Origin of the sequence: Pseudomonas sp. PS01300 (assembly GCF_029960155.1) — a bacterium.
In the GTDB taxonomy this organism is placed as follows: Bacteria; Pseudomonadota; Gammaproteobacteria; order Pseudomonadales; family Pseudomonadaceae; genus Aquipseudomonas; species Aquipseudomonas palmensis.
The window spans coordinates 1-46,149 of sequence record NZ_JASCPN010000044.1; the positions used below are offsets into that span (position 1 = coordinate 1).

Here is a 46,149-nt window from a genome sequence, read left to right on the forward strand (position 1 = left end):
CCCACAGGGACTGTGCTGTACCTGTGGGAGCGGGCTTGACCCGCGATCGAGTGCGCAGCACTCGCCTGGCCCTCAAGCCCACCAGTAACGTACAAAGTGAAAGAACACCGGCGCCGCGAAACATACCGAATCCATGCGGTCCAGCATGCCGCCGTGCCCCTCGATCATGTGCCCCCAGTCCTTCACCCCGCGGTCACGCTTGATCGCCGACATCACCAGCCCGCCAAAGAAGCCCATGACGTTCACGGTCAGCGCCATCAGCGCCGCCTGCCAGAAGGTGAACGGGGTGATCCAGAACAGCGTCGCGCCGATCAGCGTGGCCAGTGCCACACCGCCCAGCAACCCCTCCAGCGTCTTGGACGGCGACAGCCGCGGCGCCACCTTGCGCTTGCCGAACAGCTTGCCGCACACGTACTGCAGTACATCGGAAATCTGCACCACCAGAATCAGCCAGGCGATCAACAGCAGGTTGCGCCCCTCGAACCCGGGGATATCCAGCGTCATCAGGGCCGGTACCGACGACAGGCAGTACACCGCGATCATCAGCCCCCACTGCACCTTCGAGGCCCGCTCCAGAAAGCGCGTGGTATCGCCGCCGAAACTGGCCAGGATCGGCAGCAGCAAGAACAGGTACACCGGGATGAAGATACTGAACAACCCGTACCAGTCCATCGCGATCAGCAGGTACTGCACCGGCAGCGCCACATAGAACGCCGCCACCAGTGCCGGGTAGTCGCCACGCCGGGTGGGCGTGAGGGTGAGGAACTCGCGCAGCGCATAGAACGACACGCAATAGAACAGCAGGATGACCCCCAGCTTGCCGAACACGAAGGCCAGGCCGATCACCAGCACCATCACCCACCAGGCATTGATGCGCGCATTGAGGTTGTCGATGACCGCGTGCGGGGCCGGGCCCGCGCGCCATTTGAGCAGGCGCCCGATCAGGCTGGCGAGCAGCAGCAGGCCACCGATACCGGCAAACAGCAGAAGTGTGTTGTGGTCCATCTCAGGATTCCTTGGGGGCCAGGGCCAGCAGGGCAAGGCGTGCCCGTTCCAGAAACGCGTGCTTGCTGTCATCGGGCAAGCGTTGCAGCGGCTCGCCGAAGCTCAGCGTGCACAGCAGCGGCAGGGGCAGGGCACGGCCCTTGGGCATCACCCGGTTGAGGTTGGCGATCCACACCGGGATCACCTCCACCTCGGGGTGGGCACTGGCCAGATGGAACAGCCCGCTCTTGAACGCCAGCAAGGGCTCGTCGCCCAGGTTGCGCGTGCCTTCGGGAAAGAAGATCAGCGAGTCGCCCTGCTCCAGCGCCGCATGGATCGGCTGCAAGGGGTCGCTCTGGGCCTCGCTGTGCTGGCGGTCGATCAGTACGCCGTTGAACACCCGGTTGATCAGAAATTGGCGAATGCCCGGTTTTTGCCAGTAATCGGCCCCGGCCACCGGGCGGGTGTGCCGGCGCAGTTCCTGGGGCAGCGAGGCCCAGATCAGCACGAAGTCCCCGTGGCTGCTGTGGTTGGCGTAGTACAGGCGTTGCACCGGCTGCGGTGTACAGCCCAGCCACAGGGCGCGGGCGCCCGTGATCAGGCGGGCCACCGAAGTAATGGCGAAGGCGGTGAGGGCGGCAAGCATGACGAGGTCCTTATCCGACGAGAGAAAGCCAGGGCAGGCACAGGATGCCGGCAATCGCCAGCAGTACCTGCACGCCAAGGCACAGCAGTTGCTGGCGCATCAGGCGCAGTGCGGCCCGGCTGCGCGCCTGCCAGTCGCGGTCGTCGACCGGGGCGGGCTTGAGGCCCAGGTCGAACAGCGCCTGGTCCAGCACGCGGGTAGTTGGCGACAAGGTTGCGGCCTGGGTGGCCAGGTGCGCGAACAGCTCGGCGTCCAGCGCAACCCGCATGCCCCAGTATTTTTGCAGCAGGCCGGCTGCCAGCAGCAGCACGCACAACAGGGCGCCAATCACAGGGGCCGGCGCGCCGGCAAGTGGCGCCAGGCCATAGGCCAGCGCCAGCAGGCTGATGCCGTCCGACAGGCGTTCCACCTGGCGCCCGCGCCGCAACAGGCTGGCCACCAGCGCCAGGTGGGTCTGGCTACTCACAGGCCGCCCCCCGCCGGCAGGCTGTCGATCACCTGGCGGTGCGCCGGGTGCAGCACGACCCCTGGGCGGGCCTGAGCGATCAGTTGCTGGGCCTGCTGCGCGTTCTGGCAGCGCCCGCCGAGTACCAGCCAGGCGGCCACGGCGCAGGCACTGCGCGAGTAACCCAGGGCGCAGCACACCAGTAGCGGGCCCTGCTGGCGCAGTCGCTCGATGGCCTGGGCCGCCTCGCGGCAACGTTCGGCACTGGGCACCACCAGGTCCAGGCAGGGCAGGCTGCAATAGGCCTGGCCCGGCGTGTGTGCCGCCGGCAGTTCTGCACACAGGTCGACCACCGCGGCAAACGATGCCGCCTGACCTCGTGCAGGCACCCGCCCCAGGTACACCCCCTCGCACACCTCGTCGGCCTGTGGATGGCGGCGCGTCCACCAACGCGAATTGAGCCAGGCGCCGATCAGGTACGGCGCCAGCAGCCAGCGCGCGGCATACGACAACTGGCCGCTCGGGCCTTTCTGAAAGCCCTCGGCGCCCAACACGGCATAGTTGAGCGCCACCATCAGCAGTGCGAGGGCGGGCCACAACAGCAACAGGGCGATACCGCCGGCATACAGCGCCAGCCCACCCAGCACGGCGCTGCCCAGCGCGTAGTACGCGGCCAGGCGCCAGCGCCGGCGGTCACGGGTCGGCTGCAGGCTGCCCAGTACCGGCCGGCCCTCCACGGGCCACAGCCATACACACAGCGCGCCTGCCACTGCGCCACTGGGCACGTCGATGAAGTGGTGCTGCCAGGTGGTCAGCACCGACAAACCGATCAACCCCATCCAGCCATGCAGCAGCCAGCGCACCAGCTGCCCACGGGTGTGCCGGGCGAACATCGCCCAGATGATCACCAGCAGCGCGATGTGCAGCGAAGGGGCCTGGTTGAACGGCTTGTCGAAGCCCATCAGCACATCGAACAGCCAGCCGAACACGCCCTGCAGTTCAGGGCGCTCGAAGGTGAAGCGCAGCGGCCACAGCAGAAAGCCGGCGATGCAGATCAACTGTGCGCTCAGCAGGCGCAAGGCATGCCGGTCCATCTCCAGGCGGCTGAGCGGCAGCAGGAAGGACAACCCGTACAGCAGGTCGATGGACCAGTACGGCAGGATGGTCCACGGCCACAGCGGGATGCTGCTTTCCCAGGCGAACACCAGGCTGCCGACGTCGCTGCGCCCGGCGGTGAAGGTGTTGCTCAGGCCATAGCTCAAGAAGAACAGCGGCCCGAGCAACAGCAGCCAGAGCACGCCGCGCCGGATCAGGCCCGGCTCGCGCACTGTGCTCATTCAGCAACTCGCTGGGCCAGGCTGACGCTGAAGATGCCCCACTCGTCGATGCGCTGGCACACCTTGCGAAAGCCTGCCGCTTCCACCAGCTGGTCCATCTCCACCTGGCTGCGCCGACGCATCACCCAGGCCTGACCGGCGCGGTGGCTGGTCAGGGCGCGGGCGATCATCTCCAGCTGCGGGTGCCACGGCTGGCCGGTGTATACCAGGTAGCCGCCCGGCGCCACGGCCTGGGCCAGGCCGCCCAGCGAGTCGCCGACCATCTGGTTGCTGGCGAACAGTTCATACAGCCCCGATACCACCGCCAGGCTCGGACGCGGTTCAAGGGTGGCCAGGCTCTGCGCATCGAAGGCATCGCCCTGCACGAAGCGGGCGATGTCGGCCAGGCCTTTGTGTTCGATCAGCGCCGTGCCTTCGCGCACGTTGAGCTCGCTGTAGTCGCGCAGCAGGATCGAATCCGGGCGCTGCTCCAGGCCCTGCAGGGCTTCGAGAATGTAGCGGCCATGGCCGGCGGCGATGTCGACGATATGCACCGGTGCGCCTTGTTCGCGCAGGCGCTCGATGGCCAGGCGCAACAGCTCTTCCACATGCAGCTTGCGCTGGCGGATGCCCTTCCAGCCGATGGCGTCGAGGTAGTTGCGGTCGATCATGCGGCCCAGCTTGCCCTTGCCGGTGGCCTGGTTGCGGTAGACGTAGTCCAGCGTGCTGCCCGAATCGAAACCGGTGTCGAAGCCCAGCTTGACCCCGCTCGACAGGCCCTTGCCCAGGCGCAGGCCGGCGCGGGTTGCGCGCCAGTACAGGTCGGCCGGCGAGTTGCGTGGCAGCGGCGCAGCCAGGCTTTCGGCCTCGGCGCAGCTGGCGCCGAGCTGGTCGGCATCGAGCAGCGACGGGCGCTGGGGCGCCACACTGAAGCAGTGCTCCACGAAGCGCCGGATACGCGCCAGCGCATGCCCGCGATCACGCTCGCCGAGGGTGTCGTGGAAGAAGCCGGGCAGCACGTGCTTTTCCTTGTGTACGCTGCCCAGGCGCTCGAAGAACTGCTCCTGCGGCTGGCGCTTGACCACGAAGTCGGCGCCGGAAATCAACAATTGGGTCGGCACCTGGATCGCCTGGGCATCGGCCACCACGCGATCGGCAGCTTCGTACAGCCCCAGCAGCATGTTCACCGAAATCGGCCGGCTGATCAGCGGGTCGTTTTCATACGAGGCGATGCGCTCGGGGTCGTGGCTGAGCAGGCGCGGCTTGACGTAGCTGTTGACGAAGAAGTTGCCGCGCCAGGCGCGCATCAGCTTGAGCCCCGGGCGGGCGAACGGCACGTACAGCTTGACCTTGAAGGCCGGCGAGGCGAGCACCAGGCAGCGCACCTTCGGCGCATAGTCATGCGCCCAGGTTGCGATCAGCACGGCGCCGACACTTTGCGCCAGCACCGCCATGTCCTGTTCGTCGATGGCATGCTCGCGGGCGATGTGCTCGATGAAGGTCTGCACATCGCGCACGCTGCACGCGAAGCTCGGGCTGTCGCCACGGGCCCCGGGCGACTCGCCATGGCCACGGGCGTCCCAGGCGAAGAAGTCATGGCCGGGCAGGTCGAGTTCATCCACCAGGTGGGCCATGCGCCCGCCGTGTTCGTGGCCACGGTGGAACAGCACCACGGCGCGGCGCGGCTGGCCGGGCTGGCGGTTGGCCGGCCAGTGGCGGTAATGCAGCTCTACGCCGTCATGGGTGGTGAAATGCAGGGATTGCGCGGTGCGCATGGCAAATATCCTTATCTGGCTCGGAGGGCTTCAGCGGGGTTGCGCCAGGCCTCGGCTCACCCGGTTGTAGAGGGTATGAAGCGACAGCAGCAGCACCACCAGCAACACGCCGTTGAGCCACGCTGCGCTCAGCAGGCCGGTGGCCACGCCGGCACCGAGCACACCGAACACGAAGGCACGGTCGCTCTTGCCCATCGGGCCGTCATAACGGCGTTCGGCGCCTACCAGGGGGCCCATCACCCCGGCGTATTCGCTCACCAGCGCGGCCAGCACCACGATCACCACCAGCGCCGGCGACACGCCCGGCAGCAGGGCGAAGGGCAGGTACAGTGCGCTGTCGGCGACCACGTCGCACAGCTCGTTGAGGTAGGCACCCAGGCGTGACTGCTGGCCGAATTCCCGGGCGAGCATGCCGTCGATGGCGTTGAGCGCCATGCGCAGCAGCATCCAGGCCGGCACCAGGGCGAACAGCCAGGTGATGTGCGGTGCGGCGGCCAGCAACAGGCCGAGCGCAACGCTGACCGCCGCGGCGGCGACCGTCACCTGGTTGGCAGTTATGCCGCGCTCGTACAGACGCTTGACCATAGGGCGCAGCAGCGCCTGGAAGCGCGGTTTCAACTGGTAGATCGACGGCACGGAAAACTCCCTTTACGGCTCGTAGGCACGGCATTGTCTTGTTACATAGCGGTGCGCGAAGGCGATTGTGGGTGGATTGTCCCTGCCGGGGCAATAGCGCCTGCCGACAAGCTTTGCAGAAGTGTGCGCGTGTGCCCGGGAAGCGCCGAAAAATTGCGGCTGCACAGGCGCAGCTGGCGTTGTGCCCAGGGTTCGTCCAGCGCCAGGCTGTGCAGCGCCAGCACCCCTTGCCAGCGTTGCACGGCAGCCTGCGGCACGATGCCCAGGCCTGCGCCATGGGCCACCATGCGGATCACCCCGTCGAAGCCTTCGGCACGTACCCGCACCTGCAGCCGGCGCCCCAGGTGCAGGGCCTGTTCCTCCAGGTACAGGGCCAGCGCGCTGTCTGCCTGCAGGCCGACATGGCCATGTTCAAGGGTGTCGGCAAAGCGCAGGTGCGGGTGGCTGGCCAGCGGGTGATCCGGCGCCATGATCAGCACCAGCGGGTCGTCGCGAAACGCCACGCTCTGCAGGTGCTCGCTGGCCACGGCATTGGAGATGATGCCCAGGTCGGCCTCGCCCTGGGTGATCGCCTGCACGATACGCAGGCTGGGCAATTCGACCACGTCCACGTCGATGGCCGGGTGGCGGGCCAGAAACGTCGCCAGCAGCTCGGGCAGGTACTCGGTCAGCGCCGCGGTGTTGCACAGCAGCCGCACCTGGCCCTGCAACCCCTGGGCATACTGGCCCAGGTCGAATTGCAGCCGCTGCACCTGCTGGCCGATCTGGCGCGCATGGTTGACCAGGGCCTGGCCGGCGGCCGTGGGGTGCACGCCGCGCCGGTTGCGCTGCAGCAGCGGTACGCCCAGCGAGCTTTCCATGGCGCGAATGCGCGCGCTGGCCGCCGGCAGCGACAGGTGGCTGCGCTGGGCGCCGGCAGTGATGTTGCCGCACTCCACGGTGTGCAGAAACAGTCGTAGGTCAATCAGATCGAAATGCATGAGCCTCTGCCTGGGCAATAGTCTGGCTCAGTATATGGCAACTGTTCAGGGACGTGCGGGCAGGGCAGCATGGGCCCATGACGACTTTATTCGGCTTCTATCAGGCTATCGGCCCGGCGCTATCGCTGCTGGTTGTGCTTACCTTCGTGCTGGCAGGCACGGTCAAAGGCGTGATCGGCCTGGGCCTGCCCACCGTGGCCATGGGGTTGCTGGGGCTGGCTATGTCACCGGCGCAGGCTGCCGCGCTGCTGATCGTGCCGTCGACGGTCACCAACCTTTGGCAGCTGGCGGCGGGTGGCCACTTGCGTGCATTGCTGCGCAGGCTCTGGCCGATGCAATTGATGATCTTCATCGGTACCTTGCTGGGCAGTGTCTGGCTGGGCATCGACAGTGGCGCGTGGGCGGCGCACGCATTGGGCGCGGCGTTGCTGGTGTATGCGCTGTACGGCCTGTGCCACCCAGGCCTGCACCTGGCCCCCCGCCACGAGCGCTGGCTGGGCCCGCTGTGCGGGTTGGTGACGGGCATCATCACCGCCGCCACCGGGGTGTTTGTGATACCGGCCGTACCGTACCTGCAGGCCCTGGGCCTGCACCGTGAACAGATGGTGCAGGCGCTGGGCCTGTCGTTCACCGTCTCGACCCTGGCGCTGGCCGTGGGCCTTGCCGGGCAGGGCGCACTGGGCGGCGAGGCGCTGGGGGCCTCGCTGGTGGTGCTGATACCGGCATTGCTGGGCATGTGGCTGGGCCAGTGCCTGCGTCAGCGCATCAGTGCCGTGCTGTTCAAACGCTGCTTTTTCATCGGCCTGGCGCTGCTGGGCGCCCATCTGGCGCTCAACGGCTAGCCGAGGACGGGCTGAGCATCTCGATCAACTGGATGTCGAAGTCGCGCTCAAGGTATTCCATGCGCCGCTCGGCAAACTGCTGCATGTGCGGCAGCGCCGAATGCACATCCAGTGCGGCCTTGCTGGCCCAGATTTCGTAGAACACGAACAGGCTCGGGTCCTGCCGGTCGCGCAGCATGTGGTACTCGATGCAGCCGGGCTCGGCACGGCTGGGTTCTACATAGCTGCGAAACAGCGCCTCGAACTCCTCTGCCTTTTCGGGGCGGGTCTTGGCTTTGAGGATGAAACCGTAGGGTTCGCTCATGGGGAGGCTCCTGTAAAAAGTGAGCCAATCTTATTTCAACAATAAGCGCTGAATTCGTGCTTTTTGGTCAAAAGCGTTTTGCCCGCGCGAGGGTATTTCCGCTGCGCTGAACTGATTAATCTGCCGCCATCACATTCACCGGGCCGCCCCTTCTGTTGGCCGCCCCGAACACACATGAGGCAGATGATGAAGAAGATCCTGTTGCTCAACGGCGGCAAGCAGTTCGCCCACTCCGATGGCCGCCTGAACGAGACCCTGCACGAGGCCGCGCTGGCGTTTCTCGACCGCGCCGGTTTCGACGTCAGGAGCACCTACATCGATGGCGGCTACGACGTTGCCGAAGAAGTGCAGAAGTACCTCTGGGCCGACGTGGTCATCTACCAGATGCCCGGTTGGTGGATGGGCGCGCCGTGGACCGTCAAGCAGTACCTGGACGAAGTGTTCACCGCCGGCCACGGCAGCCTCTACGCCAGCGACGGGCGCACCCGCTCCGATGCGTCGAGCAAGTACGGCAGCGGCGGCCTGATCCAGGGCAAGCAGTACATGCTGTCGCTGACCTGGAACGCACCGCAGGAAGCGTTCGACGATCCGGCGCAGTTTTTCGAAGGCAAGGGCGTGGACGCGGTGTACTTCCCGTTCCACAAGGCCAACCAGTTCCTGGGCATGAGCGGTCTGCCGACCTACCTGGCCACCGACGTGATGAAGAACCCCAACGTCGAGGCTGCCGTGGCCGGCTACGAGCAGCACCTGGCCCGGGTTTTCCACACTGGCGCCTGATGAAGGGTTGCGCGGGCAACGCCAAGCGGCTATCTATCACGGCTGAACGCCACACCAGGGAACAGCCGTGAAAGCCAGGTCCGATGAATTGCAGATGTTCGTCTCGGTCATCGAGTGCGGCTCTATTTCCGCCGCCGCCGAACAGGGCGGGCAGACCCCGTCGGCCATCAGCCGCAGCCTGTCGCGGCTGGAGGCCAAGCTGGGCACCACGCTGATCAACCGCACCACGCGGCGCATGGACCTCACCGAAGAGGGGCGGTTTTTCTTCGAGCGTGCCAAGGCCATCCTGCAACAGATGGACGAACTCGAAGAGCGCCTGAGCCTGCACCGCCAGACCCCGTCCGGGCGCCTGCGCATCAATGCGGCGGCGCCGTTCATGCTGCATGCCATCGTGCCCTGGGTGGGGGAGTTCCGCCAGCTGTACCCGGATATCCAGCTGGAGCTCAACACCGACGACCTGATCATCGACCTGCTCGAACAGAGCACCGATATCGCCATCCGCATCGGCGAGCTGGCCGACTCCAGCCTGCACGCCCGCTCGCTGGGGTGCAGCCCGCTGCATGTGCTGGCCAGCCCCGCGTACCTTGCGCGGCGCGGTACGCCACGGCATGTGGAGGAACTGGCCGGGCATTCGCTGCTGGGCTTCACCCAGACCGAAACCCTCAATCACTGGCCGCTGCGCCACACCGAAGGCGACCGCCTGGCGATCCGCCCCGACCTGTGCGCCTCCAGCGGCGAAACCCTGCGCCACCTGGCGCTGGCCGGCGAAGGCATCGCCTGCCTGTCGCACTTCATGACCCACGAAGACCTCCAGGCCGGCCGCCTGCAACTGGTGCTGGCCGAGGCCAACAGCGGCTATCGCCAGCCGATCAACGCGGTGTACTACCGCAACTCGCAACTGGCCCTGCGTATCCAGTGCTTTCTGGATTTCATCCAGCACAAGCTGTCGATCTACGCCTGCTGAAAACCGCAGGCGGCATTTGAAAAATCCCTGGGCATGCGCCTTAATGGTTGTTCGATAAAAACAACACCAAGGAAACCCGCATGCGCACTCTGATGTTTCGAACGCTGACCTTGAGCGCTGCGATCGTCGCCAGCTCATCAGCCTATGCCGTGACGCTGGACGGCGGCGCGGTGGCCGCGCCCGATCAATATGGTGCACAGGTCGCCGCCGACATCCTCAAGAAGGGCGGCAACGCAGTGGACGCCGCGGTGGCCACTGCCTTCACCCTGGCCGTTACCTACCCCGAGGCCGGCAACATCGGCGGCGGCGGTTTCATGACCCTGTACATGGATGGCAAACCCTACTTCCTCGACTACCGTGAAGTGGCGCCCAAGGCGGCCAGCCGCAACATGTACCTGGACGACAAAGGCGAGATCATCGAGAACCTCAGCCTGGTGGGCGCCCGGGCCGCCGGGGTGCCGGGCACGGTGATGGGCCTGTGGGAGGCGCACCAGAAGTTCGGCAAGCTGCCCTGGGCCGAGCTGCTGACCCCGGCGGTGGGCTACGCGAAGAACGGCTTCAAGATCGCCGCCAAGCAGTACCAGTACCGCGAAGATGCCCAGGGGCTGTTCAAGGACAGCACCAACTTCAACGACTATTTCGGCAGCATGAAGGTGGGCGAGACCTTTAGGCAGCCCGAGCTGGCGCAGACCCTGGAGCGCATTGCCGACAAGGGTGTGAGCGAGTTCTACCAGGGCAAGACCGCCGACCTGCTGGTGGCGCAGATGCAGGCCGACAAGGGCCTGGTCAGCAAGGAAGACCTCAAGGACTACAAGGCCGTGTGGCGTGAGCCGATGGGCATCGAATGGCGTGGCAACGTGGTCTACACCGCGCCGCTGCCCAGCTCGGGCGGCATCGCGCTGGCGCAGTTGCTGGGCATCAAGGAAAACCGCGCAGCCGACTTCAAGGGTGTCGAGCTGAACTCGGCACGCTACATCCACCTGCTTTCGGAAATCGAGAAGCGTGTGTTCGCCGACCGTGCCGACTACCTGGGCGACCCGGCGTTTTCCAAGGTGCCGGTGGCGCAGCTGATCGCCAAGGACTACCTGGCCAAGCGCGCGCAAGAGGTCAACCCGACCGCCATCTCCGACACCGCCAAGGTGCGCCCGGGGCTGGAGCCGCACCAGACCACGCACTTCTCCATCGTCGACAAGCAGGGCAACGCGGTCAGCAACACCTACACCCTGAACTGGGACTACGGCAGCGGCGTGGTGGTGAAGGGCGCGGGCTTCCTGCTCAATGACGAGATGGACGACTTCAGTGCCAAGCCGGGTGTGGCGAACGCCTTCGGTGTGGTCGGTGGCGATGCCAATGCCATCGAGCCGGGCAAGCGCATGCTGTCGTCGATGGCCCCGAGCCTGGTGACCCGCGATGGCAAGGTCACGCTGGTGCTGGGTACGCCGGGTGGCTCGCGGATCTTCACCTCGATCTTCCAGGTGCTCAACAACCTGTACGACTACAACCTGCCGCTGGAGAAGGCGGTGGCGGCGCAGCGTGTGCATCACCAGTTGCTGCCCAAGGACACTATCTACTACGACGCCTATGCGCCGCTCGATGGCAAGGTGGCCGAGGAACTGAAGAAGATGGGCTACACCCTGGAGGACCAGGGCTGGGAGATGGGCGATATCCAGGCGATCCGGGTGACGGGTTCGGCGCTGGAAACCGCGTCTGACCCGCGTGGACGCGGGGTGGGGCAGGTCGTCAAGTAAGGGCTGACAGCATCGCGGGCCAAGCCCGCTCCCACAAGGTTTCGCTGAACCTGGTGGGAGCGGGCTTGACCCGCGATGGCTACGCTGTCCGATTCGGTCAGACGCGGAAGTGGCTGACCAGCATCTGCAACTGATTGCCCAGGCGCGCCAGCTCGACGCTGGATGCCGCCGTCTCCTGGCTCGCCGCCGCCGTCTGCTCCGACACATCACGCACGTTCAGGATGCTGCGGCTGATCTCTTCGGCCACCGCGCTCTGCTGCTCGGCCGCCGCGGCGATCTGCTGGTTCATCGACTGGATGTTCGACACCACGCGGGTGATGTTCTCCAGCGAGGCACCCGCCTTGCGCGTCAGCTCCACGCTGCTGTCGGTCAGGCTGCGGCTGCCATGCATCACGTTGGCCACCTGCTGGGTGCCGCTTTGCAGGCCCGCCACCAGCACCTCGATTTCCTCGGTGGACTTCTGGGTGCGCTGCGCCAGGCCGCGCACTTCATCGGCCACCACGGCAAAACCACGCCCGGCTTCACCCGCCCGTGCCGCTTCGATCGCGGCGTTGAGCGCCAGCAGGTTGGTCTGTTCGGCCACCGACTTGATCACGTCCATCACGCTGCCGATCTTCTGGCTTTCCTGCTGCAACTGGCCCATGGCCTCGGTGGAACGGTTGACCTCGACCGCCAGGCGCTCGATCTGCGCGATGGCCTGGGCCACCACCTGGTCACCGGCGCGGGCCTGGCCGTCGGCGTCGGTGGCGGCCTCGGACGCCTGCTCGGCATTGCGCGCCACTTCCTGCACGGTGGCCGCCATTTCGTGCATGGCGGTGGCCACCTGGTCGGTCTCGACCTTCTGGCTGTTGACCCCGGCGTTGGTCTGCTCGGTGACCGCCGACAGCTCTTCGGCCGCACTGGCGATCTGGGTCACGCCGTCACGGATGCCGCCGATCAGGTCGCGCAGGGTTTCGCCCATGCGCTGGATGCCTTGTTGCAGCACGCCCAGTTCGTCACGGCGGGTGACGCGCAGGGTGTGGGTCAGGTCGCCGGTGGCGATCTTCTCCACCACTTCCAGGGTTTCGCGCAGCGGGCGGGTGATCTGGCGGGTGATGATGATCGCCGCCAGCACGCCGAACAGCAGGGCCGCCAGGGTGCTTGCCAGTTGCCAGGTACGCGCCTGGGCACTTTCGAGGTCGCGACGTTGCAGCTGGATGGCGTACAGCTCATCGCTCAGGCGCACGATGTCGTAGCCCTGGGTGGTCATTTCCTTGCGCGCCTCGCCGATCGCCGTGTTGGCGGCCTTGAAGCTGCGCACCGCTTCGGCGTAGTGCAGGGTGGCGGCCTCGAGCGGTCGGGCACGAGCATCGGTGGCGGCCAGCTGGCGGGTTTCGGCCAGGGTGGCGTCGAGCTGACGGGCGGCGACCTGTTCGGTTTCCGGGGTGAGGTCGGCGATGTAGCCGCGCACCTCGAAGCGGGCCAGCAGCAGGTGCTGGCGTACGGTGGTCAGGCGCTTGAGATGTTCCAGGCGCTCGCTGTCACTCTGGCCAGAGGACAGGCTGTCGGCCAGCAGGGTTTCCATCAGGGCACCGGCCTCATTGGCGGTAACGCCCATGCTACGGCGCGCTTCGCCACCCTGCTTGTAGGCGCTGCGCATCTTGGCCAGGGACACCTCGTAGGCGGCGACCACCTGCGCCTGTTCGCGCAGCAGCTTGACGTTCTCCGGGCTCTTGAAGGTGTTCAGCAGGTTCTGCTGGCGGGCCTTGAAGGTATCCAGCTTGGCCTGGACATTCTGCGCGAGCTTGTCGTCACCGTCGGCAATCATGTACTGCAGGCGGGCGATGCGCAGTTCGGTGAGCTCGTTGTTGAGCTGGGTGATGTCGCTCATCCAGTTGCTGCGGTCGATCAGACCGCCCAGGCTGGTCCAGCCGGTCAGGGCCAACAGGCCGGTCAGCAGCAGCACCAGGCCGAAGCCCAGGGCGAGTTTCAGGTTGACGCTGATATTGGCAAACCAGCTGTTCATGCGATCCCTCCAGGATTCTGTGCGCTCTTTGATCTAAATCGCTGGAGGTTGTTTTTCTTGGAGGCCAGCTGACGTGAGCTGCCTTTATCGGCGGGATGTTGCAGAGCTGAAACGCTTTTTCTCCAATTCCGACGAAAACCATCAACAAAATGTTTAGGGTGTTTGCGCCAGGCCGCAAACACCCGATTACAGGCGTCAGAGTCTGCTGGCGCCAAAGGTGTCGCACTGGTTGAGGTCGCCCTTGGCGAAGCCGGTCTTGAACCAGCGCACGCGCTGCGCGGAAGTGCCGTGGGTGAACGAGTCGGGCACCACGCGGCCTTTGCTCTGCTGCTGCAGGCGGTCATCGCCGATCGCGTTGGCGGCGTTCAGGGCCTCTTCGATATCGCCCGGCTCCAGCCAGTTATGGCGTTGCTGTGCCTGGTAGGCCCACACGCCTGCCAGGCAGTCGGCCTGCAGTTCCTGACGTACCAGCAGGCCGTTGTCGCCTTGCAGGCGCTGGCCGCTGCGACGGGCCTGGTCGATCCTGGCTGACACCCCCAGCAGGGTCTGCACATGGTGGCCGACCTCGTGGGCGATCACGTAGGCCTGGGCAAAGTCGCCCGCTGCCGCGAAGCGGGTTTCCATCTCCTTGAAGAAGCTCATGTCCAGGTACACCTGCTGGTCGGCCGGGCAATAGAACGGGCCGGTCGCCGACGAGGCAAAGCCACAGGCGGAGTTGACCTGACCGCTGAACAGCTTGAGGGTCGGGTCCTTGTACTGGCGCCCGGCCTGGGCAAACAGGGCGCGCCAGGTGTCCTCGGTGTCGCCCAGGATGCTGGCGACGAACTCGGCCTGTTCGTCGCCGGCCGGTGGTGCCTTGCGCTCGCCGGTGCTTGCCGGCGCGCTCTGTTCGCTCATCTGCCCGCTCAGCTGGCCAAGGATCTGCATCGGGTCCTGCCCGGTCAGCAGGCCGATCCCCACGATCAGTACCACCGCCGTCAGGCTCAGGCCCTTGCCGCCCAGGCGCATGCCACCACCACCGCCGCCTTCACCGCGAGCGTCGACCACGTTGTCGCTGCGCCTGCCTTTTCGCCAGAGCATGAGCGTTCTCCCAAGCTTGAAATATGAAGATAAAGATTAGTCCACCCGGCCCGGCGGCGTTAGCGCTTTGGACATAACCATACGGTTATGGGTTCAAGGATTCTTTTCAATGTTCGCCGGTGCATGCCTCGGCCACACTGCCCATCACTCCTGCCCGTACAGGCCTCCAAAAATCCAATAAGAGGAGAACGGCATGTCTGCACAAGACACCAGTCGTTTCGTTATCCGTGATCGGAACTGGCATCCGAAAGCCCTTACCCCCGACTACAAGACCTCCGTCGCGCGCTCGCCTCGCCAGGCGCTGGTGAGCATTCCACAGTCCGTCAGCGAAAGCACTGGGCCGGATTTCTCCCACCTGAAATTTGCCGAGCACGACAATGACCTGCTGCTGAACTTCAACCACGGCGGCCTGCCCATCGGCGAGCGCATCATCGTGGCCGGGCGCGTGTGCGACCAGTACGGCAAGCCGATCCCGCACACCCTGGTCGAAATGTGGCAGGCCAATGCCGGCGGCCGCTATCGCCACAAGAACGATCGCTATCTGGCGCCGCTGGACCCCAACTTCGGGGGTGTGGGGCGCGCGCTGACCGACAGCGAGGGCTACTACAGTTTCCGTACCATCAAGCCGGGCCCGTACCCGTGGCGCAACGGCCCCAACGACTGGCGCCCGGCGCATATCCACGTGTCGATCAGCGGCCCGTCGATTGCCACGCGTCTGATCACCCAGCTGTACTTCGAAGGCGACCCGCTGATCCCGATGTGCCCGATCGTCAAGTCGATCGCCAACCCGGACGCGGTACAGAGCCTGATCGCCCGGCTCGACATGGCCAATGCCAACCCCATGGACTGCCTGGCCTACCGCTTCGACATCGTTCTGCGCGGCCAGCGCAAGACCCACTTCGAAAACCGCTGAGGAGCCCCGCCATGCCTATCGAACTGCTGCCGGAAACCCCATCGCAGACCGCCGGCCCCTACGTGCACATCGGCCTGGCCCTGGAAGCGGCCGGCAACCCGACCCGTGACCAGGAAATCTGGAACCGCATGGCGCGCAGCGATGCGCCCGGCGAGCACATCCTGCTGATCGGTCACGTCTACGACGGCAACGGCCACCTGGTGCGCGACTCGTTCCTGGAGTTCTGGCAGGCCGACGCGGCCGGGCAGTACCACAGCGAATTCAACCTGGAACAACCGTTCAACAGCTTCGGACGCACCGCCACCACCTTCGATGCCGGTGAATGGACGCTGCAGACGGTCAAGCCCGGTGTGGTCGCCAATGCCGCCGGCGTGCCGATGGCACCGCATATCAATGTCAGCCTGTTCGCCCGCGGCATCAACATCCATCTGCACACGCGGCTGTACTTTGACGACGAGGGCCAGGCCAATGCCAAGTGCCCGGTGCTCAACCTGATCGAACAGCCACAACGCCGCGAGACCTTGGTCGCGCGGCGCTGCGAAGTGGATGGCAAGCTGGCCTACCGTTTCGATATCCGCATCCAGGGTGAAGGCGAAACGGTGTTCTTCGATTTCTGAGGCCGCCTAGCGGGGCACCGGGTTCAGGTCGAAGTGGTTGCGCTGGTACTGGAACAGCAGGCAAGGCTCCTTCTTGGCGGTCATCTTGCAACCGCTCTCATGTTCCAGCCCGGCCGGCAACTGGTAGTACGAACCGGCCGGGTACTCGGTCTCGACCAGCTTGCCGTTCTTGTCCTTGATGCGGGCGTAGAACACGCCGCTCATCACCACGGTCGGCAACGTCTCGGTGTGGGTGTGGTAGCCATTGTCCACACCGGGACGGAAACTGACGAAGGCCTCGTAGGCACCATTGCCCAGGATGTCGCCCTGCACGTTAGCGTAGGTGACGTTGTTGTTGGTGCCCGGTACCACTTTCCAGGTCAGCGCATTTTTCGGCAGGGAGATGAGTGGGGCGGTGCAGTAGCAGACCGCAGCCACGGCGGTAGTGGCGCAAGCTGCCAACAGCAAGCCGGCGGCGGTAACTCGAAGTGCTTTCATGGTTGAAACCCTCTGATGAACAATCGAAAGAAGGTTAATCAAACAACGAACGCACAAATACGGCAGAAGCAGCCCAGAACCTGTGTGCTTCTTGCACAGATCACATCTTGATTTCCCATCGTGGTTCAGCGTAGTACGCCCGCGCATACTCGACCAATGCCCGAACCTTGGGCGCCAGATAGCGGCTTTGGGGGAACATCGCGTACACGTGCCGGGAGGGCTGCTGCCATTCGGGCAGCACCTGTACCAGGCGCCCGTCGAGCAGGGCGTCATGCACGATGAAGCGGTCGAAGCTGGCGATACCCAGGCCGGCAATGGCCGCCGCACGCAACGCCATCGGCGAGTTGGCGCTCAGCCGGCTGGGCATTGCCACGTCCAGGCGCTGCCCGTCGGGCCCCTGCAGGCTCAGCCGTTGCGGCTGGGCCAGGCGGTTGTAGCCGAGCAACGCATGCTCGCCCAGGGTGTGCGGTTCGATGGGGGCCGGCCAGCGCTGCAGGTACGCGGGGGCGGCTACCAGCACGACTTCGCTGACGGCCAGTTGCCGGGCCACCAGGTTGGAGTCGGGCAGGTGGGTGGTCACCCGCAGGCACACATCGACCCCTTCTTCGAGCATGTCCACAAAGCGGTCGGTGCAGATGAGCTCCACCTGCAACTGGTCGAAGCGCTCGACGAAGTCCGGTAGCCAGCGCCCCAGCTCCAGTTCACCGAATGCCGTGGCCACGCTCAGGCGCAGGGTGCCTGTGGGTTGCTGCTGGTGTTCGGAAATCTCCAGGCTCATGGCTTCGAGCTGCTCCAGCACCTGCACGCAATGGCGGTAGCACAGTGCGCCGGCTTCGGTGACGTGCAGGCGCCGCGTGGTGCGGCTGAGCAACTGGGTGCCGAGGTGGCGCTCCAGGTTCTTGACCTGGCGCGACAGCACGGTGTGCGATTGCCCGGTCAGGGCCGCAGCGGCGCTGAAACCACCACTCTCTACCACGCGGCGAAACGCCTGCATCGCGCTGATCTGGTCCATGGTCGGCTGGCTTTCATGAAGGAGTCGGGTCGCCAGTCTAGCAGCAGCCGGCGCGCCTACTCGTAGGCACTGACCCCGGCAATGTGCCGCCCGGCGATGTAGCCGAAGGTGGTCGCCGGCCCCAGATTGATCCCGCCCGCCGGGTAATGCCCGCCCATGATGCTGAGCATGTCGCTGCCGGCGGCATACAGGCCGGCAATCGGCTGCTGCTGTGCATCCAGTACCTGGGCGTGGGCATTGGTCCTGAGCCCGGCAAAGGTGCCGAAGCAGCCCGGCTCCACCTTCACCGCATAGAACGGCCCCTGCTCGATGGGCGCCACGCACGGGTTGGGCCGGTGCAGCGCATCGCCCTGCTTGCGGTTGTAGGGCGTGCTGCCACGGCCGAACTGCGGGTCTTCGCCGTGGCGCGCATGGCGGTTGTAGTCGCTGAGCGTGGCACTCAGGCCCTGGGGGTCGATGCCGCAGGCGATGGCCAGCGCCTCGATGCTGTCGCCGCACTTGAGGTAGCCGCTGCGAATGAAGGGCGCCACCGGCAGTGGGAAGGGCCGGGAGATGCCCAGGCCGTAGCGGCGCTGGAAGGCGTGGCTGCAGATCAGCCACGAGGCCACCTGCTCGCCGGGCGCGTTGGCGACCATTGCACTCACGTAGTCGTAATAGCCGTTGGCTTCGTTGACGAAGCGCTTGCCGTTGGCCAGCACACCGATGATGCCGGGCTTGGCACGTTCGATGATGTGCGGGAAATGGCCGAAGCTGCCGTCCTTGTACGGCACTTTCGACACCGGGGCCCAGGCCACCGGGCTTGCCAGGTCGTCGACCACGTGTGCGCCCACGCTCTCGCCCAGGCGCAGGCCATCGCCGCTGGCGCCCAGCGGCGGCAAGGCCAGGTGCTCATGCCCGGTGGGGGTACGCGGGAACAGCGCCTTGCGCCGCTCGATATCGTTGGGGAAGCCGCCGGCTGCCAGCACCACGGCCTTGCGCGCATGAATGCTCACGTCGCCGTTGGCCGTCTGCACCACCGCCCCCGTCACCCGGCCAGCGTTGTGCAGCAGGCGCTGCGCCGGGGCCGATGCCCACAGCAGCACGCCGAGGTCTTCGGCCGACTTGGCCAGACGCGCGATCAGGGCCACGCCGTTGACCAGCTGCATCGCCCGGCCGTAGCGTGCGAGGTCGAGCAGATGGCGTGCCAGGCGCTTGCCCACATGCAGCAGCGAGCGCCACGAACGGGTCAGGGTGAGAAAGGCGGTAAGGTCCTTGCCGGCCATGATCGGCATGCCCATGAATGAGGTTTCGCGCATCGTGCGGCGCAGTTGCCTGAGCAGCTTGCCGACCTTGCGCCCGTCATACGGGGCGGCGATCACCGAGCGCCCGCCCGTGCCGGCCCCGGGCGTGTCGCCGTGGATATCGGCAATGCCGTTGCCGTCGGCGAACTGCAGGGCGGTATGGCGTTCGAAGAACGACACCATGTGGGGCGCCGCCTCCAGGAACGCATCGATCATCGCCGGTTCGAAGCGTTCGCCCAGTTCGTGTTGCAGGTAGGTGCGCGGCAGCGAACGGTCCTCGACGATGCCGGCGCGCTGTGCCAGCGGGTTGCACGGTACCCACATCCAACCGCCGGACCAGGCCGTGGCGCCGCCGAACACCGGGTCCTTTTCGACCACGATGACCTTCTGCCCGTGAAAGGCGGCGGTCACCGCGGCGCTCAGGCCGGCAGCGCCGGAGCCGATGACCAGGACATCGCAGTCCACCGGGCGGGAGGTAGGGGTGTGGGCAGTCATGCTGGGTCCTCGCAGTGCGCGCAATTATTATTTTGGAACTAAGTTCCATATTCTATGATTGCACGTCGGCTGCCAAGGCCGTCGCCTGCAAAGTTGGGCGAAGATCGAACAGTGGTTTGCGCTTTGCCCGGCGCTCTTTAGAATCGGCGAAATTTTCAGGGACCGTGACCATGGCCGGCAGTCAGATCGAACGTGCTTTCAGCCTTCTCGAAAGCCTCACCAGCGAGCCGCGCGGGCTGCCGATGCAGACCCTGGCCGAGCAGTTGGACATCCCCAAGAGCGCGACCCATCGCATGCTCGCCGAGCTCATGCGCCTGGGCTACGTGCGCCAGAATCCGGAAAACAGCCGGTACCTGCTGAGCACCAAGCTGGTGGGCATGGGCTTTCGCTACCTGGCCCAGAGCGGTGCCGACATCGTCCAGCCGATTCTCGACCAGTTGGCCGCGCAGACCGGCGAGCTGGTGCGGCTGGGGATCATCGACGGCGAGCGCCAGGTGTGGATCGCCAAGGCCCAGGGCGCCCGCTCCGGCCTGCGCTACGACCCGGACATGGGGCGTGAGGCGCCGCTGTTCTACAGCGCGTCGGGGCATGCCTGGCTGGCCAGCCTGAGCGATGCCCAGGCGTTGCTGCTGGTGGAGCGCCAGGGCGTGGGCCGGCGCGAGGACTTCGGGCCGAACGCGCCAGCTTCCAATGCCCAGCTGCTGGAACGCCTGCGCATGGCGCGGGAACTGGGTTATGCGTGGGTGGTGGAGAGTTCGGCGCTGGGTACGTCGGCGTTGGCGGCGGTGGTGCGACACCCGCAGGATGGGCATGTGGTCGGGGTGTTGAGCGTGGCCGGGCCGACCGCGCGCCTGAACGAGGCGCGCCTGCACGAGCTGGCGCCGGCGTTGCTGGCGGCGGCGGCCGAGCTGTCGGCGGCCAGCCCGGCGTCGGAGCTGTTTGTCTAGACGCTTCGCTGGCAAGCCAGCGAAGCGGCCCTCAGGCAAACCAAGGCAGTTTTGTGGAGCGCAAAGCTGTTTTTTTTGTACTTGCATTGAAATTGGAACTAAGTTCTAAATAATGCAAATACAACAACGAACCCGAGACTCCTCCATGAACCCACGTGTCATGTCCCTGGCCGCCCTCACTGTCCTTGAGCTGTCCCCACCCCGGATGGTCGAAGTCGCCGCCCGGGCCGGCTACAGCCATGTCGGCCTGCGCCTCGAGCCGGCCACCCCCGAAGAACACCACTTCCCGCTGGCAAGCGACGCCGGCCTGCGCCGGCAGACAGCCGAGCGCCTGCGCGACACCGGCATCCGGGTGCTCGATGTGGAGATTCTGCGGCTCAAGCCCGACACCCTGGTCGCCAACTTCGAGGCCCTGCTCGCGGTGGGCGCCGACTTCGGTGCCAGTGAGCTGCTGGTTGCCGGCAACGACCCGGATGAACAGCGCCTGACCGACAACTTCGCGGCGCTGTGCGACCTGGCCGCGCCGTATGGCCTGCACCCGCACCTGGAGTTCATGCCGTGGACCGATGCCAAGGACCTGACCCAGGCCACCCGCATCGTCGAAAACGCCGGGCGCGCCAACGGCTGCGTGCTGGTCGATGCCTTCCACTTCGATCGCTCGGCGTCGCGCCTGGAAGACCTGCGCCGCTTGCCGGCCTCGTGCATCCGCTACGCGCAACTGTGCGACGTGGCGGGCCCGCGCCCCGACGACATGGCCGAGATCCTGCGTCAGGCGCGTAACGAGCGACGTTTTCCAGGGGATGGGGAGTGCGACCTGAACGGGTTGCTGCACAGCTTGCCGGCCGACCTGCCGCTGAGCCTGGAGATCCCCACGCGCCAGTTGCTGGAGCAGGGGGTGAGTGCGCTGCAGCGCGCGCAGTGGGCGCTGGAGAAGGCCCGCAAGGTAATGAACGCCGGCTCCCTGTAGGAGCCAGCGTTGCTGGCGAAGGGCTGCATTGCAGCCCGGGCTTACGCCTCGACTGTCGGGATCCTGCGCGGTGCCATGAAGTACATCCACAGCAGCGCGATGAAATACATCGCCGGAATCATGGTGAACAGCACGGTGTAGTTGTTGTTGGTGCTGGTCAGCACATGCCCCACGATCTGGGTCATGAACATCCCCCCGGTGGCCGCGCACATGCCGCCAAAGCCGAACACGGTGCTCATCATGTGCTTGGGCGTGTAGTCCATCACCAGGCTCCAGATGTTGGCGGTCCAGGCCTGGTGCGCGGCAATCGCCAGGGAGATGGCCAGTACCGCCACCCACAGGCTGCTGGCGCCTGCGGCGAAGATCACCCCGACGATGGTGGTGGCGAACAGCAGCATCGACAGCAGCCGCGCCTTCACCGGCGCCATGCCGCGGCCGATCATGAACGAGGACAGGATCCCGCCACCCACGCTGCCGAAGTCGGCACTGAGGTAGATCACGATCAGCGGGATGCCCATCTGCGTGACGCTGATGCCCAGGTTGTACTGCTGGTTCAGAAACGGCGGCAGCCAGTACAGGTAGAACCAGAACACCGGCGCGGTGATCGAGTAGGCCAGGGCAAAGGCCCAGGTGCCGCGCATGCGCAGGATACGGGTGAACGGCACGGCCGCCTGTTCAGGCTCGACCTCGCTCTGGATGTACGCCAGTTCCGCCTTGCTCACGCTCGGGTGGTTTTCCGGGTTGAAGTACTTCAGGCCCCAGAACGTGGCCCACACCAGGCCCAGCGCGCCCATGGCCATGAACGCCGCCTGCCAGCCCCACACAGTGAGGATCAGCGGCAGCAGCATCGGGGTGAACATGGCGCCGACGTTGGTGCCGGCGTTGAAGATGCCGGTGGCCACCGCCCGCTCGCCCGCCGGGAACCACAGCCGGGTGGTCTTCACGCAGGCCGGGTAGTTGGCCGCTTCGGTCAGGCCGAGGATGAAGCGACAGACCATGAAGCCCACCGCCGAGGTGGCCAGGCCGTGGGCGCCAGTGGCCAGGCTCCACAGCAGCACCGCGCAGAAGAACACGCGCTTGACGCCGATGCGGTCGATCAGCCGGCCCTGCAGCACGAAGCCGATGGCGTAGCCCACCTGGAACCAGAAGTTGATGTTGGCGTAGTCCATCGCCGTCCAGCTCATTTCCTTGGCCAGGATCGGCTGCATCACGCCCAGTGCGGCGCGGTCGATGTAGTTCAGGGTGGTGGCGAAGAATACCAGCGCCAGCATCACCCAGCGGGTCTTGCCGACGCCCATGGCGCCACGGATCTTGTCGCCGATGCCGGCGTGCGGGGTACTGGCCGATGGCTGGGCCAGGGGAGTGCTTTGGCTGTGGATCATGTGGTGATTACCCGTATTTTTATGTTTATGGGTCAAGCCAGGATGACACGCGGTACACCAGTCGACTACGGCAGGTTCGTCGGTGCTTTTGGCAAGATGCTCATCTGCCTGGTGGTAAGAAATGGTGCGCATTGGTCAAAAAAGGGTCAATTGATCTGGGCGGGTACTGGGCGATAATCGCACACAAAACTAACCAGTTCGTACCTTTTGATTGAGCTAGGATAAACCCCAGCCAATAATTCGTGCAGCTGGGCACTGCCTGCCCGTTGGAGCCTGAAGATGCAGCGTTCGATTGCCACCGTGTCCCTGAGCGGCACCTTGCCGGAAAAACTCGAAGCCATTGCCGCCGCCGGATTCGACGGCGTGGAGATCTTCGAAAACGACCTTCTCTACTACGACGGCAGCCCCCGCGAGATTCGCCAGCGCTGCACCGACCTGGGGCTGGACATCACCCTTTTCCAGCCGTTTCGCGATTTCGAGGGCTGCCCGCGCGGGCGCCTGGCGCGCAACCTGGAGCGCGCCGAGCGCAAGTTCGAACTGATGCAGGAACTGGGCACCGACCTGGTGCTGGTGTGCAGCAACGTGTCGGCCGACGCGCTGGGCGGCCAGCAACTGCTGGTCGACGACCTGAGCCTGCTGGCCGAGCGGGCCGCCGCCCACGGTGTGCGCATCGGCTACGAGGCGCTGGCCTGGGGGCGGCACGTGAACACCTGGCAGCAGGTGTGGGACATCGTGCGCCAGGCCGATCACGCCAACCTGGGCATGATCCTCGACAGCTTCCACACCCTGTCGCTCAAGGGCGACCCCAGCGCCATCGCGCAGGTGCCGGGGGACAAGATCTTCTTCGTGCAGATGGCCGATGCGCCGATCCTGGCCATGGATGTGCTGGAGTGGAGCCGGCATTTTCGCTGCTTCCCGGGGCAGGGCGAGTTCGACCTGCCGGGGTTTCTGGCGCCGATTCTGCAGGCCGGCTATTGCGGGCCGCTGTCGCTGGAGATCTTCAACGACGGTTTTCGTGCCGCGCCGCCACGGGCCAATGCCGCCGACGGCCTGCGTTCGCTGCTGTACCTGGAGGAAAAGACCCGTCAGTTGCTCGAACGCACCGCACCGCTGGCCGACCCTGAGCTGCTGTTCGCGCCGCCGCCGGCCAGCAGCTGCGATGGCATCGAGTTTCTCGAGTTTGCGGTCGACGACGCCTCGGGCGCCAAGCTGGGCAACTGGCTCGAAGGCCTGGGCTTTGCCCGTGCCGGCAAGCATCGTTCGAAGAATGTGAGCCTGCTGCGCCAGGGCGAGATCAACCTGATCCTCAACGCCGAGCCCTATTCGTTCGCGCACAACTTCTTCGAAAGCCACGGCCCGTCGCTGTGCGCCACGGCGATCCGGGTCAGGCACAGCGCCCAGGCGCTGGCCCGGGCGGTGGCCTATCACGGCCAGCCCTATCGTGGCCTGGTGGGGCCCAACGAACGTGAGCTGGCAGCGGTACGCGCGCCAGACGGCAGCCTGATCTACCTGGTGGACCAGGGCGCGGACGGACGCACCATCTACGACACCGACTTCAGCCTCAGCGAGCAACCGGCCCGTGGCCTGGGCCTGACCCGCATCGACCACATGGCACTGGCCCTGCCAGCCGACAGCCTGGACAGCTGGGTGCTGTTCTACAAAAGCCTGCTCGACTTCAGCGCCGATGACGAGGTGGTGCTCCCCGATCCCTATGGCCTGGTCAAGAGCCGCGCCCTGCGCAGCCAGTGCAGTTCGATCCGGCTGCCGTTGAACATCTCCGAAAACCGCAACACCGCGATTGCCCACGCGCTATCCAACTACCGCGGCTCGGGCGTGCATCACATCGCCTTCGACTGCCAGGACATCTTCGCCGCCGTCAAGCGCGCCAAGGAAGCCGGCGTGGCGCTGCTCGATATCCCGCTGAACTACTACGACGACCTGGCGGCCCGGTTCGACTTCGACGATCAGTTCCTGAGCGAGCTGGCCTACTACAACGTGCTGTACGACCGTGATGCCCAGGGCGGCGAGCTGTTCCACGTGTACACCGAGCCGTTCGAGGAGCGCTTCTTCTTCGAGGTGCTGCAGCGGCGCAATGGCTACAGCGGTTACGGTGCGGCCAACGTCGCGGTGCGCCTGGCAGCGATGGCCAAGGCGCGCAGCGGCGGGCTGCGGCATGCCAAGCTGTAACGTGTCAGCGCCCGTCAGGCTTTCTTCTGGCGCACCCCGGGGCCATAATCGCGCGGTTAACCGACTGGTCAAGAGCCCCGTATGACGACAACTCCAGCACCCTTGGCGGCACCTGCCGAGGCGCCGCGCAAGAGCCGCAAGAACAATCCTGAGAAAACCCGCGAGAACATTCTGCAGGCGGCCATCAGCGAGTTCGTGCAGCAAGGCCTGGCCGGTGCCCGGGTCGATGCGATCGCCGAGCGCACCCAGACCTCCAAGCGCATGATCTACTACTACTTCAACAGCAAGGAGCAGCTGTATGTGGAGGTGCTGGAGAAGCTTTACGGCGATATCCGCAGCACCGAAAGCAACCTGCACCTGGCTGAACTGGAGCCGCGCCAGGGCATTCGCCGGCTGATCGAGTTCACCTTCGATCACCATGATCGCAATGTCGACTTCGTGCGTATCGTGTGCAACGAAAACATGCACCACGGCGAGTACGTCAAGCAGTCGGCCGCGATCCGCTCGATGAACAAGACGGTGCTCACCGCGCTGGACGAGATACTCCAGCGCGGGGCTGCCGAGGGGGTGTTCCGCCAGGGCCTGACGGCGCTGGACGTTCACCTGCTGATCAGCTCGTTCTGCTTCTATCGCGTGTCCAACCGGCACACCTTTGGCGAGATCTTCCAGGTGGATTTCGAGGACAAGGCGCTCAAGGACAAGCACCGCGAGATGATCTGCGAGTCGGTACTGCGCTACCTGCAGGCGTGATGCCAGGGAGCCTCCAGTCGCCGGCAGGGCCGGCACCTGCGGGTTGACCACCCTGTACAGGTGCCGGCTAAGCGTTCAATCCCCCAGGCTGTTGAAGTGCCCGATCATGCGCTGTGCATCCGGCACCACGCCGCTGAACAGCTCGAAGGCCTTCACCGCCTGAAACACCGCCATGTTGGCCCCGTTGAGCGTGCGGCATCCCAGTGCCCGCGCCTCGCGCAGCAATTGGGTCTCCAGCGGGAAGTACACGATCTCGGCCACCCACATTTCGGCGCGCAGCAGCGCCCTGGGCACCGGCATGCCCGGCAGCTTGGCCATGCCCATGGGGGTGGTGTTGACCAGCCCGCAGGCCTGGCCCATGGCCGCTTGCAGGTCATGCCCGCAGCGTGCCGGGCTGCCCTCGAAATGCTGGTTGAGGTTGTCTGCCAGTGCCTGGGCCCGGGCGGGCTCCACATCGAAGAGCGTCAGCTGGGCCACCCCTTCGCTGAGCAGCGCATGGGCCACCGCGGCACCCGCACCGCCTGCGCCCATCTGCACCACATGACGGCGTGAAACATCACCCAGGCCACGCCTGAAACCTTCGGCAAACCCCAGGCAGTCGGTGTTGTGGCCGATGCGTCGACCGTCCTTGAGCACCACGGTGTTCACCGCGCCGATACCACGCGCCTCGGGCGACAGCTCGTCGAGCAGGGGCACGATCGCCTGCTTGCACGGGAAGGTGATGTTGAGCCCGGTAAAGCCCATGTACTCGGCCGCGGTCAGCAGTTCTTCGAGGGCGCTGCTGTCCAGCTTCATCTGGTCCAGGTCGATCAGCCGGTACAGGTAGTTGATGCCCTGGGCGGCGCCTTCGTGCTCGTGCAGGGCCGGGGTACGCGAGGCCTGGATGCCGGCGCCGATCAGGCCGGCGAGAATGCCGGAAGGGGAGGCCAAACTCATCGGTAAAACTCCATTGTTGTTCTTGGCAGGGGGAGGGAGCGTCACGACTAAAATGTACTGACTGGTTAATATGGTCAATCGGGGCGGGCCGTGCATTGATCGTTTCTGTTCGCTGATCGAACAAGCTGTGCTAAACCTGTTGTTTTGCACGGCACCACGGAGGGCGACATGGCGGCGCAGTTCGAAGAGATGCGGGACGTTCACGACACCTGGCCGGGCCTGGCCAGCCTGACCCAGTCGGTTTTCGCCGGGTTGGGCGCCAGGGGCTTCAGGAATCCGTTCCGGCTCGAGCGCTCTACAGCCACCTGCCTGCTGTTGATCGATGGCTTGGGCTGGAACCTGCTCAAGGCGCACGCCGAGCATGCACCGTTCCTGGCCGCGCTGATGCAGCCCGACAGCCATTTCAAGGTCGGCTTCCCGGCCACCACTGCCGCCAGCCTGGCCGCCGTGACCTCCGGCATGGGCAGCGGTGCGCATGGCATCGTGGGCTGCGATTTCGCCCTGGATGCACATTCGGTGTTCTCGCCGCTGTCATGGACCACTGCGGCCGCGCAGACGGGCAGCGTGCCGACCGCAGCGCCTGTCGCGGCCTCCTTCATCGTGCCGCAGACCGCCTGGGAAGACGCGGCCGCCCAGGGCGTACAGATCAGCACGGTCATGCTCGGGCGCTTTGCCGACTCGGACTTCACCCGTGCCATCTACAAGGCCGGCGGCATCCTTGCCGCGCCGGCCTACGATGCCTATCCCGAGCTGGTGCGTAGCGCACTGGAGGTGGAGGCGCCAGCCTTCTGCTTTGCCTATTTCGGTGACCTGGACTTTGCCGGGCACCTGTATGGGCCGGGCTCGCCCGACTGGTGCAGGCAACTGGAGATTGCCGATCAGCTGGCCCGCGACATTGCCGGGCGCCTGCCGCGCTCGGCGCGCATGCTCGTGATTGCCGACCACGGCATGCTCGACCTGGACCGCGCCCAGGTGCATGACTTCGATACCGACAGTGCCTTGCAGGACGGGGTGCGGGCGATGGCCGGGGACATCCGGGCGCGCTACCTGTACACCCACGAGCATCAGCAGGACCGCGTGCACGAGCGCTGGCAGAACCGCCTGGGGGATGAATACCGGGTGTTGAGCAAGGCGCAGGCGATTGGCGCGGGGTTGTTCGGGGACGTGATGCTGAGCCAGGCCGAGGGGCGTATCGGGGACCTGATCGTGGTTCCGACCGGGGCCGGCGGGATCATTCGCAGCGTGGAGGAGAAGCACCCCAGCCAGTGGCGCGGGCACCATGGGGCGTTGACGGACGCGGACCAGGTGGTGCCGCTGTTGATGTACTCAGGTTAGGGCCATCGCGGGTCAAGCCCGCTCCCACAGGTACCCCACTGCCCTTCAGAGCCGTGACATTCCTGTGTGAGCGGGCTTGACCCGCGATAGAACACCGCCGATCCGGGCCTAGCGCCGAACCAGCAGCACCCCGCTTTCCATATGGTGCGTATACGGGAACTGGTCAAACAGCGCACACCGCTCGATACGGTGCGTATCGCTCAACTGCTCGATGTTCGCCGCCAGTGTCTCGGGGTTGCACGAGATGTACAGGATGTTATCGAAGCGCCGGGTCAGCTCGCAGGTGTCCGGGTCCATGCCCGCGCGCGGCGGGTCGACGAACACGCTGCCAAAGGCATAGCTTTTCAGGTCGATGCCTTCCAGGCGCCGGAACGGCCGCACCTCGTTCAGGGCCTCGGTCAGCTCTTCGGCCGACAGGCGCACCAGGCGCACGTTATCCACGCCGTTGTCGTCCAGGTTGTGCAGCGCGGCGTTCACCGAGGTCTTGCTGATCTCGGTGGCCAGCACCTTGCGCACCCGCGTGGCCAGCGGCAGGGTGAAGTTGCCGTTGCCGCAGTACAGCTCCAGCAGGTCGTCCTCGCGCTCGCCCAGGGCCTCGTAGGCCCAGTTGAGCATCTTCTGGTTCACCGTGCCGTTGGGCTGGGTGAACGCGCCTTCTGGCTGGCGATAGCGGAAAGTGCGCCCGCCCACGGCCAGCTCTTCAACCGCATAGTCACGGCCGATCACCACGCGCTTGCCCTTGGAGCGCCCGATGATGCTCACGCCCAGGTCGGTCGCCAGTTGCCGGGCAGCGGCTTCCCAATGCTCGTCCAGGGGACGGTGGTAGCACAGGGTGATCATCGCGTCGCCCGCCAGGGTGGTCAGGAACTCCACCTGGAACAGCTTGAAGCTCAGCGCCGAACTGGCCTGCCACGCCGCCTTGAGCTGCGGCATCAACTGGTTGATGCGCTGGCTGGCGATGGGGAAGTCGTCGATCAGGATCGCCTGGTGCTTTTCACCCGGGGCGAACATTGCGTAGTGACGCTGCTCGTTCTCGCGCCACAGGCGAAACTCGGCGCGCAGGCGGTAATGCTCGCGCGGCGAGTCGAACACCGCCGGCTCCGGCGCGCCGAATGGCGCCAGCAGCGCGCGCAGGCGCTCGACCTTGGCCTCAAGCTGCGCGGTGTAGGTAGTCGGGTCGTAGACGGAACTCATGCGGCGTACCAGCCCAGCTTGATCACGAACAGGATGGAGAGCACCACCAGCGCCGAGTTCAGTTCATGCCGGCGGCCCGAGATCAGCTTGATCACGGTCCAGGAGATGAAGCCGAAGGCGATGCCGTTGGCAATCGAATAGGTCAGCGGCATGGCCAGCGCGGTGACCACCACCGGGGCGGCCTCGGTCACGTCGTCCCAGTTGATTTCCGCCAGGCCCGAGGCCATCAGCACGGCGACGAACAGCAGTGCAGGCGCGGTTGCGAAGGCCGGAACGCTGCCGGCCAGCGGGGCGAAGAACAGTGCCAGCAGGAACAGCCCAGCCACCACGATGGCGGTCAGCCCGGTGCGTCCGCCGGCACTCACGCCGGCCGCCGATTCGATATAGCTGGTGGTGGTCGAGGTGCCCAGCAGCGAGCCGGCCATGGCCGCGGTGCTGTCGGCGATCAGGGCGCGGCCCATCTTCGGCATGTGGCCGTCCTTGCCCATCAGCCCGGCGCGCTTGGCCACGCCGATCAGGGTGCCGGAGTTGTCGAACAGGTCGACGAACAGGAAGGCGAAGATCACGCTGATCAGGCCGACATCCAGTGCGCCCTTGATGTCCAGCTGCAGGAAGGTCGGGGCCAGCGAGGGCGGCATCGACACGATGCCGTTGAACGGGGTGTAGCCCAGGCCTATGGAGGCGACGGTGACCGCCAGGATGCCGATCAGCACGGCGCCGCGTACCTTCATCGCCTCGAGCGCGACGATCAGGAAGAAGCCCAGGGTGGCCAGTACCGGTGCCGGGTTGCGCAGGTCGCCCAGGCCCACCAGGGTGGCCGGGTTGTCGACCACGATGCCGGCGTTGTGCAGGGCGATCAGCGCCAGGAACAGGCCGATGCCGGCGGCAATTGCCGAACGCAGCGGCAGCGGAATGCTGTTGACGATCCATTCGCGGATGCGAAAGATCGACAGCAGGAAGAACAGCACCGCCGAAATGAATACCGCCCCCAGTGCCACCTGCCAGGTGTGGCCCATGTGCAGCACCACGGTGTAGGTGAAGAAGGCGTTCAGGCCCATGCCCGGCGCCAGCGCGATCGGGTAGTTGGCGATCAGCCCCATCACCGCCGAACCGATGGCGGCAGCCAGGCACGTGGCGACGAAGATCGCGCCCTTGTCCATGCCGGTCTCGCCGAGGATGCTCGGGTTGACGAACAGGATGTAGGCCATGGCCAGGAAGGTGGTGACCCCCGCCAGGATTTCGGTGCGCACGTTGGTATTGTGCGCTTTCAGTTGAAACAGCCTTTCCAGCATGCCAGCTCCCCGTGGCGCACTGCGGCGCCTTGAATGTTCGACCCCATCAGCAAAGCACAGACTGTACCGGACACGGGGTGCCGGACTGAGTGATTTTTGAATGGGCCGCAAAAAAGCCGCGCATCATATCAGCAAGACCGCCACTTTTGGACCAGGACCATGACCGTGCAGCTGATTCACTACGATGCGCTGACCCCGGCCCAGCGCGCAGGCCTGCCCGGCATCGAGGTGCTGGCGGCGCAGCGGGCGTTTTGCGGTGACATCGAGGGCGCGCTGCATACCCTGCTGAACCGGCCCGGCGACGATGTGCGCGGGCTGGCGCTGCTGGTGGGGGGCGTGCCGCAGGGCTTCCTGCTGCTCAAGCGTGGTGCACACCTGCCGCCGTGGGCCCGCCATGATGCGGCCACCTTGCATGCCCTGCAGGTGGACTGGCGGGCGCAGGGGCAGGGGCTTGGCCGCTGGTGCCTGGCGGCGCTGCCGGCGCGGGTGCGCGAAGTGTGGCCGCAGGTGCGTTGCCTGCAACTGTCGGTGGATACCGACAATCAGGCGGCGTTGAGGCTGTACCGCGCGGCGGGGTGGGTGGACAGCGGCGAGGGGTATCGCGGGCGGGTGGGGTATGAGCGGCAGATGACCCTGATGCTTTGATCTGGCTGGCCTCATTACGGGTCAATCCCGCCCCCACAGATTCAGTGAGGTCCTTGTGGGAGCAAGCTTGACCCACGATTGGGTAAGCGCGGTCAGCCCTTTTTCTGGGTATGCATGTGATCGCGCCCCGCCAGCGTCGGGAACAGCTTGATCCACACGCCCGTCACCACCAGCGTGCCCACCCCGCCCAGCACCACCGCCGGCACGGTGCCGAACCAGTGCGCCGTGACCCCGGACTCGAACTCGCCCAGCTGGTTCGAGGCGCCGATGAACAACCCGTTCACCGCGCTTACCCGACCACGCATCTCGTCCGGCGTCTCCAGTTGCACGAACGCGCTGCGGATCACCATGCTGATCATGTCAGCCGCGCCCAGCACCGCCAGCACCGCCAGCGAGAACCAGAACGAGGTCGACAGGCCGAAGGCAATGGTCGCCACGCCAAAGACCCCCACCGCCGTGAACATCACCCGCCCGACCTTGCGCTCGATGGGGAAGCGCGCCAGCCACACCGACATCAGCAGCGCCCCCACCGCCGGCGCCGAGCGCAACAGGCCCAGGCCCCACGGGCCGGTCAGCAGGATGTCCTTGGCGAACACCGGCAGCAACGCCGTGGCGCCGCCCAGCAGCACGGCGAACAGGTCCAGCGACACCGCGCCGAGCACGTCCGGGCGGCTGCGAATGAAGCGAATGCCCGCCAGCAGCGATTCCAGGCTCGCCCGGCCCCGGTTGGCCGGCTGGCGGGCGGCGCTCAGGCGCAAGGTCAGGCCGCAGGCGATCACGTACAGCACCACGGTCGGGCCATACACCCACACGCTGCCAAACGCATACAGAAAGCCCCCCAGCGCCGGCGCGACGATGGTCGCCGACTGCATGGCCGAGGCCGACGCGGCCACTGCCCGCGGGAACAGCGCCGAGGGCACCACGTTGGGTAGCAACGCCTGGGTGGCCGGCATCTCGAAAGAGCGCGCACTGCCCAGCAGGAACGCCAGCACGAAGATCAGTTCGCGGGTCACGCTGTGGGTGCTGCTGCCCACCACCAGCGCCAGGGCGATCAGCGCCTGGGCGAACTGGCACAGCGCTGCCACCCGGCGCCGGTCATAGCGGTCGGCCACATGCCCGGTGTGCAGCATGAACAGCACCCGCGGGGCGAATTCCACCAGGCCCACCAGGCCCAGGTCGAGCACGTTGCCGGTCAGCTGATAGAGGTGCCAGCCGATGGCCACGGTGAGCATCTGGAAGCCGCTGGCAGTGAAAATTCGCGCGCACCAGAACGCCAGGAAGGGGCGGTGATGGCGCAGCAGGAGCGGGGCATGGTCTGACATGTGAGATACAGAGCCTTTGCGGGGGCGGCGGGGCAGATTATCACCAGTTTGTAACAGTAGGTTGCGAAAGCCGTCATCCCCGTGCGGTAGGCGCACCGATTCGTGTGTGCGTAAAGGGGGTGAGGCAACCGGTCACGCGGCAAACCACCACACAACCATGCGGCCCGTTCAGGACTATGCTTTCAGGCAATCGTTGACCTGGATCAATTGTTGTTTTTGCAACTGTTTCAAATGCAACGATGTGGCCGGAGGGCCGAATTCCCTGCGATTGCAAGTTTTCAGAACAATTCCAACTCGCCGCACTCAATGACGTAGGGGCAGTTGGCGCCAAGGCCGTGACCCTGACGCCGGATAACCTGACAGAGGAAGCACTATGTTCGGATTAGAGGCTCTAGATCTCGCCCGAATCCAGTTTGCGTTTACGATCTCTTTCCACATCCTGTTCCCGGCCATCACCATCGGCCTGGCGAGTTACCTGGCGGTGCTCGAAGGCCTGTGGCTCAAGACCCACAACAGCGTCTACCGCGACCTGTACCACTTCTGGTCGAAGATCTTTGCCGTCAACTTCGGCATGGGCGTGGTCTCCGGCCTGGTCATGGCGTACCAGTTCGGCACCAACTGGAGCCGCTTCTCGGACTTCGCCGGCTCGATCACCGGTCCGTTGCTGACCTATGAGGTGCTCACCGCGTTCTTCCTCGAAGCGGGCTTTCTGGGGGTCATGCTGTTCGGCTGGAACAAGGTCGGGCGCGGCCTGCACTTCTTCGCCACCATCATGGTCGCCGTCGGCACGCTGATCTCCACCTTCTGGATCCTGGCGTCCAACAGCTGGATGCAGACCCCGCAAGGTTATGAAATCGTCAACGGCGTGGTGATCCCGGTCGACTGGTTCGCGGTGATCTTCAACCCGTCCTTCCCCTACCGCCTGGCGCACATGGCCACGGCAGCATTCGTGGCCACGGCCTTCTTCGTCGGCGCCTCGGCCGCCTGGCACCTGCTGCGCGGCAAGGACAACCCGGCGATTCGCAAGATGCTCTCGATGGCCATGTGGATGGCGCTGATCGTGGCGCCGGTGCAGGCGGTGATCGGCGACTTCCACGGGCTCAACACCCTCAAGCACCAGCCGGTGAAGATCGCCGCCATCGAAGGCCACTGGGAAAACGTCGGCGACGAGCCGACCCCGCTGATCCTGTTCGGCATCCCCGACATGAAGAACGAGACCACCCACTTCAAGCTGGAGATCCCGGCGCTGGGCAGCCTGATCCTGACCCACAGCCTGGACAAGCAGGTGCCGGCGATGAAGGAGTTCCCGCCTGAAGACCGGCCCAACTCCACCGTGGTGTTCTGGTCGTTCCGCATCATGGTCGGGCTGGGCATGCTGATGATCGCCGTGGGCCTGTGGAGCCTGTGGCTGCGCAAGCGCGGCACCCTGTACAGCTCGCGCCCGTTCCTCTACCTGACCCTGTGGATGGGCCCGTCCGGGCTGATTGCGATCCTGGCCGGCTGGTTCACCACCGAGGTCGGTCGCCAGCCGTGGGTGGTGTACGGGCTGATGCGTACCGCCGATGGCGTGTCCAACCACAGCTATGCGCAACTGGGCATCACCCTGGTGATGTTCGTGGTGGTGTACTTCGCGCTGTTCGGCGCGGGGCTCGGCTACATGATGCGTCTGGTGCGCAAGGGGCCGGAAACCGGCGAGGGCGACGAGCCGACCCATGGCGGGCCTGGCCAGCAACGCACCCCGGCGCGGCCGTTGTCGGCTGCCGACGACGACCATGCCGACGACCACGCCAGCCTGAGCAAGGGGAACTGACTCATGGGTATTGATCTTCCGCTTATCTGGGCCGTGATCATCATCTTCGGCATCATGATGTACGTGGTGATGGACGGCTTCGACCTGGGCATTGGCATCCTGTTTCCCTTCGTCAAGGGCGAGCGCGACCGCGATGTGATGATGAACACCGTCGCCCCGGTCTGGGACGGCAACGAGACCTGGCTGGTGCTGGGCGGGGCGGCGCTGTTCGGCGCCTTCCCGCTGGCCTATGCGGTGGTGCTCTCGGCGCTGTACCTGCCGTTGATGCTGATGCTGATGGGGCTGATCTTCCGTGGCGTGGCCTTCGAGTTCCGCTTCAAGGCCAAGGCCGACAAGCGCCACCTGTGGGACAAGGCGTTCATCGGCGGCTCGCTGGCCGCAACCTTCTTCCAGGGCGTGGCACTGGGCGCATTCATCGAAGGCTTCAAGGTGGTCGAACGCAACTACGCAGGCGGCTCGCTGGACTGGCTGACGCCGTTCAGCCTGTTCTGCGGGGTGGGGCTGATCGTGGCCTATGCCTTGCTCGGCTGCACCTGGCTGATCATGAAGACCGAAGGCCCGTTGCAGAGCAAGATGCATGACCTGGCGCGCCCACTGGCCTTCGTGCTGCTGGCCGTGACCGGTGTGGTGAGTATCTGGACGCCGCTGGCGCATCCGGACATCGCCACGCGCTGGTTCAGCCTGCCCAACCTGTTCTGGTTCCTGCCGGTGCCGATCCTGGTGCTGGTCACCCTGTACGGGCTGGTGCGGGCGGTGGCACGCCATGCCCACTACACCCCGTTCCTGCTGACGTTGGTGCTGATCTTCCTGGGCTACAGCGGGCTGGGCATCAGCCTGTGGCCGAACATCATCCCGCCGTCGATCTCGATCTGGGACGCCGCAGCGCCGCCGCAGAGCCAGGGCTTCATGCTGGTGGGCACGCTGTTCATCATCCCGTTCATCCTGGGCTACACCTTCTGGAGCTACTACGTGTTCCGCGGCAAGGTGACCCACGACGACGGCTATCACTAGGAGGGCCTGGCAATGACTGGCAAAGACACCTTCGAACCGGAGAAAAAGCCGCTGATGCAGCGCCTGGGCTGGCTGCTGCTGATCTGGGCAGTGAGCGTGGCAAGCCTGGCCGTGGTGGCCTGGCTGATGCGGATGTTCATGGCGGCGGCGGGCTTGAGTACCCACTGAGCCAAGGTATTTCCCATCCCGCCCTGGGCGGGTTTACACCCTGCGCCGCGTGAGCTGCGCAGGGTTTTTTTTGCCTGTTCCGGCCGCCTGGCGCAGGAGCCGCTTGCCGGCGAAGGTGTCGGCCCCGTACCCGGCCTACTTGCGCGCCTTGAGCACCACGAACTTCGGCGTGGCTGCCACCTGCTCCACTCCCCGGAACAATCGCGCCAGCTTGCTGTGATAGCCCAGGTGCCGATTGCCCACGATGTACAGCGCCCCGCCCACCACCAGTGCCTCGCGTGCCTGCTGGAACATGCGCCAGGCGAGAAAGTCCCCCACTACCTGCTGCTGGTGAAACGGCGGGTTGCACAGCACCACGTCCAGGGACTGCGGTGCCTGCCCGGCCAGCCCGTCGTCGGCGCGCACCGTCACGGCTCGCTCGCCCAGCGCCGCCTGCCAGTTCTGCTCGGCCGACTGCACCGCCATGTACGACTCGTCCACCAGGGTGTAGTGCGCCTGCGGGTTGGCCAGCGCGCTGACGATGCCCAGCACGCCGTTGCCGCAGCCAAGGTCGGCCACCCGCGCATCGCCCAGGTCGCGGGGCAGATGTGGCAGGAAGGCACGGGTACCGATATCCAGCCCTTCGCGGCAGAACACATTGGCGTGGTTCACCAGCTCCAGCGGTGGTTGCTCCAGCTTATAACGGGTGGGGTAGGGCGAGGCCGCCGCCGCCCTGGGCTCGGCCGTGGCGATCAGCAGGCGCGCCTTCTTGCGCGCCAGCGATGCCTGCACCGGGCCGATGTACTTCTCCAGCAGGTCGCCGGCTGCCCGTGGCAGGTGCTTGATCATCGCCCCGGCGATTACCTGCGCGCCGGGTGCCAACTGGCCCTGCAGCCGGATCAACTGCTCTTCGAGCAGCGCCAGGGTCTTGGGTACGCGCACCAGCACCCGGTCGAACGGCCCCTGCCAATGCTGGCTGGCGGCGATGAAGGGCACGCTGTCGAATGCCTGGCCATTGCGCACCAGGTTCTTCTCCAGTGCCAGCCGGGCCAGGTAGGAGTCGCCGCTGCCCAGCACCTGGACATGTGCGCGCAGGCTGATGGCCAGCGCGCCGAAGCTGTCGTTGAGTACCAGTACCCGGCTCGTGGCAGGCAGCGCCTGCGCGGCCAGGTGTTCGAGCAGGTACTCGTCGGCCGCGTCGAAGGCCTGCAAGGGGTCGTTGGCGTATTCGGGCTGGCGAAGCAGCTCGAGCTCGGCGAAGGGGGTGATCAACAGGGGCATGGCGTAGGGCTCTGGGCTTTGGCGCGCGCGCTGGGGCTTGGCGCTGGACGGGCGCAGATTCTACAGCGTTTTTGCAGGTGGGGAGGGGGGTGTTGGCGAGCAGAACCTCAGATCAACCCGTACTGGGTGGCGATGGCGACCGCGCTGGTCTTGTTGGTGGTGTTGAGTTTGCTGGTGATGCTGCGGATATGAAAATTGACCGTGCTTCTGGACAGCGTGAGGATGCAACTGATGTCTTCGGCAGTCTTGCCGGCAGCGGTCCACTGCAGCACCTCGCGTTCCCGGGGCGAGAGTGCCTGCACACGGGCCTTGGGCGGATGCAACTTGGCAACCATCAGGGTGTGCAGCAGGTTGCACAGCCACAGGGTCTGGGCCGACTTTTCGTACAGTTCCGCCATGCTCACTTCGCCCTGCCGGCGTGATACGCACAGCACGCTTTCGTTGCCGCGCAGGTCCTGGGTGCCCTGGCTCCAACCATGGCACAGGCCATGTTCGCACGCCGTCTGTCGCAACTCGGGGGCTTGCTTGTACAACTGCGGGGACCACAGCACCGGCATGTTCGAATGATGGCAATGCACAAGCACCGGGTCGATGCGCGCGTACTCGTTCTTCTTGTAGAGCTCGTTCCATTCGGCCGGGTAGTTGTTGAACATCATGACCTGCGGGCCTTCGGCGACCGTCCTGCCGTTCAGGCGGTATGCCAGAAACTCCATGTCCAGTTGCTCGGCCAGTGACAGTGCAGTGGCAAACATCTGTTGCTGGTTTTCCTCCTGCGTCAGTTGTTGCAACTGCTCCTGCTTCCAATATGGCATTTGAGCCTCCGTGCACCTTTGCAATTTAGTCACCCTGGATCGAGTGTAGGAAAAGTCGCACGTTGTTCTAGGTTTTTTTTGCTATAGAAATGTTCCAGTGCTCTACATAAAAATAGGGTTGTACAACCCGCGTTACATGTTTTGTTACGTGGTTGAAACACATGAGCGTAATGCCATTACATCGCGGCGGTGTTTATCCCGTCAGCTTTGCGCGACACTGTGTTTACCTGAATTGTGGAGCACACCATGACTGCCAGTGCGGAGAAGTTCACCCGCCAGACCCTGCTCGATGTCCAGCCGCTGACCCCCAACCTGTTCAGCCTGCGCGTAACCCGTGATCCCGGTTTTCGATTCCGGGCCGGCCAGTTTGCTCGCCTGGGCGTGACCCGTGCCGATGGCAGCGTGGTGTGGCGGGCGTACTCGATGGTCTCGTCGCCGTTCGACGAGTACCTGGACTTTTTCTCGATCGTCGTGCCCGGCGGCGAGTTCACCAGTGAGCTGAGCCGGCTGCGCGAGGGTGACCAACTGTTGATCGACCGCCAGGCGTTCGGTTTCCTGACCCTCGATCGCTTCGCCGACGGGCGGGACCTGTGGTTGCTGGCGACCGGTACCGGCATTGCACCCTTCATGTCGATACTGCAGGACTTCGAAGCCTGGGAGCGGTTCGACACCATCAAGCTGGTCTATTCGGTGCGCGAAGCCAGGGAGCTCGCCTATCAGCAGGAGATCGCCGGCCTGGAGCAGCGCGACTACCTGGCCGAACATGCGGGCAAGCTGCAGTTCATTCCGGTGGTCACCCGCGAGCAACACCCGGGTGCGCTGAACGGGCGTATCACCACCCTGATCGAGAACGGCGAACTGGAGCGTGCGGCCGGCCTGGCGCTGACCCCCGAACATTCGCGGGTGATGCTCTGCGGCAACCCGCAGATGATCGACGACACCCGCCAGGTGCTCAAGGCGCGTGATCTTCAACTGAGCCTCAGCCGCCGGCCGGGCCAGGTGGCGGTGGAAAACTACTGGTAGACAGCACAACGGCGCCCGAAGGCGCCGTTACGGTCAGGCAGGCCCGATTCAGGGCTGCTGGTTCTGCGCCTTGAGCAGGTCGCGAATTTCGCCCAGCAGTTCTTCTTCCTTGGTGGGTACCGGCGGCAGGGTCGGGGCCACCGCTTCTTCGCGCTTGAGGCGGTTGATCACCTTCACGCCCATGAAGATCGCGAAGGCCACGATCAGAAAGTCGATCACCGTCTGGATGAACTTGCCATAGGCCAGCACCACCGCCGGCGCGTCACCCTCGGCCGCCTTGAGCACCACCGCCAGATCACTGAAGTCCACTCCACCGATCAGCAGGCCCAGGGGTGGCATCACCACATCGCCAACAAACGATGAAACGATTTTGCCGAACGCGGCGCCGATGATGATACCGACGGCCATGTCGACCACGTTGCCCTTGACCGCGAAGGCCTTGAATTCACTGATCACGCCCATGGTTTATTCCCTGTAACAGATGAGATTGGTCATCGCAGTGTAAATCAGCTATGCGCTTCATGCTCCGCGTTGCAGTAAAAGACCCCGGCTATGCCGAATAGTTTTGTCGCCCAGGCGGCGCCCCGCAGCTGGGTCGGCTCGGCTATCATGGCCCCTTTTTCCAGGAGACTGCCCCATGGCCAAGGCCAAGCGCATGTACGGCTGCACCGAGTGCGGCGCGACCTTTCCCAAGTGGGCGGGCCAGTGCGGCGAATGCGGCGCGTGGAACACCCTGGTCGAGACCATGATCGAAAGTGGCGGCGCCGCGGCGCCTGCCGGGCGCACCGGCTGGGCCGGGCAACAGGCGCAGATCAAGACCCTGGCCGAGGTCAGTGTCGAGGAGATCCCGCGTTTCAGCACCGCCAGCGCCGAGCTGGACCGCGTGCTCGGTGGCGGCCTGGTCGATGGATCGGTGGTGCTGATTGGCGGTGACCCGGGCATCGGCAAGTCCACCATCCTGCTGCAGACCCTGTGCAACATTGCCACGCGCATGCCGGCGCTGTACGTCACCGGGGAAGAATCCCAGCAGCAGGTGGCCATGCGTGCCCGTCGCCTGGGCCTGCCGCAGGATCAGTTGCGGGTGATGACCGAGACCTGCATCGAAACCATCATTGCCACCGCGCGGGTCGAAAAGCCCAAGGTGATGGTGATCGACTCCATCCAGACCATCTTCACCGAACAGTTGCAGTCGGCGCCCGGTGGCGTGTCGCAGGTACGCGAGAGTGCCGCCTTGCTGGTGCGCTATGCCAAGCAGAGCGGCACGGCGATCTTCCTGGTCGGCCACGTGACCAAGGAGGGCGCGTTGGCCGGGCCGCGGGTACTGGAACACATGGTCGACACCGTGCTGTATTTCGAGGGCGAGTCCGACGGTCGCCTGCGCCTGCTGCGCGCGGTGAAGAACCGCTTTGGTGCGGTCAACGAGCTGGGCGTGTTCGGCATGACCGACCGCGGCCTCAAGGAAGTCTCCAACCCGTCGGCGATCTTCCTCACCCGTGCCCAGGAGGAAGTGCCGGGCAGCGTGGTGATGGCCACCTGGGAAGGTACCCGGCCGATGCTGGTGGAGGTGCAGGCGCTGGTGGATGAAAGCCACATGGCCAACCCGCGCCGTGTGACCCTGGGCCTGGACCAGAACCGCCTGGCCATGTTGCTGGCGGTGCTGCATCGCCATGGCGGCATCCCCACCCACGACCAGGACGTGTTTCTCAACGTGGTGGGCGGGGTCAAGGTACTGGAGACCGCGTCGGACCTGGCCTTGATGGCGGCGGTGATGTCGAGCCTGCGCAACCGCCCGCTGCCACACGACCTGCTGGTGTTCGGCGAGGTGGGCCTGTCTGGTGAAGTGCGCCCGGTGCCGAGCGGGCAGGAGCGCCTGAAGGAGGCCGCCAAACATGGCTTCAAGCGCGCCATCGTGCCCAAGGGCAACGCGCCCAAGGAAGCGCCGCCGGGGCTGCAGGTGATTGCGGTGACGCGCCTGGAGCAGGCGCTGGATGCGTTGTTCGAGTAACACAAAAAAGGCCGGTGAAGATCACCGGCCTTTTCTCCTCGTGCTGTCTAGTGCTCGGCGGCAGTCTCTCGCCTCACCACCTTGCTCCCATGCTCATCCTTCTCCAGCAACGGAATCTCCTTGCCCTCGGCATCGAACAGCTTGCCGTCTTCGAAGTAGTCGCCGTCACGCAGCCCCGAAATGTCCGAGTAGTTCAGCGTGCGCTCGGAGGCGGCCACGAACACCGACTGATGATCGGAGTTGCCGGTCTTGAAGTGGTTGAACACCAGGTTCAGCAGAATCGCCATGATCGCCGACGAACTGATGCCGGAGTGGAAGATGGTCTCGAACCAGTTCGGGAACTGCGCGTAGAAGTTGGGCGCGGCAATCGGGATCATGCCGAAGCCCAGTGAGGCGGCCACGATGATCAGGTTCATGTTGTTGCGGTAGTCCACCTTGGACAGCGTGCGGATACCACTGGCCGCCACGGTGCCGAACAGCACGATCCCCGCGCCACCCAGTACCGAGGTCGGTACGGCGGCAATCACCCGGCCCATGATCGGCAGCAGGCCCAGCACCACCAGGATCACGCCACCGGTGGCCACCACGTAGCGGCTCTTCACCCCGGTCACGGCCACCAGGCCGACGTTCTGGGCGAATGCGCTCTGGGTGAACGAACCGAAGATCGGCGCCAGGATGCTCGAGGCCATGTCGGCACGCAGGCCATCGCCCAGGCGCTTGGAGTCGACCTTGGTGTCGATGATCTCACCTACCGCGAGGATGTCGGCCGAGGTTTCCACCAGGGTCACCATGATCACGATGCACATCGACAGGATGGCCGCGATATGGAAGGTCGGCATGCCGAAGTGGAATGGGGTAGGGAAGGCCACCAGCGGACCTTCGAGCACCTTGCTGAAATCAGCCATGCCCAGCGACCAGGCGATCAGGGTGCCGAACACCATCGCCAGCAGGATCGACAGCCGCGAGATCGCCGCGCTGCCCAGCTTGCTCAGTATCAGCACGATCAGGAAGGTCACCGCCGCCAGGCCGATGTTGGACATGCTGCCGAAGTCCGGTGCCTTGCTGTTGCCGCCCATGACCCAGCGCGCCGCGACCGGCATCAGGGTCAGGCCGATGGTGGTGATCACGATGCCGGTCACCAGTGGCGGGAAGAACTTGGTGATGCGCGAGAACACCGGGGTGATCAGAAACCCGATCAACGAGGCCGCCATCACCGCGCCCAGCACCCCCGGCAGGCCGCCGCCGCCCTCGCTGCTGAGAATCGCGCCCATGGTGGCCACGCCGGCAAACGAAACGCCCTGTACCAGCGGCAACTGGCAACCGAAGAACGGCAGGCCCAGGGTCTGCAGCAGGGTCGCCAGGCCACCGGCAAACAGCGATGCGGCAATCAGCAGGCCGATGTCGGCCGGGCCCAGGCCGGCCGCCTGGCCGAGAATCAGCGGTACCGCGACGATACCGCCGTACATGGTGAGTACGTGTTGCAGCCCGTACGCCAGGTTGGCGCCGAGCCCCAGGTTCTCGTCTTCAGGACGTGATGCCGTGGACGTGTCGGGGGAGGACGTAGTCATGGGAGCAGGTTCTCTGTTTTATTGTTGTGGCGCTACTGTAGACAACTCGTGCCATTCATTGCCAGAACAATTGTATACAATTTTTAGATTGGCACAGGGACAGTCAGGTCATTGGTTTGGGTGCAGGCGTGGATGCAGTTATCGTTCCAACACGCAGCACCAGGCCCGCCAGGGCTGGGTCCGGTGGCATGAACGGCTGTTTGAAAGCTGTCTGGGTGGACAGGAAGGCGGGGCGGGGTCAGGTCGGTAGCGGGCTAAAAGATTTCAAATGTCGATGAGTTGATGGAATTCGCGCTCCAGTTCGGTGCGATCGGCCAGGTTGAGCTCCACCAGGCGGCACAGGTGCTCCAGCGAATCGAGGTCGATGTGCTCGCAGATAAACCCCAGCTGGGTGTCGTCGACATGGCGCAGTTCCACCGTCATGGTGACAAACGCCTCTTCACCCAGGCGTATCTGCGCAGCGAACGGCCGCTCGAGGTCGGCGTCCCAGGCCTTGGGCGCCTCGATCAGCAGGCCCTTGAGCGACAGGTCGAGCAGGTTGACCGGCCAGCGTCGTTCGCCCTGGAGCAGTTCGGTCGGTGCATCGAAGGGTATGCGCTGGAAGCGCCGGCGTTCTGGGTGATCGCTCATGGTGGAGGCCCTTTGCAGTAGAACCTGGCTGGAACCTGACTGACTATAGCTCAGGGCTTGCCAGCATGATCGCGAACGCGCATAACGAGACTGTGGGCGGGGCTGCAGGCTCTAGACCAAAGCAAGTATGGCAATGCGCCAAGACTCGCCCTAGACTCGATGGGCGGTCTTTCATATCCACTAGCTGGAAGCAAACCATGAACAACAATAATAGCCTGCTACGCCATATACCGTGGCTGCTGCTGGCAGTCCTGGGGGCCTGTGCGCTGGGTGTGGTTGCCCTGCGCCGTGGCGAAGCGATCAACGCCTTGTGGATTGTGGTTGCCTCGGTAGCCCTCTACCTGGTCGCCTACCGTTACTACAGTCTGTTCATCGCCACCAAGGTGATGCAGCTGGACCCGCGCCGGGCCACCCCGGCGGTGCTCAACAACGATGGTCTGGACTACGTGCCGACCAACAAGCACATCCTGTTCGGTCACCACTTCGCGGCCATCGCCGGCGCTGGCCCGCTGGTGGGCCCGGTACTGGCTGCGCAGATGGGCTATCTGCCCGGTACGCTCTGGCTGATCGCCGGCGTGGTACTGGCCGGTGCAGTGCAGGACTTCATGATCCTGTTCCTGTCCACCCGCCGCAACGGTCGCTCGCTGGGCGACATGGTGCGTGAGGAAATGGGCCGCATTCCCGGCACCATCGCCCTGTTCGGCTGCTTCCTGATCATGATCATCATCCTTGCGGTGCTGGCGCTGATCGTGGTCAAGGCCCTGGCCGAAAGCCCATGGGGCATGTTCACGGTGATGGCGACCATCCCCATCGCGATGTTCATGGGCGTTTACATGCGTTATATCCGCCCGGGCCGCATCGGCGAGATCTCGCTGATCGGTGTGGTGCTGCTGTTGCTGTCCATCTGGCTAGGGGGCCTGGTGGCCGCCGATCCGGTGTGGGGCCCGGCGTTCACCTTCACCGGCGTGCAGATCACCTGGATGCTTGTGGGCTATGGCTTCGTCGCTGCCGTGCTGCCGGTATGGCTGGTGCTGGCGCCGCGTGACTACCTCTCTACCTTCCTCAAGATCGGTACCATCATTGCCCTGGCCATCGGCATCCTGGTGCTGGCGCCCGAGCTGAAGATGCCGGCGCTGACCCAGTTCACCGACGGCACCGGCCCGGTGTGGAAGGGCACCCTGTTCCCGTTCCTGTTCATTACCATCGCCTGTGGCGCGGTATCGGGTTTCCATGCGCTGATCTCCTCGGGCACCACGCCCAAGCTGCTGGACAACGAAGTCAACGCCCGCTACATCGGCTATGGCGGCATGCTGATGGAGTCGTTCGTCGCGATCATGGCCATGGTTGCCGCCTCGGTGATCGAGCCGGGCGTGTACTTCGCCATGAACAGCCCGGCCGCGGTGGTCGGTGCCGACGTGGTGTCGGTGGCGCAGACAGTCAGCAGTTGGGGCTTTGCCATCACCCCCGAGCAGCTCGAGGCGGTCGCCCGGGACATCGGCGAGCACACCGTGCTGGCCCGTGCCGGTGGTGCGCCGACCCTGGCGGTGGGTATCGCGCAGATCCTGCACCAGGTACTGCCGGGTGAAAACACCATGGCGTTCTGGTACCACTTCGCGATCCTGTTCGAAGCCCTGTTCATCCTCACTGCGGTAGACGCCGGTACGCGTGCCGGGCGCTTCATGCTGCAGGACCTGCTGGGCTCGTTCGTGCCGGCGCTCAAGCGCACCGAGTCGTGGGGCGCCAACCTGCTCGCTACCGCCGGCTGTGTGGCGTTGTGGGGCTACCTGCTGTACCAGGGCGTGATCGACCCGCTGGGTGGCATCAACACCTTGTGGCCGCTGTTCGGCATCTCCAACCAGATGCTGGCCGGTATCGCGCTGATGCTCGGCACCGTGGTGCTGATCAAGATGAAGCGCCAGCAGTACATGTGGGTCACCCTGGTGCCGGCGGTATGGCTGCTGATCTGCACCACCACCGCAGGCTTCATCAAGCTGTTCGACCCGAACCCGGCGGTGGGCTTCCTGGCCCTGGCCAACAAGTACAGCGCGGCGCTGGACGCCGGTCAGGTACTGGCCCCGGCCAAGGACATCGCGCAGATGCAGCACGTGATCTTCAACGCGTACACCAACGCGACGCTGACCGCGCTGTTCCTGTTCGTGGTGTTCAGCATCCTGTTCTTCGCGCTCAAGGTCGGTATCCGCGCCTTGAACAAGAAAGAACGTACCGACAAGGAATCGCCGTTCCAGGCCTTGCCGGACGCGTAAACCAAGAGGATTGCAGACATGTTCAACGATCTCGGTCGACTGGGTAAGTACCTGGGGCAGGCAGCCCGCCTGATGGTCGGCATGCCCGACTACGACAATTACGTCGAGCATATGCAAACCCGGCACCCCGACCTGCCGCCGATGACCTACGAGGAGTTCTTCCGGGAACGCCAGGAGGCGCGCTACGGCGGCAAGGGCGGGCCCAAGTGCTGTTGAAAGACGGCACCGCCCGCGTGTGACAAACCTGTGGGAGCCCGGGCAGCCGGGCTCCCACAGTCATTTCAGTGTTCAGGAGATTTTCCGTGCAACCCATTCCCGTCACCGTGCTCAGCGGTTTTCTGGGGGCCGGCAAGACCACCTTGCTGCGTCACCTGCTCAAGGCCGAGCACGGCCTGAAAATCGCCGTGATCGAAAACGAGTTCAGCGACGCCGGCATCGACACCCAACTGCTGGGCGACGAACCGGTGCAGGTCATGACCCTGGCCAACGGCTGCGTGTGCTGCACCATCCACACCGACCTGACCAAGGCGCTGTTCCTGCTGCTGGAGCGTCTGGACAGCGGCGAAATTGCCTTCGACCGGCTGGTGATCGAGTGCACCGGCCTGGCCGACCCGGCACCGGTGGCGCAGACCTTCTTCATCGACGAAGAGCTGCGCGAGCGCTACATCCTCGACGGCATCATCACCCTGGTGGATGCCGCGCATGCCGACCTGCACCTGACCCAGACCATCGCCCAGGCCCAGGTCGGGTTTGCCGATCGCCTGCTGGTGAGCAAGACCGACCTGGTCGATGCGGCCGCGTTCGAGGCTTTGAGCCAGCGCCTGGCGCGGATCAACCGACGTGCGCCGATCCGTGTGGTGGACAACGGCAGGATCGACCTGGCCGAGATGCTGGATGTGCGCGGGTTCAACCTCAACGCCAGCCTCAACCTGCGGCCTGTTGTGGCGGCGGGCAACAGCCTGGACCGGATCTCCAGCATGGTGCTGCGTACCGATGTGCCGCTGGATATCGACCGGCTGAGCGAGTTCATGAACCAATTGCTGGAGGCGCATGGCAAGCAGCTATTGCGCTACAAGGGCGTGTTGAACATTGCTGGCGAGGATCGGCGGCTGGTGTTTCAGGGCGTGCTGAAGCTCTATGGCTTCGACTGGGATACCGAGTGGGCCGAAGGCGAACAGCGCGAGAGTGTGATGGTGTTCATTGCCGATGACCTGCCCGAGGCGAAGATTCGCGAGGGGTTCGAGGCCTTGGGTCGCCCCTGAGGGCCCATCGCGGGTCAAGCCCGCTCCCACAGGTTTACTACCCATCTGGAGGGCTATGAAATCCTGTGGGAGCGGGCTTGACC

43 protein-coding genes are annotated in these 46,149 nt (G+C 65.1%); 20 read left to right on the forward strand and 23 right to left on the reverse strand.

The window, feature by feature from the left end:
- Positions 1-72: 72 nt before the first annotated feature.
- Genes QMX96_RS19145 through QMX96_RS19175 form a run of 7 tightly spaced genes read right to left on the reverse strand, consistent with a single transcriptional unit; the run spans position 73 to position 6,782 of the window.
- Positions 73-1,005, reverse strand: a complete 933-nt coding sequence (locus QMX96_RS19145; RefSeq protein ID WP_043860712.1) for a phosphatidate cytidylyltransferase — start codon at positions 1,003-1,005, stop codon at positions 73-75.
- A gap of 1 nt (position 1,006) precedes the next feature.
- The gene (locus QMX96_RS19150) at positions 1,007-1,630 is read right to left on the reverse strand and encodes a lysophospholipid acyltransferase family protein (RefSeq protein WP_104572309.1); all 624 of its coding nucleotides are present in this window, start codon (positions 1,628-1,630) and stop codon (positions 1,007-1,009) included.
- Positions 1,631-1,640: 10 nt separating this feature from the next.
- Positions 1,641-2,096, reverse strand: coding sequence for a hypothetical protein (locus QMX96_RS19155; RefSeq protein WP_043860710.1), 456 nt, complete (start codon positions 2,094-2,096; stop codon positions 1,641-1,643).
- The gene (locus QMX96_RS19160) at positions 2,093-3,412 is read right to left on the reverse strand and encodes a phosphatase PAP2/dual specificity phosphatase family protein (protein ID WP_043860709.1); all 1,320 of its coding nucleotides are present in this window, start codon (positions 3,410-3,412) and stop codon (positions 2,093-2,095) included. The genes QMX96_RS19155 and QMX96_RS19160 overlap by 4 nt, the downstream gene beginning before the upstream one ends.
- Positions 3,409-5,166 carry a bifunctional alpha/beta hydrolase/class I SAM-dependent methyltransferase gene (locus QMX96_RS19165; protein WP_043860708.1) on the reverse strand — a complete coding sequence of 586 codons (1,758 nt, stop codon included), beginning with the start codon at positions 5,164-5,166 and terminating at the stop codon, positions 3,409-3,411. The genes QMX96_RS19160 and QMX96_RS19165 overlap by 4 nt, the downstream gene beginning before the upstream one ends.
- Before the next feature lie 30 nt (positions 5,167-5,196).
- Positions 5,197-5,802 (reverse strand): CDP-alcohol phosphatidyltransferase family protein, encoded by a 606-nt coding sequence (locus tag QMX96_RS19170; protein WP_054916548.1) that lies wholly within the window; start codon positions 5,800-5,802, stop codon positions 5,197-5,199.
- Positions 5,803-5,843: 41 nt separating this feature from the next.
- Positions 5,844-6,782 (reverse strand): LysR family transcriptional regulator, encoded by a 939-nt coding sequence (locus QMX96_RS19175; protein ID WP_088513835.1) that lies wholly within the window; start codon positions 6,780-6,782, stop codon positions 5,844-5,846.
- Between the two features lie 77 nt (positions 6,783-6,859).
- Here QMX96_RS19175 and QMX96_RS19180 point away from each other — a divergent pair, with 77 nt between their 5' ends.
- Complete coding sequence (locus tag QMX96_RS19180; RefSeq protein WP_078481792.1) at positions 6,860-7,624, forward strand: sulfite exporter TauE/SafE family protein; 765 nt, start codon at positions 6,860-6,862, stop codon at positions 7,622-7,624.
- Here the strand turns inward: QMX96_RS19180 and QMX96_RS19185 are convergent.
- A complete protein-coding gene (locus tag QMX96_RS19185) occupies positions 7,614-7,928 on the reverse strand; it encodes a putative quinol monooxygenase (protein ID WP_043860704.1) in 315 nt (104 codons plus the stop codon). The two genes, QMX96_RS19180 and QMX96_RS19185, sit on opposite strands and share 11 nt — an antisense overlap.
- Before the next feature lie 186 nt (positions 7,929-8,114).
- Between QMX96_RS19185 and QMX96_RS19190 the strand changes: the two genes are divergently transcribed.
- The 3 genes from QMX96_RS19190 to ggt all read left to right on the forward strand — a co-directional run bounded on the left by QMX96_RS19190 (position 8,115) and on the right by ggt (position 11,417).
- Positions 8,115-8,705: an NAD(P)H-dependent oxidoreductase gene (locus tag QMX96_RS19190; protein WP_054916551.1), complete on the forward strand. Its 591-nt coding sequence runs from the start codon at positions 8,115-8,117 to the stop codon at positions 8,703-8,705.
- A 67-nt stretch (positions 8,706-8,772) separates the two neighbouring features.
- Positions 8,773-9,669 (forward strand): LysR family transcriptional regulator, encoded by an 897-nt coding sequence (locus QMX96_RS19195; RefSeq protein WP_054916552.1) that lies wholly within the window; start codon positions 8,773-8,775, stop codon positions 9,667-9,669.
- Positions 9,670-9,749: 80 nt separating this feature from the next.
- Positions 9,750-11,417, forward strand: coding sequence for a gamma-glutamyltransferase (gene ggt / locus QMX96_RS19200; protein ID WP_043860701.1), 1,668 nt, complete (start codon positions 9,750-9,752; stop codon positions 11,415-11,417).
- A 97-nt stretch (positions 11,418-11,514) separates the two neighbouring features.
- Here ggt and QMX96_RS19205 read toward each other — a convergent pair whose 3' ends face one another.
- Both QMX96_RS19205 and QMX96_RS19210 read right to left on the reverse strand, forming a co-directional pair.
- Complete coding sequence (locus tag QMX96_RS19205; RefSeq protein ID WP_043860700.1) at positions 11,515-13,422, reverse strand: methyl-accepting chemotaxis protein; 1,908 nt, start codon at positions 13,420-13,422, stop codon at positions 11,515-11,517.
- 195 nt (positions 13,423-13,617) lie between these two features.
- Complete coding sequence (locus tag QMX96_RS19210) at positions 13,618-14,502, reverse strand: neutral zinc metallopeptidase (RefSeq protein WP_043860699.1); 885 nt, start codon at positions 14,500-14,502, stop codon at positions 13,618-13,620.
- A 193-nt stretch (positions 14,503-14,695) separates the two neighbouring features.
- On the opposite strand from QMX96_RS19210, the gene pcaH reads away from it, so the two are divergent.
- Both pcaH and pcaG read left to right on the forward strand, forming a co-directional pair.
- Positions 14,696-15,415 carry a protocatechuate 3,4-dioxygenase subunit beta gene (gene pcaH / locus QMX96_RS19215; protein ID WP_043860698.1) on the forward strand — a complete coding sequence of 240 codons (720 nt, stop codon included), beginning with the start codon at positions 14,696-14,698 and terminating at the stop codon, positions 15,413-15,415.
- Positions 15,416-15,426: 11 nt separating this feature from the next.
- Complete coding sequence (pcaG, locus tag QMX96_RS19220; protein WP_043860697.1) at positions 15,427-16,032, forward strand: protocatechuate 3,4-dioxygenase subunit alpha; 606 nt, start codon at positions 15,427-15,429, stop codon at positions 16,030-16,032.
- A gap of 6 nt (positions 16,033-16,038) precedes the next feature.
- Here pcaG and QMX96_RS19225 read toward each other — a convergent pair whose 3' ends face one another.
- The 3 genes from QMX96_RS19225 to QMX96_RS19235 all read right to left on the reverse strand — a co-directional run bounded on the left by QMX96_RS19225 (position 16,039) and on the right by QMX96_RS19235 (position 19,296).
- Positions 16,039-16,509: a hypothetical protein gene (locus QMX96_RS19225; protein ID WP_078481789.1), complete on the reverse strand. Its 471-nt coding sequence runs from the start codon at positions 16,507-16,509 to the stop codon at positions 16,039-16,041.
- A 100-nt stretch (positions 16,510-16,609) separates the two neighbouring features.
- A complete protein-coding gene (locus QMX96_RS19230; protein ID WP_078481788.1) occupies positions 16,610-17,521 on the reverse strand; it encodes a LysR family transcriptional regulator in 912 nt (303 codons plus the stop codon).
- Between the two features lie 56 nt (positions 17,522-17,577).
- A complete protein-coding gene (locus QMX96_RS19235) occupies positions 17,578-19,296 on the reverse strand; it encodes an FAD-dependent oxidoreductase (protein ID WP_043860694.1) in 1,719 nt (572 codons plus the stop codon).
- A 170-nt stretch (positions 19,297-19,466) separates the two neighbouring features.
- Between QMX96_RS19235 and QMX96_RS19240 the strand changes: the two genes are divergently transcribed.
- Both QMX96_RS19240 and QMX96_RS19245 read left to right on the forward strand, forming a co-directional pair.
- Positions 19,467-20,243, forward strand: coding sequence for an IclR family transcriptional regulator (locus QMX96_RS19240; protein WP_043860693.1), 777 nt, complete (start codon positions 19,467-19,469; stop codon positions 20,241-20,243).
- A 145-nt stretch (positions 20,244-20,388) separates the two neighbouring features.
- The gene (locus QMX96_RS19245) at positions 20,389-21,210 is read left to right on the forward strand and encodes a sugar phosphate isomerase/epimerase (protein ID WP_282362231.1); all 822 of its coding nucleotides are present in this window, start codon (positions 20,389-20,391) and stop codon (positions 21,208-21,210) included.
- Between the two features lie 41 nt (positions 21,211-21,251).
- Here QMX96_RS19245 and QMX96_RS19250 read toward each other — a convergent pair whose 3' ends face one another.
- Positions 21,252-22,592 carry an MFS transporter gene (locus QMX96_RS19250; RefSeq protein WP_043860691.1) on the reverse strand — a complete coding sequence of 447 codons (1,341 nt, stop codon included), beginning with the start codon at positions 22,590-22,592 and terminating at the stop codon, positions 21,252-21,254.
- Between the two features lie 279 nt (positions 22,593-22,871).
- Here QMX96_RS19250 and quiC point away from each other — a divergent pair, with 279 nt between their 5' ends.
- Both quiC and QMX96_RS19260 read left to right on the forward strand, forming a co-directional pair.
- Positions 22,872-24,779, forward strand: coding sequence for a 3-dehydroshikimate dehydratase QuiC (gene quiC, locus QMX96_RS19255; RefSeq protein WP_282362232.1), 1,908 nt, complete (start codon positions 22,872-22,874; stop codon positions 24,777-24,779).
- 81 nt (positions 24,780-24,860) lie between these two features.
- Complete coding sequence (locus QMX96_RS19260) at positions 24,861-25,529, forward strand: TetR/AcrR family transcriptional regulator (RefSeq protein ID WP_043860689.1); 669 nt, start codon at positions 24,861-24,863, stop codon at positions 25,527-25,529.
- A gap of 75 nt (positions 25,530-25,604) precedes the next feature.
- On the opposite strand, the gene QMX96_RS19265 is transcribed toward QMX96_RS19260, so the two are convergent.
- On the reverse strand, positions 25,605-26,459 hold the full coding sequence (locus tag QMX96_RS19265) for a shikimate dehydrogenase (protein WP_282362237.1): 855 nt from the start codon (positions 26,457-26,459) through the stop codon (positions 25,605-25,607).
- A gap of 174 nt (positions 26,460-26,633) precedes the next feature.
- On the opposite strand from QMX96_RS19265, the gene QMX96_RS19270 reads away from it, so the two are divergent.
- Positions 26,634-27,800, forward strand: coding sequence for an alkaline phosphatase family protein (locus QMX96_RS19270; protein ID WP_054916560.1), 1,167 nt, complete (start codon positions 26,634-26,636; stop codon positions 27,798-27,800).
- A gap of 108 nt (positions 27,801-27,908) precedes the next feature.
- On the opposite strand, the gene trmA is transcribed toward QMX96_RS19270, so the two are convergent.
- Together trmA and QMX96_RS19280 are read right to left on the reverse strand one after the other, a co-directional pair.
- Positions 27,909-28,994: a tRNA (uridine(54)-C5)-methyltransferase TrmA gene (trmA, locus tag QMX96_RS19275; RefSeq protein WP_043860686.1), complete on the reverse strand. Its 1,086-nt coding sequence runs from the start codon at positions 28,992-28,994 to the stop codon at positions 27,909-27,911.
- On the reverse strand, positions 28,991-30,286 hold the full coding sequence (locus QMX96_RS19280) for an NCS2 family permease (RefSeq protein ID WP_043860685.1): 1,296 nt from the start codon (positions 30,284-30,286) through the stop codon (positions 28,991-28,993). The genes trmA and QMX96_RS19280 overlap by 4 nt, the downstream gene beginning before the upstream one ends.
- A 159-nt stretch (positions 30,287-30,445) precedes the next feature.
- Here QMX96_RS19280 and QMX96_RS19285 point away from each other — a divergent pair, with 159 nt between their 5' ends.
- Positions 30,446-30,931: a GNAT family N-acetyltransferase gene (locus QMX96_RS19285; RefSeq protein WP_054916561.1), complete on the forward strand. Its 486-nt coding sequence runs from the start codon at positions 30,446-30,448 to the stop codon at positions 30,929-30,931.
- A 92-nt stretch (positions 30,932-31,023) separates the two neighbouring features.
- On the opposite strand, the gene QMX96_RS19290 is transcribed toward QMX96_RS19285, so the two are convergent.
- Complete coding sequence (locus QMX96_RS19290) at positions 31,024-32,253, reverse strand: MFS transporter (RefSeq protein ID WP_043860579.1); 1,230 nt, start codon at positions 32,251-32,253, stop codon at positions 31,024-31,026.
- A 373-nt stretch (positions 32,254-32,626) separates the two neighbouring features.
- Between QMX96_RS19290 and QMX96_RS19295 the strand changes: the two genes are divergently transcribed.
- Genes QMX96_RS19295 through QMX96_RS19305 form a run of 3 tightly spaced genes read left to right on the forward strand, consistent with a single transcriptional unit; the run spans position 32,627 to position 35,242 of the window.
- The gene (locus tag QMX96_RS19295) at positions 32,627-34,063 is read left to right on the forward strand and encodes a cytochrome ubiquinol oxidase subunit I (RefSeq protein WP_043860578.1); all 1,437 of its coding nucleotides are present in this window, start codon (positions 32,627-32,629) and stop codon (positions 34,061-34,063) included.
- A gap of 3 nt (positions 34,064-34,066) precedes the next feature.
- Positions 34,067-35,074, forward strand: a complete 1,008-nt coding sequence (gene cydB, locus QMX96_RS19300) for a cytochrome d ubiquinol oxidase subunit II (RefSeq protein WP_043860577.1) — start codon at positions 34,067-34,069, stop codon at positions 35,072-35,074.
- 12 nt (positions 35,075-35,086) lie between these two features.
- Positions 35,087-35,242, forward strand: coding sequence for a DUF2474 domain-containing protein (locus QMX96_RS19305; RefSeq protein WP_043860576.1), 156 nt, complete (start codon positions 35,087-35,089; stop codon positions 35,240-35,242).
- A gap of 135 nt (positions 35,243-35,377) precedes the next feature.
- On the opposite strand, the gene QMX96_RS19310 is transcribed toward QMX96_RS19305, so the two are convergent.
- Both QMX96_RS19310 and QMX96_RS19315 read right to left on the reverse strand, forming a co-directional pair.
- Positions 35,378-36,502, reverse strand: coding sequence for a methyltransferase (locus QMX96_RS19310; RefSeq protein WP_282362235.1), 1,125 nt, complete (start codon positions 36,500-36,502; stop codon positions 35,378-35,380).
- A 107-nt stretch (positions 36,503-36,609) separates the two neighbouring features.
- Complete coding sequence (locus tag QMX96_RS19315) at positions 36,610-37,314, reverse strand: LuxR family transcriptional regulator (RefSeq protein ID WP_043860574.1); 705 nt, start codon at positions 37,312-37,314, stop codon at positions 36,610-36,612.
- A 246-nt stretch (positions 37,315-37,560) separates the two neighbouring features.
- On the opposite strand from QMX96_RS19315, the gene QMX96_RS19320 reads away from it, so the two are divergent.
- The gene (locus QMX96_RS19320; protein WP_043860573.1) at positions 37,561-38,337 is read left to right on the forward strand and encodes a ferredoxin--NADP reductase; all 777 of its coding nucleotides are present in this window, start codon (positions 37,561-37,563) and stop codon (positions 38,335-38,337) included.
- 48 nt (positions 38,338-38,385) lie between these two features.
- Here QMX96_RS19320 and mscL read toward each other — a convergent pair whose 3' ends face one another.
- Positions 38,386-38,799: a large-conductance mechanosensitive channel protein MscL gene (gene mscL / locus QMX96_RS19325; protein ID WP_054916565.1), complete on the reverse strand. Its 414-nt coding sequence runs from the start codon at positions 38,797-38,799 to the stop codon at positions 38,386-38,388.
- 175 nt (positions 38,800-38,974) lie between these two features.
- Here mscL and radA point away from each other — a divergent pair, with 175 nt between their 5' ends.
- Complete coding sequence (gene radA, locus QMX96_RS19330; RefSeq protein WP_054916566.1) at positions 38,975-40,342, forward strand: DNA repair protein RadA; 1,368 nt, start codon at positions 38,975-38,977, stop codon at positions 40,340-40,342.
- 47 nt (positions 40,343-40,389) lie between these two features.
- Here the strand turns inward: radA and QMX96_RS19335 are convergent, their stop codons facing one another.
- Positions 40,390-41,910: a nucleobase:cation symporter-2 family protein gene (locus QMX96_RS19335; RefSeq protein WP_210015157.1), complete on the reverse strand. Its 1,521-nt coding sequence runs from the start codon at positions 41,908-41,910 to the stop codon at positions 40,390-40,392.
- A 264-nt stretch (positions 41,911-42,174) separates the two neighbouring features.
- Complete coding sequence (locus QMX96_RS19340) at positions 42,175-42,540, reverse strand: PilZ domain-containing protein (RefSeq protein WP_058540734.1); 366 nt, start codon at positions 42,538-42,540, stop codon at positions 42,175-42,177.
- Between the two features lie 197 nt (positions 42,541-42,737).
- On the opposite strand from QMX96_RS19340, the gene QMX96_RS19345 reads away from it, so the two are divergent.
- The 3 genes from QMX96_RS19345 to yjiA all read left to right on the forward strand — a co-directional run bounded on the left by QMX96_RS19345 (position 42,738) and on the right by yjiA (position 46,066).
- Positions 42,738-44,804, forward strand: coding sequence for a carbon starvation CstA family protein (locus QMX96_RS19345; RefSeq protein WP_043860566.1), 2,067 nt, complete (start codon positions 42,738-42,740; stop codon positions 44,802-44,804).
- Between the two features lie 18 nt (positions 44,805-44,822).
- Positions 44,823-45,020, forward strand: coding sequence for a YbdD/YjiX family protein (locus tag QMX96_RS19350; RefSeq protein ID WP_043860565.1), 198 nt, complete (start codon positions 44,823-44,825; stop codon positions 45,018-45,020).
- An 86-nt stretch (positions 45,021-45,106) separates the two neighbouring features.
- The gene (gene yjiA, locus QMX96_RS19355; protein ID WP_043860564.1) at positions 45,107-46,066 is read left to right on the forward strand and encodes a GTPase; all 960 of its coding nucleotides are present in this window, start codon (positions 45,107-45,109) and stop codon (positions 46,064-46,066) included.
- The last annotated feature ends 83 nt before the right edge of the window (positions 46,067-46,149 follow it).

What these genes read in the sequence shown, in the direction of transcription:
- QMX96_RS19160 (WP_043860709.1), bottom strand. Translation starts at nt 3,412, where the DNA reads ATGAGCACAGTGCGCGAGCCGGGCCTGATCCGGCGCGGCGTGCTCTGG.
- QMX96_RS19165 (WP_043860708.1), bottom strand. Translation starts at nt 5,166, where the DNA reads ATGCGCACCGCGCAATCCCTGCATTTCACCACCCATGACGGCGTAGAG.
- cydB (WP_043860577.1), top strand. Translation starts at nt 34,067, where the DNA reads ATGGGTATTGATCTTCCGCTTATCTGGGCCGTGATCATCATCTTCGGC.
- QMX96_RS19305 (WP_043860576.1), top strand. Translation starts at nt 35,087, where the DNA reads ATGACTGGCAAAGACACCTTCGAACCGGAGAAAAAGCCGCTGATGCAG.
- QMX96_RS19150 (WP_104572309.1), bottom strand. Translation starts at nt 1,630, where the DNA reads ATGCTTGCCGCCCTCACCGCCTTCGCCATTACTTCGGTGGCCCGCCTG.
- QMX96_RS19210 (WP_043860699.1), bottom strand. Translation starts at nt 14,502, where the DNA reads ATGCTCTGGCGAAAAGGCAGGCGCAGCGACAACGTGGTCGACGCTCGC.
- QMX96_RS19280 (WP_043860685.1), bottom strand. Translation starts at nt 30,286, where the DNA reads ATGCTGGAAAGGCTGTTTCAACTGAAAGCGCACAATACCAACGTGCGC.
- QMX96_RS19180 (WP_078481792.1), top strand. Translation starts at nt 6,860, where the DNA reads ATGACGACTTTATTCGGCTTCTATCAGGCTATCGGCCCGGCGCTATCG.
- quiC (WP_282362232.1), top strand. Translation starts at nt 22,872, where the DNA reads ATGCAGCGTTCGATTGCCACCGTGTCCCTGAGCGGCACCTTGCCGGAA.
- QMX96_RS19315 (WP_043860574.1), bottom strand. Translation starts at nt 37,314, where the DNA reads ATGCCATATTGGAAGCAGGAGCAGTTGCAACAACTGACGCAGGAGGAA.
- QMX96_RS19225 (WP_078481789.1), bottom strand. Translation starts at nt 16,509, where the DNA reads ATGAAAGCACTTCGAGTTACCGCCGCCGGCTTGCTGTTGGCAGCTTGC.
- QMX96_RS19250 (WP_043860691.1), bottom strand. Translation starts at nt 22,592, where the DNA reads ATGATCCACAGCCAAAGCACTCCCCTGGCCCAGCCATCGGCCAGTACC.
- QMX96_RS19310 (WP_282362235.1), bottom strand. Translation starts at nt 36,502, where the DNA reads ATGCCCCTGTTGATCACCCCCTTCGCCGAGCTCGAGCTGCTTCGCCAG.
- QMX96_RS19270 (WP_054916560.1), top strand. Translation starts at nt 26,634, where the DNA reads ATGGCGGCGCAGTTCGAAGAGATGCGGGACGTTCACGACACCTGGCCG.
- ggt (WP_043860701.1), top strand. Translation starts at nt 9,750, where the DNA reads ATGCGCACTCTGATGTTTCGAACGCTGACCTTGAGCGCTGCGATCGTC.
- QMX96_RS19290 (WP_043860579.1), bottom strand. Translation starts at nt 32,253, where the DNA reads ATGTCAGACCATGCCCCGCTCCTGCTGCGCCATCACCGCCCCTTCCTG.
- QMX96_RS19190 (WP_054916551.1), top strand. Translation starts at nt 8,115, where the DNA reads ATGAAGAAGATCCTGTTGCTCAACGGCGGCAAGCAGTTCGCCCACTCC.
- QMX96_RS19205 (WP_043860700.1), bottom strand. Translation starts at nt 13,422, where the DNA reads ATGAACAGCTGGTTTGCCAATATCAGCGTCAACCTGAAACTCGCCCTG.
- QMX96_RS19235 (WP_043860694.1), bottom strand. Translation starts at nt 19,296, where the DNA reads ATGACTGCCCACACCCCTACCTCCCGCCCGGTGGACTGCGATGTCCTG.
- QMX96_RS19230 (WP_078481788.1), bottom strand. Translation starts at nt 17,521, where the DNA reads ATGGACCAGATCAGCGCGATGCAGGCGTTTCGCCGCGTGGTAGAGAGT.
- QMX96_RS19145 (WP_043860712.1), bottom strand. Translation starts at nt 1,005, where the DNA reads ATGGACCACAACACACTTCTGCTGTTTGCCGGTATCGGTGGCCTGCTG.
- QMX96_RS19340 (WP_058540734.1), bottom strand. Translation starts at nt 42,540, where the DNA reads ATGAGCGATCACCCAGAACGCCGGCGCTTCCAGCGCATACCCTTCGAT.
- QMX96_RS19240 (WP_043860693.1), top strand. Translation starts at nt 19,467, where the DNA reads ATGGCCGGCAGTCAGATCGAACGTGCTTTCAGCCTTCTCGAAAGCCTC.
- QMX96_RS19285 (WP_054916561.1), top strand. Translation starts at nt 30,446, where the DNA reads ATGACCGTGCAGCTGATTCACTACGATGCGCTGACCCCGGCCCAGCGC.
- QMX96_RS19345 (WP_043860566.1), top strand. Translation starts at nt 42,738, where the DNA reads ATGAACAACAATAATAGCCTGCTACGCCATATACCGTGGCTGCTGCTG.
- pcaH (WP_043860698.1), top strand. Translation starts at nt 14,696, where the DNA reads ATGTCTGCACAAGACACCAGTCGTTTCGTTATCCGTGATCGGAACTGG.
- QMX96_RS19295 (WP_043860578.1), top strand. Translation starts at nt 32,627, where the DNA reads ATGTTCGGATTAGAGGCTCTAGATCTCGCCCGAATCCAGTTTGCGTTT.
- QMX96_RS19245 (WP_282362231.1), top strand. Translation starts at nt 20,389, where the DNA reads ATGAACCCACGTGTCATGTCCCTGGCCGCCCTCACTGTCCTTGAGCTG.
- mscL (WP_054916565.1), bottom strand. Translation starts at nt 38,799, where the DNA reads ATGGGCGTGATCAGTGAATTCAAGGCCTTCGCGGTCAAGGGCAACGTG.
- QMX96_RS19260 (WP_043860689.1), top strand. Translation starts at nt 24,861, where the DNA reads ATGACGACAACTCCAGCACCCTTGGCGGCACCTGCCGAGGCGCCGCGC.
- trmA (WP_043860686.1), bottom strand. Translation starts at nt 28,994, where the DNA reads ATGAGTTCCGTCTACGACCCGACTACCTACACCGCGCAGCTTGAGGCC.
- QMX96_RS19350 (WP_043860565.1), top strand. Translation starts at nt 44,823, where the DNA reads ATGTTCAACGATCTCGGTCGACTGGGTAAGTACCTGGGGCAGGCAGCC.
- pcaG (WP_043860697.1), top strand. Translation starts at nt 15,427, where the DNA reads ATGCCTATCGAACTGCTGCCGGAAACCCCATCGCAGACCGCCGGCCCC.
- QMX96_RS19185 (WP_043860704.1), bottom strand. Translation starts at nt 7,928, where the DNA reads ATGAGCGAACCCTACGGTTTCATCCTCAAAGCCAAGACCCGCCCCGAA.
- QMX96_RS19175 (WP_088513835.1), bottom strand. Translation starts at nt 6,782, where the DNA reads ATGCATTTCGATCTGATTGACCTACGACTGTTTCTGCACACCGTGGAG.
- radA (WP_054916566.1), top strand. Translation starts at nt 38,975, where the DNA reads ATGGCCAAGGCCAAGCGCATGTACGGCTGCACCGAGTGCGGCGCGACC.
- QMX96_RS19320 (WP_043860573.1), top strand. Translation starts at nt 37,561, where the DNA reads ATGACTGCCAGTGCGGAGAAGTTCACCCGCCAGACCCTGCTCGATGTC.
- QMX96_RS19335 (WP_210015157.1), bottom strand. Translation starts at nt 41,910, where the DNA reads ATGACTACGTCCTCCCCCGACACGTCCACGGCATCACGTCCTGAAGAC.